This window comes from Paracoccus isoporae (assembly GCF_900101865.1).
In the GTDB taxonomy this organism is placed as follows: Bacteria; Pseudomonadota; Alphaproteobacteria; order Rhodobacterales; family Rhodobacteraceae; genus Paracoccus; species Paracoccus isoporae.
The window spans coordinates 1-56174 of the sequence record NZ_FNAH01000013.1; the positions used below are offsets into that span (position 1 = coordinate 1).

The window sequence follows — 56174 nt, forward strand, 5'->3', positions numbered from 1 at the left end:
GACCGAAACCCTAGTGAGCCGATATGCAAGAAAATCCAGTCGAATACCGACCAAACCGCCCGCATATCTCTTCAAGTATGCATAACAATGTCAAACAGCAGACTTCAAAACCGAAAAACCATCCGAGGCGCCAATCGCTTAGCGCTTCATCCAGCCGCCGGTTCCGAAGTGTCCCGAACCGCGTTGCCGCCGTTCGGTGAGGGGGTATTTAGGTCCGGGCGCCGGGGCTTGCAAGCGGAAATTTCTGCGCTGCGCCAAAAAACTTGCAACACATTGTTTTTACGTCGTTTTTATACCACATGCATGGCAGGCGGCGCAGGGCGTGCCGGGCGCTGATCCGAATCTCGCACGGAATCGCGACAGGGATATGACGGAAACCGGGCGATCCCGGCGCTGTGGCTGCGCGCCCCGCCGCTGATCCCGCCTCCGGCGCGGCGGGTTCCGTCGCCCTGCCGCACAACCGCACACGCTTGTCCCGGTCCCCGCAGGCCGGGCAGACCCGCGCAGCAGGGGCGCGACCGAAAAAGGGGCGGGAAGATCCCGCCCCTGACTGGACACATAGCATCGCGTGGGGCGCGACTCCCGACCGCCTCCCGACCGCCTCCCGCGCCCGCCCGGCCCGGCTCAGCTCGACGAGATCTTCATCAGGATGATCCCGCCGATAATCATCACCGCCGCCCCGATCCGCGCCGGCGAGGCGGTCTCCCCCAGCAGGGTCAGCCCCAGCACGAAGGCCCCGACCGAGCCGATCCCGGTCCAGATCACATAGGCGGTGCCCAGCGGCAGCACTGCCATGGCGCGGGCCAGGAGCCAGAAGCTGGCGATCATGGCGAGGATGGTGACGATGCTGTAGCCGGTGCGGCTGAACCCGTCGGATTGTTTCATGGTGAAGGCCCAGACGACTTCCAGCAGGCCGGCGATGACAAGTTGTGCCCAGATCATGGCAACCTCTCTCAACCGGGCCGTCCCGCATGTGTGCCGATCTGGCCGGGGCCGTCCCCGTTGCAACGATATCTAGCGCGCCTGCGCAGCAGGGCAAGTGCCCGATGGCGTGGCACGAAGTGATCGCGGCCGATGGCGGCAAAACGGCAACCATCCCCGCCCCCTGCCCCGTCACATGCCCCGTCACATGCCTCGCGGCGCGGGATGACGACTCCCCCGCGCCGCGCGGATATGCGATGGCGGGGCAGCGGATCGGTTTGCCGGGGGGGCGGGAATGCAGGATCACAATGACACCGGGCGCATCCTGATCGGGATCGGGTGGATGATCGCCTCGCTGAGCTGTTTCATCTCCATGGCCGTCGCCTCGCGCGAGCTTTCGGCCAATCTCTCGACCTTCCAGATCCTGTTCTTCCGTTCGGTGGTGGGTGTCGTGGTGGTGGCGCTGTTCGGCCTCCACCTGCTGGCAGAGCTGCGCCGCCGGGCGAGCCTGAAGCTCAACCTCCTGCGCAATGCGGTGCATTTCACCGGGCAGTATTGCTGGACGCTGGCCATCGCGCTGATGCCGCTGGCCGAGGTGATCGCGCTGGAATTCACCATGCCGGTCTGGGTGGCGATCTTCGCCGCCGTGCTGTTGGGCGAGCGCATCACGCGGCCGCGCGCCTGGGCGATCCTGGCCAGCTTTGTGGGCGTGCTGGTGATCCTGCGCCCCGGCATCGCGGTGTTCGACCCGGCCGCGCTGATCGTGCTGATGGCGGCGGTCAGCTACGGGCTGTCGAATGTGCTGGTCAAGCTGCTGACGCGGACATGCTCGCCTGCCGTGATCGTGGTCTGGATGGTGGTGATGCAACTGCCGATGGGGCTGATGCTGGCGGTCTTCGACTGGCGGCCGGTGGTGGCGGGCAACCTGCCCTGGATCGTGCTGGCCGGGCTCAGCGGGCTGGGCGCGCATTACGCGATGGCACGGGCCTTCCTGCATCTGGACGCCTCGGTGGCGATCCCGATCGACTTCCTGCGGGTGCCGCTGACCGCGCTGGTGGGCTATCTGCTTTACGGCGAGACGGTCAGCGCCGTGCTGTTCGCGGGCGCGGCGATCATCCTGATGGCGAACTACACCGCCTTCCGGGCCGAGCGGACCCGCGCGCGTCTGGCGCGCAGCCTGGGCGGGCCGGGCTGACCGCAAGGCGGCGCCAACCCGCACCCCTCCGGGACGGACAACGAAAAACGCGGCCCCGAGGGACCGCGTCTGACAGTGCATACCAGTTGCGGCGGATCAGCGCTTCGAGAACTGGAAGCTGCGGCGGGCTTTCGCCTTGCCGTATTTCTTCCGTTCGACCACGCGGCTGTCGCGGGTCAGGAACCCGGCCGCCTTCAGTGCCGCGCGCAGGCTCGGCTCGTGGAGCTGCAGCGCCTTGGAGATGCCGTGCTTGACCGCACCGGCCTGGCCCGACAGCCCCCCGCCCTTGACGGTCGCAACCACGTCATACTGACCGGCCACACCGGCCACGTCGAAGGGCTGGCGCAGGATCATCTGCAGCACGGGACGCGCGAAATATTCGTTCATCTCCTTGCCGTTGACCGAGATCTTGCCCGACCCGGCCTTGACCCAGACCCGGGCCACGGCGTCCTTGCGCTTGCCGGTGGCATAGGCGCGGCCCGCGGCGTCGCGCACCGGCTCGCGCGGGGCGGCGGTTTCGGTGATTGTGTCGGTGTCGGCGCCCGCGGGTGCGGCGGTATCCGTCACCACGTCCTTGAGCTGGTCAAGGGATTTGATGTCTTCAGCCATGATCACGCGCTCCGGGTGTTCTTCTTGTTCAACGTCTTGACGTCCAGCACTTCGGGCTGCTGCGCCTCGTGCGGATGCTCGGTGCCGGCATAGACGCGCAGATTGCCCATCTGCTTCTTGCCCAGCTTGTTGCGCGAGATCATGCGCTCGACCGCCTTGATGACGACGCGCTCGGGATGCGCGCCTTCCAGGATCTGGCGCGCCGTGCGGTGCTTGATGCCGCCCGGATGGCCGGTATGCCAATAATAGGTCTTGTCATCGCGCTTGGCGCCGGTCATCTGCACCTTGTCGGCGTTGATGATGATGACGTTGTCGCCCATGTCCATATGGGGGGTGAAGCTCGGCTTGTGCTTGCCGCGCAGGCGCATGGCGACGATCGAGGCGAGACGGCCCAGAACGACGCCCTCGGCGTCGATCAGGATCCACTTCTTCTCGATCTCCGCCGGTTTTGCGGTGTAGGTCTTCATGTCGCTGCCCTTTTGGGGGTTCAAATTCGAGATGGCGGTATATCGGCGATTGCGCCGGTTGCGTCAAGATCGTTTGACTTTATTTTATCGTTTAAAAACAATGTTATATCAAATAGGTAAAATAATACCCCAATATCGGCCCTTGCATTTTGTGACAGATCCATGACAAACACGCCGCTTGTGTGTTGAACAGTCCGGCCGCCCCGACGGCGCGCCGCGGTCACGAAGGCAGCCTCGCCATGCACCCCGATCTCCCCGACAGAACCCGCACCAGCCGCCCCGCGCGCCGCGAGGCGCAGCCGGACCGCCGGCTCCGCGCCCAGACCGCCCCGATCGTCGCGGGCATGGTCGCGGCGCTGGTGGCGGTGATCGTCTATCTCGGCGCGCTGCGCGGAAGCTGGAGCTTCGGCGAGGTGCTGCGCGACCCGGCGGCGGAATTCGGCCACCCGATCTATGCCGGCTTCGTCTCCTATCTCGGCATCGCGGGCTGGCTGATCGCGGCGACGGTGACGGCGCTGGCTGTGGCCGTGCGCCCCGGCACGGCGCGGCGGCTCGGCCCGGTCTGCCTGCTGTCGGTGGTGCTGCTGCTCGATGACGTGCTGCTGCTGCATGACGCCGTGCTGCCCCGCTTCGGCATCCCCGAGATGGTGGTGCTGGCCGCCATCGCTGCGCTGGCGGTGGCGGCGATGCGCCCCTTCCTGCCCGATCTGCGCGCCGGCCGCCTGCCGGGGCTGCTCTGCGCGCTCCTGCTGCTGGTGGCCTCGCTCGGCGTCGACACGCTGCTGCCCTCGGGCGACGGCGCGGCGCTGTTTGTCGAGGACATGCTGAAATTCGCCGGCATCGCGCTCTGGGCGGGGTTCTGGGCGCAGCACGTCACCTGGCTGCTGCGCGCGCGCTGATCCGGCTCAGCGCGGCGGGATGGCATAGGTCATCGAGCTGCGCGCCACCGGCGCCTCCACCCCGTCCGAGCGGATCAGCACATCGCCCACCGCCAGGCTGCGCCCCAGCTTCAGCAGCCGGCATTCCCCCAGCAGATCGACCCCGGCAGCGGGCTTGCGCATGAAATCGATGCTGGCACTGGTCGTCACCGCCAGCGCCACCGGCCCGATCCGCGACAGGATCGCGCAATAGATCGCCAGATCGGCCAGCGCGAACATGCTGGGCCCCGACACCGTGCCGCCGGGCCGCAGATGCGTCCCGCCCACCGCCAGCCGCAGCACCACCCCCTCGGGCCCGACCTCGGTCACGCTGAAATCGGGTGCGACCTGCGGAAATTCCGCCGTCAGAAACGCGTTCAGCGCCGCCGCATCCATCTTCAGTTCCATGATTTGCCCCCCGTTCTGCTTTGTGCCTATGCTGCGCCGAGCGAGCAGAGGAAATCAACGATGTCCGATCTGATCTTACGCGAGGATAACGGCCATGTGGCGCGTCTGATTCTCAACAGCCCCGGAAATTACAACGCGCTCTCGGCCGAGATGATCGCGACGCTCTACACCACGCTGGCCATGATCGGCACGGAGGAGGAGGTGCGCGTCATCATCCTCGCCGCCAATGGCAAGGCGTTCTGCGCCGGCCACGATCTGCGCCAGATGCAGGCGGCGCGCGCCAATCCCGATGGCGGCCGGGCCGGTTACACGGCGCTGTTCGATGCCTGCGCCCAGCTCATGCAGCTCATCTCCACCCTGCCCCAGCCGGTGATTGCCGAGGTGGCGGGCGTGGCCACCGCCGCAGGCTGCCAGCTCGTCGCCTCCTGCGATCTGGCGCTGGCGTCGAAATCCGCGAAATTCGGCGTGAACGGGGTGGATCTGGGCCTGTTCTGCTCCACCCCCGCCGTGGCGCTGTCGCGCGCCGTGCCGCGCAAGGCCGCCTTCGAGATGCTGGCGACCGGCCGCTTCCTCGACGCAGAGGAGGCGGCGGCGCTCGGCCTCATCAACCGCGCCGTGGCCGCCAACCGCCTGAAGGCCGAAACCCGCGCCCTCGCCGCCCGGATCGCGGAGAAGCTGCCCGCCGCCATCGCGATGGGCAAGCGCGGCTTCTATGAACAGCTCGCGCATGAAACCGCCGACGCCTATGAGGCCGCGGGCGACACGATGTGCGCCAACATGATGCTCTCCGACACCGCCGAAGGCATCCAGGCGTTTCTGGAGAAGCGCAAGCCGGGCTGGGCGGCGGAATAGCGCCCGCCCGCCACGCGGCGGACCTGCCCCGTTCCGGCCCGGCGCGGCGGATCTCCGGTCCGGCGCGGTGCCGAACCGAAAAGCGTCGCTTTCTACGTCGGATAAAATTCGCCATATCAGCGGATTATATCACGATCTTCATGCAAGTCTGGTCCAGCCGCCTGCCCCCGCGCCCTACGACGATTCCAGATCATCGGCCAGCTTGCTGGCATCGCCCATCTGGAACAGCTTCCACTCCCGCCAGGCATTCAGCGTGGGCTTGATGGCAAAGACGATCGAGCCGAAAATGAACATCCATGTCGAGACCGTCCCGGTCGATGGCCAGAAAGCCATGGCCGAGCCGATGAGGAACATGATCGCGGCAATGAAATTCGCCAGCGTATAGGCGAACTCGACCTTGGCATAGAACTGCTTTGCCTCCTCGGACCGCGCATTGAGATCGGGACGGAAGGCCTGGTTCCAGAATGTCATCGTAACTCTCCACTCTCTCAAAAGAATTTGGACCGGGATCTTTCCCCCAGCGGGAGTTCCGGCATGCGCCCCCGCACGCGCCCGGCCTGCACAGTCATGCCCTCAGGCTTTCCGGCGCGCAACCAGTGTACATCCTGTGTACGCGCTGTGCACGCTTGGTGCACCGTCTGTGCGACCGATTTCTCAGCAATTGCTGGCCCCGCGCGGGCAGGGTCGCGAAATGTGCAACGCGCCCCGCACGTTGCCCGTTGCCTCGGGTCAGACGGGAGTTTCGGACGCCGTCGCTACCGACGCCGGATCATCGCGACCGCCCGCTGCCACCCGCCGGGGACCAGCACGAAACACAGCAGGAAGCCCACGCCGAACCCGGCAATATCTGCGATCCAGCCATAGCCCGCGCCCCCGAACAGCAGCCCGAAGACAAGTTGGAACAGCAGCAGCGCCCCGATCAGCGTGAAGGCCCGCAGCCGGTTGGCGTTCTCCACCCCCAGCCGCACCCAGAGCAGGAAGGTGAACCCGCCAACCAGCCCGTACACCGCCGGATACCCGCCGATCAGCGGCCCCAGATCCAGCCCGGTCAACAGCCCGAAACCCGTGTAAATGCTGGCTCCGCCGACCGATGCACCAAAGAACAGCGCGATCAGCGCCCAGGGCCGGAACTGCTCGGCCACCATCTTGCCGAGCGCCAGCGTGAAGACGATCACGAACAGCGCATGGGTCACCGATCCATGCACGAAAGGATAGGTCAGGATCCGCGCCGCCGAGCGCAGATCGAAGATCCCCAACTGCCACATCCTGACCGGAAGCTGCGGGAAATAGGCCGCCATCTCCATCGCGTTCAGCCGGAGCCCGATCCCCTGCGCCCCGCCAATGAACCCGATCGCGCCCAGCCCGAACACCACCTCGGCGGCGATCATCGGCAAAGCCAGCGCCCAGACCGCCGCCGGCAGGGCATTGATGGGCGATTCGTCGTAACCGGGCCGCATGGCACCTCCTTTGCCGGGACAGTTGCGCCCCGTCCCGCGCAGGGTTAAGCCAGCCCCACGGATTTTCCAAGCAGGCATGACATGACCGACGCGACGACCCCCCGCATCTTCTCCGGCATCCAGCCCTCGGGCCATCTCACGCTCGGCAATTACCTGGGCGCGCTGCGCCGCTTCGTCGAGCGGCAGGAGGAGGGGATTGCGACGGTGTACTGCCTCGTCGATCTGCATGCCATCACCGTCTGGCAGGACCCCGAGGCCCTGCGCAGCCAGACCCGCGAAGCCGCCGCCGCCTTCATGGCCGCAGGCATCGACCCGGCGCGCTCCATCCTGTTCAACCAGAGCCAGGTCCCCGCCCATGCCGAGCTGGGATGGCTTTTGAACTGCGTGGCCCGGATGGGCTGGATGAACCGCATGACCCAGTTCAAGGAAAAGGGCGGCAAGAACGCCGAGAAGGTCAGCCTCGGCCTCTATGCCTATCCCGCGCTGATGGCCGCCGATATTCTGGCCTATCACACCACCCATGTGCCGGTGGGCGAGGATCAGAAACAGCATGTGGAGCTGACCCGCGACATCGCCGCCAAGTTCAACCATGATTACGGCGTGGAGTTCTTCCCGCTGCCGGAACCGGTCATCGAGGGCCCCGCCACGCGGGTCATGTCGCTGCGCGACGGCACCAAGAAAATGTCGAAATCCGACCCCTCGGATATGAGCCGGATCAACCTCACCGACGACGCCGACACCATCGCGCAGAAATTCCGCAAGGCGCGCACCGACGCAGAACCCCTGCCCGGCAGCATGGCGGCGCTCACCGACCGGCCCGAAGCGCGCAACCTGGTCAATATCTACGCGGCGCTGTCCGGCGAGACGCAGGACGCGGTTCTGTCGCGCTTCGAGGGCAAGGGGTTCGGCGATTTCAAACCCGCGCTCGCAGACGTGGCCGTGGCCACGCTGGCGCCGATCTCCGCCCGGATGAGCGAGTTTCTGGCCGACCCCGCGGAGATCGACCGGATCCTCGGTCAGGGCGCTGCGCGCGCGGAACAGATCTCCGCCCCGATCGTCGCCCGCACCCGCGAGATCATGGGCATGATCCTGTCACGCTGAACCGCGAGACCACGCATCCGCGACTGAACGGCCGTCCGGCACCCATGCCGGGCGGCCGTTTCCCTGATCCGCGGACCCTGACTCGAACCTCGCTTATCAGCGGATGATAACGGGCAGAAACGCCCTCAAACGGGACGGTGCGCGCAGCTCTGCCGGAGCAATTTGATCGAATGTGGAGAAGTGGCGGACCCGGAGCGATTCGAACGCCCGACCCCCAGATTCGTAGTCTGGTGCTCTATCCAGCTGAGCTACGGGTCCGCTTACCGGGCAAGGCCGTTGGCCGACCCGGTAGGGCGGCTATCTAGGCCCGGTGGCATGGGGATGCAAGGGCAAAATCGTCATTCCGGGAGGATATTTTCGATCAGCGCCCCGCGCGGCAGGACGAGGCGGAATTCGGTCCCGCTCTCGTCGCTGCGCAGCAATTCCAGCCGCCCGCCATGGCCGCGGATCAGGTCGGCGGCGATGGCCAGACCCAACCCGGTGCCGCCCTTGCGCGTGCCGCCGGTGAAGGGCTGGAACAGGTAATCCCGCGCCTTTTTCGGCAGCCCCGGCCCGGTATCGCCCACAAGGATGATCCAGTCCTGCTCGGTCTCGCTGGCCGCGATCTCGATGGTGCCGGGACGGCCCGACGCCTCGATCGCCTGTCTGGCGTTGCGCAGCAGGTTCGACAGCACCCGGTGCAATTGCTCCTGATCGCCGCGGATCACCAGGTTCGGGCTGATATCGGTGACGAAATCCACCAGCCTGCCATTGCCGCTGCTCTCCGACAGAAGCAGCTCTGCCTCGGTGATCTCGTCCACCAGCCCGCGCAGGGCAAAGCGCGACAGCGTCGGCGCGGGCTCCTCGGCCTTGCCGAAGGCTAGGGTCGTCTCGCACAGATTCACCGCGCGCGAGATCGAGTTGACCAGCTTCGGCGCGGCACGCCGCACCGCCGGGTCGTCGCTGTCCTCCAGCCGGTCGGCGAAAATCTGGGTGGTGGTCAGGATATTGCGCAGATCATGGGCGATCTTGGCGACGGCCTGTCCCAGCCCGGCCAGCCTCTCCTTCTGCTTCAGCGAGTGGGTCAGCGTCGTCTGCATCGAGGCAAGCGCCGCCTCCGCCTCGCGCAGCTCGGCGATCCGCGCGTCGGGCCGGATGATCGAGCGCGTGTCCTCCGGCGCGGCCGCATAGCTTGCCATATGCGAGACCACCCGCCGGATCGGCTTCAGGATCAGCCGCTGCGCGGCCAGGAACAAAAGCGCCGCGGTCAGCCCCACCAGCACCGCCGAACCGATCAGCACCTGCAAGCCGTAATCCAGCAGCGCCCGGCGCAGCGGGCCGGTCGGCAGGGTGATCTCGATCAACTGGCCGGCCTGGTTGACCGGCGCGCCGATCACCCGGATCACCTCGTCATCGCGGTCGGTGAGCTGACGCAGCGCGTCGACGCCGCCCATGACCAGCGAGGTCTCGCGCAGATCAAAGGTCTCGGCGATCGGACCCGGCAGGGGCGAGGACAGGACAAGCTGTCGCACGTCATTGCGCCGCAGCACCACGTTGTAGACCCCGGCATTGGCCAGCAATTCCGATTCCAGCTCGGCCGCGATGGTCTCGTCCTCATCCGTGGCCAGCAGCGACAGCGAGGCGATCTGGGCCTTTTCCAGCCGCGTCTGCAGGTAGTCGATGCGAAAGCTCGACAGGGACGGGACCAGCACGAAGACTTCAGCCAGCGCCACGAACAGCAGCGTCAGCGCAACGAAGCGGCCAGTCAATGTGTCGATCGACATAGATACCAGAACCAGATACGGCGGTCCCGCAGGACCGTTCGGCGCCACAGTTAACCCTGCGCCGCCACGAGTTCAAACATTTGTGCGCGAGACGTCACGGGGCTGGCGTTTTTCGGGGACGGGCCGCGATTGCGGCGTTGACTCAGCCCCGCGCTTGCCCTATTGCGCGGGCTTCGAATTAGCCGACGCGGTCGCGTGGGGCGGGTTTTTCTGACCCGGTCGCCCAGACCTTCCGCGCACGAGAGAGTGGAGTGAAGAAATGTCGAAGCGCACCTTCCAGCCGTCGAACCTGGTCCGCACCCGCCGCCACGGGTTCCGCGCCCGCATGGCCACCAAGGCCGGCCGCGCCGTGCTGAACCGCCGCCGCGCCAAGGGCCGCAAGCGCCTGTCGGCCTGATCCGCACGGACCAGCCCGGCGTGCCCGCGCACGCCCTACAGGATCATCAGATGCCGCCGCATCCGCCCGCACATGCCGAACACGCGCAGGTCGGGACCGATGCGGCGGCTTTCGTCGTGGCGCCACCCGCCATATCGGTGCTGCGCCAGAGGGCCGATTTCCTGCGCGCATCGAAGGCGCGGCGGGCGGGAACGCCCGGGTTTCTGCTGCAGGCCCGCAAGCGCGGCGCGCAGGAACCCGCCGAGACCCCGCTCCGCGTCGGCTTCACCTGCTCGAAAAAGATCGGCAACGCGGTGATGCGCAACCGGGCCAAGCGGCGTTTGCGCGCGGTGGCGCGCGAAGTGCTGCCGGATCTCGGCCGGGCGGGGTGGGATTACGTTCTGGTCGGCCGGCCCGACGCCACCGTGTCGCGCGACTATCAGAGCCTCGTTGCGGATCTTCGCGCGGCGCTGTCGCGTATCCACGCCGGTGGGTCGAAAGCGTGACCCCGCTGGCGCATATCGTGGCGCTGCCGGTGCGCGCCTATCGCCTGGTCTTCAGCCCCTGGGTCGGGCATGGCTGCCGCTTTCAGCCCACCTGCTCGGCCTATGCGATGGAGGCTCTGGAACGTCACGGCGCGCTGCGCGGAAGCCTGCTGGCCGGGCGCCGCATCCTGCGCTGCCATCCCTGGGGCGGCGATGGCTACGACCCGGTGCCCGATCCCCGCGACGCAAGCGGCTGAGCGCCGCCGCGCCCCCGACCTCGAGACAGCAATGCGCCCCCGACACGGAGAGCCAAGCATGACCCAGCAGACCGAATTGGACCGCCCCGAGAGTTCCGACGACGCGGCGGGCGAGATCCATCCGCTGTTTCGCGGCGCGCCCGACACCACGGCATTCCGCAAGCTGCGCAAGCGTCTGGTGCGCGACACCCGTGCCGCGATCGAGGATTTCGGCATGGTGACACCCGGTGACCGCTGGCTTGTCTGCCTGTCGGGCGGCAAGGACAGCTATACGCTGCTGGCGATCCTGCATGAGCTGAAATGGCGCGGTCTGCTGCCGGTCGAACTGCTGGCCTGCAATCTGGATCAGGGCCAGCCCGGATTTCCCGCAACCGTGCTGCCGGAATTTCTCAGCGACCGGCAGGTCGAACACCGGATCGAGTATCAGGACACCTATTCCATCGTCACCGACAAGATCGCGCCGGGCGGGACGATGTGCAGCCTGTGTTCGCGGCTGCGGCGCGGCAATCTCTACCGCATCGCGCGGGAAGAGGGCTGCTCGGCGGTGGTTCTGGGCCATCACCGCGACGACATGCTCGAGACGTTCTTCATGAACCTGTTCCATGGCGGGCGGCTGGCGACCATGCCGCCCAAGCTTCTGAACGAGGAAGGCGATCTGCTGGTGCTGCGCCCGCTCGCCTATGTGGCCGAGGCGGATTGCGAGAAATTCGCCCGCGACATGGCCTATCCGATCATCCCCTGCGATCTCTGCGGCTCGCAGGAGGGGTTGCAGCGCGCGCAGGTCAAGAAACTGCTGGACGAGTGGGAGACGCGCGCGCCCGGACGGCGGCAGGTGATGTTCCGCGCGCTGATGAACACGCGCCCGTCCCATCTCCTCGACCCGAATTTGTTTGATTTCGCCTCGCTCCGGCCTAAGCTCGAGGAGAAAAACTGAACCAGCCGCACCGGATCTGAGTGAACTTTAACCGAACATCAAGATCTCCCCGGTCATGCTGCGCCCCCAGACGGTATGCGAATCGGGGCGCGAGATGGGGGTTTTCGGATTGTTGCGCTTGATCTTCGGCTGGCTGCGCCAGGCCCGCACGGGATCGGCCACATCACGCGCCGCCCCTGCCGCGGCAGCGCCGAGGGCGGTGCCGGTTGCCCGCGCAGAGGGTGCAAGACGGCCTGCAGCGCCGTGGAATGACAGGGCATTCCCGCGGTTCCGCCCCCAGATTTGCTGCGACACCGGGGAAGTCTCCTCGGTGCTGATCCTGCCGCCCGCTCACCTGGCTGGCGATCCCTATGAAAGCCTGCGGCTGGGGCTGATGCAGATGCGGCTGTGGTCGGCCGATGCCATTTCCGTGCCACCGCTGAGTGTCGATCTGCTCCGCACAACCGCCGAATGTGCCGAACTGGCCGCTCCGCTGCTGGGTGAAATCGCGCGGCAGGGGTTCTCGCCCGCACAGGTCATGTTCAGCGCCGCCGACCCGGACGGGCATGGGCGCGCACTGGCCGGCCTGTCCCGGCTCGCCGCAGCGGGATGCGGGATCGAGCTGTGCTGCATGGACGAGGCGGTGCCGCGGCTGCTCGCCCGGTCGCCCACAGGCTCGGTCCGGCTGCGCCTGCCGCCGCCGCTGCTGCGCGGCTGCGGCATCGACCCGGATTGCGGGCGGATGATCCTCGCCCAGCTTGCCGTGGCAGAGCGTCACGGCGCGCGCAGCTTTGCCGGGCAGGTGGATACGCGCAGGGAATACGGCTTCCTCGCCCAGATCGGCTGCGACGTGGTGCAGGGCGATGCCGTGGCCCCAGAACTGGACGCGAACGCGATGGGCCATTACCTGCGCCAGAGCGCCGCCATCCCGCCCACGCGCGGCGCGATCCCGCGCCCCGCCGCCTGAACGCCACCCGGCGTTCCGCCCGCATGGGCGGGAATCGCCTTGACCTTTGCCTGCCCCTTCTGTTGAACCCTCCCCTGACAACAGAGGGCGCGACACCGCATGGAAGACAACAACCGCAATCTCATCCTCGCCATGGTGCTGTCCATGCTGGTGGTGCTGGTCTGGTTCACCTTCTTTGCCCCCGAACCGCCCCCGCCCCCGGCGGACACCGACGCAGCAACGCAGGCCGAACCGGGCGCGCCCGCAGCCCCTTCGGCGTCCGGCGCGACGGCCACCGCCCCCGGTGCCGCGGCAGACGGGCCGCAGGACGCATCGGGCAGCGCCGCGCGCGTCAGCATCGACAGCCCGTCGCTGGAAGGCTCCATCTCGCTCGCCGGCGGCCGCATCGACGATCTGCTGCTGACCGGCTACCGCGAGACGCTGGACGAGGACTCGCCCTTCGTGCGGCTGCTCACCCCGACCGATGCCGCCCATCTGCGCGCGGAGAGCACCGGCAGCCCGGTGGCGCCAGGTGGCGATCCTGAAGCGATCATTCAGAAACCCTATTACGCCGTCTATGGCTGGAGCCCGGCGGCCGGGACCGATCCCGCCTCGGTGCCGAATGCCAGCACGGTCTGGGAGCTCGAATCCGGCGAGACGCTGGGGCCCGACAGCCCGGTCACGCTGCGCTGGGAAAACGGGCAGGGCCAGATCTTCCGCCGCAGCTTCGCGCTCGACGACAAATATCTGTTCACCGTGACCCAGTCGGTCGAGAACACCACCGACACGCCCTTCGCCGCCGCCCCCTACGGCATCATCGCGCGCCATGGCGAGCCGGACACGCAGAACTTCTTCGTGCTGCATGAAGGCGCCGTGGCGATGACCGATGGCGAGCTGATGGAGGCCGATTACGGCGATCTGACCGATCTGGACCCGGTCGCCCGCGAGGGTCGGGCCGACATCATCGACGTGGCGGAGAACGGCTGGGTCGGCTTCACCGACAAATACTGGATGACGACGCTGGCCCCCGCGCCGGGCCAGCCCTTCACGGCGGTGGTGAAATACGCCGAGGGCGCCGATATCTATCAGGCCGAGACCCGCTTCCCGGTCGTCACCGTCCCCGCCGGCGGCAGCGCGTCGAGCGAATCCTATCTGTTCGCCGGCGCGAAGGAATGGGAGACGATCCGCGGCTACGAGGAAAGCCCCGGCATCCAGCGTTTCGTCGACTCGATCGACTGGGGCTGGTTCTATTTCCTGACCAAGCCGATCTTCCGCGTGCTGCATTGGCTGAACGGGCTGATCGGCAATATGGGCTGGGCGATCATCGCGCTGACCTTCATCCTCAAGGCCATCGTCTTCCCGCTGGCGCGGAAATCCTATGTCTCCATGGCGCGGATGCGCGAATTGCAGCCGCAGATGGAGGCGATCAAGGAACGCGTCGGCGATGACCGCCAGAAGATGCAGCAGGAGATGATGGCGCTCTACAAGAGCGAGAAGGTCAACCCGGCCGCGGGCTGTCTGCCGATCCTGATCCAGATCCCGATCTTCTTCAGCCTCTACAAGGTGATCTTCGTCACGCTGGAGCTGCGCCAGGCGCCCTGGATCGGCTGGATCCGCGATCTGTCGGCACCCGATCCGTCCTCGATCATCAACCTGTTCGGGCTGCTGCCCTATGCGGCACCTGACCGGGACAGCATCATCGGCATCGTCTCGCTGTCGATCATGGCGATCATCCTGGGCCTGTCGATGTGGTTGCAGCAGAAGCTGAACCCGGCGCCGACCGATCCGACCCAGAAGATGATCTTTGCCTGGATGCCCTGGGTGTTCATGTTCATGCTGGGCGGCTTCGCGTCCGGGCTGGTGCTCTACTGGATCACCAACAACGTCATCACCATCTTCCAGCAATACACCATCATGTCGATGCACGGGCAGCCGCCGAACCTGTTCGGCAATATCCGCTCCAGCATCCCGTCCCGAAAGAAGAAGTGATGGCACGGCTCGCGCAGATCTGGCGATACCCCGTCAAGGCGATCGGGCGCGAGCGGCTGAAACAGGTCCGGCTGGAGGCGGGGGCCACCCTGCCCCGCGACCGGAATTGGGCGGTGCTGCATTCCAATTCGGTCGAGCGGCTGGGTGACGGCGCGACGCTGTCGGACTGGCTGCCGAAATCGGCGTTTCTGCGCGGCGCGGCCGGGCCGGCATTGCAGGCGGTCAGCGGCGGTCTGGTCGATGACGGCAAGCTGGCCTTCAGCCACCCGGATTGCGAGGACATCGTGATCGACCCTGCCGACGAGGCGGATCAGGAGCGGCTGATCGCCTGGCTGGCACCGCTTTGGCCCGAGCGGCGCGGTGCGCCGGAGCGGCTGGTGACCGGACCTGTGGCATTGACGGATTCGCCGGAACCCTTCGTCTCGATCAATTCGCTGGACAGTCTCAGCGTGCTGGAATCGAAAGTGGGCGAGCGGCTCGGCGTCGAACGCTGGCGCGGCAATCTGTGGATCGAGGGCGCGGAGGCCTTTGCCGAGCAGGATTGGATCGGCCGCGAGATCCATATCGGCGCGGCGCGGCTGGTGATCCGCGAGCCGATCGGCCGCTGTGCCGCCACCGCCGTCGACACAGAGACCGGCGAGCCGGACCGCGACATGGTCCGCGCCCTCAGCGACGCGTTCGGGCACAGCAATTTCGGGGTCTATGCCGAGGTTCTGGACGGCGCCGAGATCGGCGAGCTGGACGAGGTGACAGTGATGGACGCCCCCGCGGATGAAGGCGGCGACGACGCCGCGGCGGCGGGCACGGGTGACGACGCATGAAGGTCGCCTTTCCGCTGGCCGGTGAGCCGGAACCGCAGGCGGCCGAGGCAGCGCGGCTGCTGTTCGCGGGGCCCGTCGATTTCATCAAGGGCGTGGTCGCGATGGACGGGCTGCCGCCCGCCGACCGGCCGGAGATCTGCTTTGCCGGTCGCTCCAATGTCGGCAAGTCGAGCCTCATCAACGCGCTCACCGGCCGCAAGGGGCTGGCGCGGGCGTCGAACACCCCCGGCCGCACGCAGGAGATCAATTATTTCGGGCTGGGCGAGCGCGCCTATCTGGTCGATCTGCCGGGATACGGCTTCGCCAAGGCGCCGCTGCCGGTGGTGAAGCGCTGGCAGGAGCTGCTGAAGGCCTATCTCGCCGGTCGGCCCACATTGCGCCGGGCCTTCTGCCTGATCGACTCGCGCCACGGCATCAAGCCGGTGGATCACGAGATCATGACGCTTCTGGACCGCTCTGCCGTGCCGTTCCAGGTGGTGATGACCAAGGCCGACAAGCTGGGCCCGAACGCGATCCGCCCGGTGCTCGATCAGGTCGAGGAAGAATTGCAGAAACACCCGGCCGCCTATCCTGAACTGGTCGTGACCTCCTCCGACAAGGGCCAGGGCATCGCCACGCTGCGCGCGATCATCGCCGGGCTGGACTGAGCCGGGCCGGCGGCGCAGGCGACTATGGACGCCACGTGCCGCCGCGCTTAACCTGCCGCCAGCCACAGGGAATCCATGATGAGACAGCAGGACATGACCCGAGATTTCGCCGCCGCCGCCACGACCCTGTCCGAAGCCCTGCCCTATATGCAGCGCTATTCCGACGCGGTGGTGGTGGTGAAATTCGGCGGCAACGCCATGGGCGACGAGGCCGAGATGGCGAAATTCGCGTCCGACATCGTGCTGATGAAACAGGTCGGCATCCATCCGGTCGTGGTGCATGGCGGCGGGCCGATGATCAATGACCTGCTGGGACGTCTGGGCATCGAGAGCCGCTTCGTGCGCGGCAAGCGCGTGACCACCAAGCAGACCGTCGAAGTGGTCGAGATGGTGCTGTCCGGGCTGGTGAACAAGCGCATCGTGCAGGCGATCAACGATGCCGGCGGGCGGGCGGTCGGGATTTCCGGCAAGGATGACGACATGATGGTCTGCGAGGCCGACGACCCGGAGCTGGAATTCGTCGGCCGCCCGATCGAGATGAATGTCCAGATCATCCGCGATCTCTACCAGGCCGGGCTGATCCCGGTGATCGCCCCTGTGGCCACCGGCATGGCGGATAACGAGACTTTCAACGTCAATGGCGACACGGCGGCAGGCGCGATTGCCGGTGCGCTGCAGGCGGACCGGCTGCTGCTGTTGACCGATGTGTCCGGGGTCAAGGACGCTTCCGGCGAGGTTATCACCCAGATGACGCCCGAGCATGTCACCGCCATGATCCAGGATGGCACGATTGCCGGCGGCATGATCCCCAAGACCGAAACCGCGCTGAAAGCGATCGAGGAAGGGGTCCGCGCCGTGGTGATCCTGGACGGCCGCGTGCCCAATGCCTGCCTGCTGGAGCTGTTCACCGAACATGGCGCGGGCAGCCTGATCCGATCGACCGAGCCGCGCGTCAAGCCGCGCGGTTTGCGCCAGGGCGACAGCGGGTTGTGACCCGGCCGGGGCGGGCCCGCGCGGCCCGCCCGCATCGCCTTGAATGCACCTTCATTTTTCCTCTGCGCAGGGCCAGTCTGGCGCTTGCCCTGCCCGCGCGACCTGTGGCAGGCTTCGTTAACTTTCGCGCGGTTGAGAGGCCCATCGCACATGACCCCTTCCGGATATCGACGCCTGATCCTGACCCGACACGCCAAATCCGCCTGGGACGATCCGACGCTTGAGGATTTCGACCGACCGCTGAATCCGCGCGGCCGGCGGTCGGCGCTGCTGCTGGGTGATTTCCTGGCCTCGCGCGGATACGAGCCCGAGGAGGTGATCTGCTCCCCGTCCGTGCGGACGCGCGAGACCTGGCAGCGGATCTCGGATGCGACGCTGGAAGTGCGCCCGGAGCTGCGCTTCGAGGACCGGCTGTTTCACGCGCGCCCCGAGGTGATGCTGGAGGTGCTGAAAACCGCGACCCAGCAGACGGTGATGATGATCGGCCATAATCCCGGCATCGCCGATTTCGCCGCCAGCCTGCCCGCGCGGGCTCCGGTCGATCCCGATTTCCGCCGCTTTCCGACCGCTGCGACGCTGGTGGTGGATTTCCAGATCGATGACTGGTCCGAGGTCGAGCCCGGCCAGGGCAGCGTGATGGATTTCGTGCGGATCGACGGGCGCTGACCCCGACCCGCGACCGCCCCGGCACCTGTCACGCGGCAATTGCCCTGCCGCGCCCGATAGAAGCTTCCCCGGCTGACCGGGCCGCACCGCCGCCGTCACGATGGCGCTATTCGTCCGAATACAGCCCCTCGTAGATCGGGCCCAGCGTATCCAGCTCGAACAGCGAGCTGACCGAAGTGCCGTTCCAGATGTTGATGATGGCCTGGGCGAACATCGGCGCGGTCGGCACAATGCGGATATTGGAGCAGGCCTTCACCGGATCGGGCTGGTTGATGGAATCGGTGATGACCAGCGACTTCATCACCGATTTCTGCACCCGCTCCACCGCCGGACCGGACAGCACGCCATGAGTGATATAGGCATGCACCTCGCTCGCGCCGTGATCGGTCAGAAGCTGCGCTGCTTTGCACAGCGTTCCGGCCGTGTCGCAGATGTCGTCCACGATGATGCAGGTCTTGCCCGCGACGTCGCCGATCACGGTCATGTCGGCGACCTCGCCTGCCTTTTCGCGGCGCTTGTCCACGATGGCCATCGGCACATGGATGCGCTGCGCGATTTCCCGCGCGCGGGCAACCCCGCCCACATCGGGCGAGACCACCATCAGATCGTCGATCCGGCCGCGGAAATTATGCTTGATGTCGAGCGCGAAGATCGGCGCGGCGTAGAGATTGTCCACGGGAATGTCGAAGAAGCCCTGGATCTGCGTCGCGTGCAGATCCAGCGTCAGCACCCGGTCCACCCCGGCCTTGGACAGCATGTTGGCGACCAGCTTGGCCGAGATCGGCGTGCGCGCCTTGGCCCGGCGATCCTGCCTCGCATAGCCGAAATAGGGAATGACGGCGGTGATCCGGTTGGCCGATGACCGCTTGAGCGCATCGGTCATGATCAGCAGCTCCATCAAATTGTCATTGGCCGGGTTCGAGGTGGACTGGATGATATACATATCCTCGCCCCGGACATTGTCGAACACCTCGACGAAAATCTCCTGATCGTTGAACCGCTCGACCCGTGCATCGACAAGCGCGACATTCATCCCGCGATGCATCGACATGCGCCGCGCGATGGATTGCGCCAGCGGCTTGTTGGCGTTCCCGGAAATGAGTTTCGGCTCGGTCATCGCGGGCATGAATTCGGTCCTTCGCATGCTGGATTAGGGCGATTGCAGCGGGCTTATCACCGCGCTAGCCTTCCCGCAAACCTCAACCTTTCGGCAAGGAGGGCAAATGGCACATATCGACTATTATCTCGGCACGATCAGCCCGTGGTGTTACCTCGCTGGCGACCGGCTGGAGCGCATTGCGCAGGAGCATGGTGCGACGATCACCTACAAGCCGCTCGACCTGATGCAGCTGTTTCCGCGCACCGGCGGTCAGACGCCGGGCGAGCGCCATCAGAGCCGCAAGGATTACCGCATGCAGGAGCTGGCGCGGTGGCGCGACCGGCTCGGGGTGGAGATGACGCTGCAGCCCGCGCATTTCCCGGTGAACATGGCGCCGTCCTCCTACGCGATCATCGCCGCGCAGCAGGACGGATCCGGCGACACGGGCGGGCTGGTGCAGGGATTCCTGCGCGCCGTCTGGGCCGAAGACCGCGACATTTCCGACGACGCGGTGATCCGCGAGATCCTGACCGCTGCGGGGTTCGATCCGGCCATCGCGGACAAGGGGCTGTTCGCAGGCGCCGAACAATACGGGCGCAACCTGGAGGACGCCGTCGCGGCGGGGGTGTTCGGGGCGCCGTTCTACGTGGTGCGGGACAGCGGGCAGACATTCTGGGGCCAGGACAGGCTGGATTTCCTGGCCGAGCACCTGGCCGCCGGATGACGCTTTACGCGCGCCAATATCCGGGCGACCCGGACCGCCCGGCGATCGGGCTGCACTGCATGATGGGCAGCAGCGCGCTGTTCGGCCCGCTGGCGGAGCATCTGGATGGCGCGGTGGATCTCTATGCGTTCGATTTTCCGGGCCATGGCCGCAGCCCCGCCTGGCTGCCCGAGGACGGGGTCGATCTGCATACATTCGTCACCCGTCACGCGGCGCGCATGATCGAACGGCCGGTCGATCTGATCGGCCACAGCTTCGGCGCGACGGTGGCGCTGCGCATTGCCGTCGGCGTGCCGGAGGCGGTCCGGTCGCTGACCCTGGTCGAGCCGGTGCTGTTCGCCGCCGCCCCGACGCCATCGCGCGAGGCAGTGCAGGAGCGGCTGGCGCCGTTCGAGGCGGCGGGGGACTGGGACGGAATGCTGCGCCGCTTTCTGGGTGACTGGGGCGCGCCGGGCGAGATCCCGACCGACGGGCCGCGGGCCGAGCGGCTGCGGATGCAGATGGCGATGGTGCTGGACACCAATGCCGCGCTGATGGCTGACCGCGCCCAGATCCTGCGCGAGGGCGGGCTGGAATCGGTCGACGCGCCGGTGATGCTGATCTCGGGTGCGGAATCGCCGCCGATCGTGCACGAGATCGCCGATGCGCTGTCCGCGCGGCTGCCCGATGTGGGACGCGCGACGGTGCCGGGGGCCGGGCATATGCTGCCGCTGACCCATCCAAGCCAATTCGCCGATCTGACCCGGATGAATCTGGAACGCGCCTAGCCGCGCAGCGCCGCGATCAGCGCCTCGACCTCGTCAGGTGTCGTGTTCCAGCTGCACACGAAGCGCACGGTCAGCGCGTCCTCGGCATCCTCCCCCAGCGAGGCCCATTTGTTATAAACCGCCCCCGCCGCGCGGGCGCGGTCATCGGCATCCACGGGCAGCACCGCAAAAACCTGGCTCGATTCGACCGGCTGCGCCAGGCGCGCGCCCTCAACCTGGCCCAGCCCATCGGCCAGCATCGCGGCCATCTGGTTCGCATTGCGCGCCAGTTCCAGCCACAGCCCGTCATCCAGCAGCGCGTAGAACTGTGCCGAAAGATAGCGATGCTTGGACAGAAGATGGCCGCCGCGCTTGCGCAGATAGGCCATGCGGTCGGCCAGGTCGGGGTCGAAGGCCACGATCGCCTCGGCCCCGATGGCGCCGTTCTTGGTGCCGCCGAAGGACAGCACATCGACCCCGGCGCGGTGGGTGATGGCGGAGGGATCGGCGCCGCTGCCGATCACCGCATTGGCGAACCGCGCCCCGTCCATGTGCAGGGCCAGCTTGTGCTGTTTGGCGATGGCTGCAATCTCGGCGACGGTCTCGGGCTGCCAGACCCGGCCCCATTCGGTGGTGTTGGTGATCGAGATGGCGCCGGGCTGGCCGCCGCCAATCCCCTCGCCCGCCCAGAAACTGGCCGCGTGATCCAGGGCATCCGCGTCGATCAGCCCGCCCTCGCCGCCAATCAGCGTCAGCTTCGCCCCGCCGGTGAACAGCTCCGGTGCGCCGCATTCCGAGGTCTCGATATGCGCATCCTCATGGCAGAAGATGCGCTGCCAGGGCGCAGAGATCCCGCCGAGCGAGATGGCGTTGGCTGCTGTGCCGGTGGCGACGAACAGGATCTCCGCCTCAGGCGCGTCCAGAACCTCGCGGATGCGGTCGCGCGCGGCCAGGCTCAGCCCGTCATTGCCGTAGGACGCGACATTGCCGGCATTCGCCGCCGCAAGCGCCTCCATCACCGCGGGATGCGCCCCGGCGCAGTTGTCGGATGCGAAATTCATGACAGATCCTCGATGATATGGTCTTCCCAGTCCTCTTCCGGCACCGCGGCCTCGGACACGGTCCAGCCCCGCACCGAGACCCCGGCCCGATGCACCGAATCGCGGTCGCCGCTGATGAGGTAATGCCAGTCAAAGAGCGGCTTTTTCTCGTGCCGTAGCCGATAGGCGCAGGTCGCAGGCAGCCAATAGCTGATCGCGGCGATTTTCGCCGGTGTCAGCGACACGCATTCCGGCACATATTGATGCCGGGTCTCGTAATGCGCGCAGCGGCAGGTCTGACCGTCCAGCAGGCGGCAGGCGACGCGGGTGAAGGCAAGTTCGTCGGTGTCCTCGAATTCCAGCTTGTTCAGGCAGCATTTTCCGCAGCCATCGCACAGCGCCTCCCATTCCTTCGGGTCCAGCTCGGACAGGGGCAGTTCCCAGAAGCGCGCGCGCATCACAGCGCCGCCAGGATGGTTCGGGCGGCGGCCGCGTCGCGGTCCATCTGGGCGATGAGCGCGTCGAGCCCGTCAAACTTCATCTCGGGGCGCAGGTAGTCGACAAGCGCGACCGACAGATGCTCGCCATACAGATCGCCTTCAAAATCAAATAGATAGGTTTCCAGGTTGGGCTGGTTCTGCCCGAACATGGGGCGCACGCCGAGGCTCGCCACACCCGGCCAGCGACCGCGATGCGGCCCGCCGAGCACATCGACCATCACCGCATAGACGCCGAGCCGGGGCAGATGCAGCCCCTCCAGCGACATGTTCGCCGTCGGATAGCCAAGCGTCCGGCCGCGCTTCTCTCCGTGCAGCACCTCGCCCTCGATCCGGTGCCAGTGACCCAGCATCCGTTCTGCATCGTCGGGCCGGCCGTCGCTCAGCGCCTGGCGGATGGCGGTGGAGGAGAACTCCTCGCCGTCCTCGCCGATCAGCGGCGCAACGGTGACGCCGAAACCAAGCGTCCGGCCCAGATCCGCAAGCGTCGCCGCATCGCCCGCGCGGCCCTTGCCGAAGCGGAAATCCTGCCCGACCGTGACATGCGCCACGCCGAGCCCGTCCGCCAGCACCTCTCGCGCGAAAGCCTCGGGCGTCAGCCCCGCCAGCTCGTCGGCGAAGGGCAGTTCATAGAGATGATCGACACCGATGCGGCGCAGCCGGTTGGCGCGGGATTCGGCGTTCATCAGCCGGAATGGCGGCGCATCGGGGGCGAAATATTCGCGCGGATGCGGCTCGAAGGTGATGACGCCAAGCGGCGCATCCGCCGCCGCCCGCGCTGCATCGATGACCGCGCGATGTCCCCGGTGCACGCCGTCGAAATTGCCCATCGCCACGGTGCTGCCGCGCGCCGCCTCCGGCAATCCGGTCCAGTGGTGATGGATGTGCAACTCGCCCCCTTCCGGGTCGGGCCCGGCACGGTAAATCCCACGGCGATGCCGCGTTTCCTGCATATCGCGCAGCAGACAGGCGGTTGCAAGCGTCAGCCCCGGCGCCAGGCGGCGGGGATCGCGGAGAGCAGCGCAAGCGCCTCGGCCCGGCGGTCGCGGTCGGGCAGCGGGTCTGGCTCGGCTTCAATTGCGGCCAACCGTGCGATCCAGGCATCCGGCAGCGCGAGTTGCCGCGCGCCGGCCAGTACCAGGTCCAGATACCAGTCGAACACCGGCAGGCCGGGCTGGCGGAATCGCGGGCCGGCCTGATATGTGAAGGCCAGATGCACCCTTGGGCCCTGCGTCACCTCAAGTTCGATCCGGTCGTAACCCAGCCCCACCCCCTCGAAGAGATCGAGCGCCTCGATATCCCGTGCGTCAAGCTGATAGAGCCCGCCACGCACCGTGCCCCCCGCCCAGCCCATCAAGGTGGCCTTGCCGGACCCGTCCAGCCCGATCTTGTCGAAGGCAATGTCATGGCCGGCGCAACTGGCCGCCCCGATCAGCCGGGCGGAGGGGCAGCGGGCGCGCAGCCGGGGCTCGAGCATGTTCGAGCCATAGGCGAAATACAGCGCCAACTCAGCGCAGCCGCCCCATGGCGTAGCTGGGTTGCAACATCTGCGGCGACAGCCAGTCGGTCAGCAGCCGGTGATCCGGGTTCTCGACATCCGCGCCCATATGTTCCGCGGCCAGACCGCCGGTAATGAAGATGGAATCCAGCCCCTCGCCCTGCGCGCCGGCAATATCGGTCTTGATCCCGTCCCCGATAACCAGCACGCGCGCATCCGGCTTCAGCGACAGCCGCCGGCGGGCGAGGTCGTAAATGGGCGGATGCGGCTTGCCGAAATAAAGCGATTCGCCGCCGAGCTGCTGATAGAACTCGGCTATCGCCCCGGCGCAATAGATCCGCCGCTCGCCCAGATCGACGACGATATCGGGGTTGGCGCAGAGCAGCTTCAGCCCCATCTCGCGGGCGATCATCAGCGAGGCGCGGTAATCCTCGGGCGCCTCCTCGTCCTCGTTGAACGGGCCGGTGCAGACGATGCCTTCGGCATCTTCCAGCTCCACCCGCGCGATCGGGTCGGCATCGGCCCATTCCGGCGGGGGATCGAAAAACGCGTCATCCTTGGCCGGTCCGAGATGCCAGACCCGCCGCCCGACCGCACCGGCGAACAGCGCGTCCTGTGCCGCATCGCCGGAGGTGACGATGGTGTCATAGGCGTCTGCCGGGATGCCCAGCCGGTCGAAGCTGGATTCGACCTGCGGGGCCGGGCGCGGTGCATTGGTCATCAGGCACACCTGCCCGCCCCCCCGGCGGAACCGCTGCAGCGCCGCCACGGCAGCCGGGTAGGCCTCGATGCCGTTATGCACGCAGCCCCAGAGGTCGCAGAACAGAACGTCGTAATTCGCGCCGATCTCGTCGAGCGCACCGATGATGCGGGTCATCTTGTCATCCTGCTTGGAATTTGGCTGCGGCCGGAGGCGGCGCCCCCGGGCCGAGGCAACCGGGATCAGAACTTCAGAACCGGAATGATCTGCTTCTTGCGCGACATCACGCCGGGCAGCACCACCGTGTCACCGCTGACCGTGGTCTCGAAGGAAGCTTCGGCGATCCGCTTGACGTGGTCATTAGGCACCAGCAGCGTGGCCTCTTCCTTCAGGATATCGACGATGAACAGCAGCACCTCGTCCACCTTGTCGGCGCTCGCCACGCCGGGCATGGCGGCGATCAGCGCGTCCTTGCGGTCCAGCAGGACTTGCGGCGCGGTGGTTTCCAGCACCGAGACCCGCAGCTTGGTGTCGTCCAGATCGAATTCCTTGCTGTCCATGCGCAGCAGGTCTTCGTCGGAATAGGCAGAGACGTCGGATTTCGCCTCGAACATCTCATTGGCGTAGTCGCCGATAGTGATCCCCAGCTCACCGGCCAGCTTCTCTGCCACGGCGCGGTCGTGATCGGTGGTGGTCGGGCTGCGGAATTCCAGCGTGTCGGACAGGATGCAGGTCAGCATGACGCCCTTCACCCAATCGGGGGCCTGGCCCATATCCTCGCCGATCAGATCGTGCATGATCGTCGCGGTGCAGGCCAGCGGGCGGATGGTGATGTTGATCGGTGCACGGGTCTTCAGACCGCCGAACAGCATGTGGTGGTCGATGATCTCGATGATCTCGGCCTCGTTGATCGTCTCGGGCAGTTCCGCCGGGTTATTGGTGTCGCAGATCACCACCCGGTCGCCCGCGCCCAGATCGGTGACGATCTTGGGCATCTCCTGCTCCCACCGCGTCAGCATCCAGGCGGCCTCGGTGTTGGTGGTGCCCTGGATGATCGCCCGCGCCGGGGTCTTGCGGATCTCGTTGAGGTACCAAGCCCAGATGATGGGCGAGCCGGTGGCGTCGGTGTCGGGCGATTTATGGGCAAGCACGGTGATCATCGCGGGCTCCTGTGCGGAAAGGGTTCGAGAATTTGCCGATCTCCTAACCTGAGCGCCCCGCAAAGTCCATCATCGCCCGGCGCTTTCGCCGGTGGCGGGATGCGTGCGCCGACGGTCAGAGCGGAAGCCGTTCAATGGCCCAGCCCTCCCGCTCCAGCAGGCGCAGAACGCCGTTTTCGCCGGGCAGATGCAGCGCACCGAACGCGGCGACGACCGCGCGTCCATCAGCGGCGGCATCTTGCGCAGCATCGGTCAGCGGCGCGATCCAGTTGCGGTTGCGGCGGTCCATCAGCACGTCCTGCGCCTCTGCCGTCATCGCGTCCACTTCCGCCCGCGTCAGCCCGGAGTTGCGATAGGCGTCGAGGCGCACGAACTCCCAGACCGACCAGACATCCTGATCGGCATAGGCGTCGGCCATCGTCACGGCGTAGTCATCGGCATGGGCGGCCGAGGGCAGCGAGTAGCGGATCAGGTCGATCTCCTCCTGCGGTGTCAGCCCGCCGAAGATGGTCAGCACGGTATCCCACGGCTCCAGGGCGCGCAGCGCGACATTCTCTCGTTGCGCCACATCCATCAACTGCCGGTCGAGCCCGCCCTCCGCATCCGGTTCCGCCATCTGGCGCATCATGCAGGGCGCCAGTGACAAGATCGTCGCGGCATACCAGGGCCGCATCCGTGACGCCATCACCGCAGGCACGCCGCGCGCCTCGAGCGCCTCGGACAGCGCCTGCCAATCCTCCTGTGACAGCCGCTCGGGCAGGGTCGGCCCGTCGAGCGAGACCAGCAGACCCGGATCCGCCTCCATCCGCGCCTTCATCCGGGCCTCTTCCTCCGGACCCATCTCGACCAGCAAAGTCTCTGCCTCCGCGATCACGGGCGTCAATGCCGCGACAATGGCGTCATGGCCGGGATCATCAAAATGGAAGGTGCCGATCATGGTGATCTGCGCCGCGCCCTTCCTCGCCCGCCAGTAGAGGCCGCGATGATAGGGCATGGCTGCGCTGCGCTGCGCAATTTCGGCCCGCTGCGCCTCGGGCAGCGCCGCGATCAGATTCTGTCCGACGCATTGCGCCGCCGCCGGCAGGGCCGCGGCGGACAGGGCCAGGACAAAAGCGATCATCGCGGATTTCATGGCGCACCCCCTGTTTTTGTCGTCACGGTTTCACAGCCCCGCCGCGATGGCCAGAGCGAGGTAAGATTTTACATGAGCTTACCGTTGACAGGGGCGTGAGCGCCGCCTAGATCAGCGGCATTGGCACTCACACCAACAGAGTGCCAACAACAGACACTGCAACCTGAAACACCGGAGTGTTAGCATGGCATTCAAACCGTTGCACGACCGAGTCCTGGTCAAGCGCGTCGAATCCGACGAAAAAACCAAGGGCGGTCTGATCATCCCCGACAGCGCCAAGGAAAAACCCGCCGAGGGTGAAGTCGTCGCCGTCGGCGAAGGCGCGCGCAAGGATTCGGGCGAGCTGATCGCGCCCTCCGTCAAGGCTGGCGACCGCGTCCTGTTCGGCAAATGGTCGGGCACCGAGGTCACGCTGGATGGCGACGAGCTGCTGATCATGAAGGAAAGCGACATCATGGGCATCATCGGCTGATCGCCGGGATATCTCTGACAGACGCTTCAATTCAAAAGATTTTCCAGGAGAACAAACATGGCTGGTAAGGACGTCAAGTTCAACACCGACGCGCGCGACCGTATGCTGAAAGGCGTGAACATCCTCGCTGACGCAGTGAAAGTCACGCTGGGCCCGAAAGGCCGCAACGTCGTCATCGACAAATCCTTCGGCGCGCCGCGCATCACCAAGGACGGTGTGACGGTTGCCAAGGAAATCGAGCTGTCCGACAAGTTCGAGAACATGGGCGCGCAGATGGTCCGCGAAGTCGCGTCGCGCACCAATGACGAGGCCGGCGACGGCACCACCACCGCGACGGTTCTGGCCCAGGCCATCGTCAAGGAAGGCATGAAGGCGGTTGCCGCCGGCATGAACCCGATGGATCTGAAGCGCGGCATCGATCTGGCGACCTCGAAAGTGGTCGAATCGATCAAATCCGCCTCGCGCCCGGTCAACGATTCCTCCGAAGTCGCCCAGGTCGGCACGATCTCGGCCAATGGCGAGGAGTCGATCGGCAAGCAGATCGCCGACGCCATGCAGAAAGTCGGCAATGACGGCGTGATCACCGTCGAAGAAAACAAGGGCATGGAGACCGAGGTCGAAGTCGTCGAAGGCATGCAGTTCGACCGGGGCTATCTGTCGCCCTACTTCGTGACCAACCCCGACAAGATGGTCGCCGAGCTGGAAGACGCCTATATCCTGCTGCACGAGAAGAAGCTCTCCTCGCTGCAGCCGATGGTGCCGCTGCTGGAATCGGTGATCCAGTCGGGCAAGCCGCTGCTGATCGTGGCCGAAGACGTGGAAGGCGAGGCTCTGGCCACGCTGGTCGTCAACAAGCTGCGCGGCGGTCTGAAGATCGCGGCCGTCAAAGCGCCGGGCTTCGGCGATCGCCGCAAGGCCATGCTGCAGGACATCGCCATCCTGACCGGCGGTCAGGTCATCAGCGAAGATCTGGGCATGAAGCTGGAGAATGTCACCATCGACATGCTCGGCACTGCGAAGAAGGTCTCGATCAACAAGGACAACACCACCATCGTTGATGGCGCCGGTGACAAGCCCGAGATCGAAGCCCGCGTTGCCCAGATCCGTCAGCAGATCGAGGAAACCACCTCGGATTACGACAAGGAAAAACTGCAGGAACGCGTGGCCAAGCTGGCCGGCGGTGTTGCCGTGATCCGCGTCGGCGGCATGACCGAGATCGAAGTGAAAGAGCGCAAGGACCGCGTCGATGACGCGCTGAACGCAACCCGTGCGGCGGTTCAGGAAGGCGTTGTCGTGGGCGGCGGTGTTGCTCTGGTCCAGGGTGCCAAGGCGCTCGAAGGTCTGACCGGTGCCAACTCCGATCAGGATGCCGGCATCTCGCTGGTGCGCCGCGCGCTCGAAGCGCCGATGCGTCAGATCGCCGAGAACGCCGGTGTTGACGGCGCTGTCGTGGCGGGCAAGATCCGCGAATCCGATGACAAGGCCTTCGGCTTCAACGCGCAGACCGAAGAATATGGCGACATGTTCAAGTTCGGCGTCATCGACCCGGCCAAGGTCGTCCGCACCGCTCTGGAAGACGCGGCCTCGGTGGCCGGGCTGCTGATCACCACCGAAGCCATGGTGGCCGAGAAGCCCGAGCCGAAAGGCGCCGGCGGCGGCGCGCCCGATATGGGCGGCATGGGTGGCATGGGCGGTATGGGGATGATGTAATTCCCTGCCCCGGTCACTTTGACTGGAACGGAAAAGGGCGCCTTCGGGCGCCCTTTTTCATTTGCTAGAACCGCGTCGCAGAAGTCCTGCTCGCGCACCGGCGGCCGGGGCCGCCAGTGCTTCGCCGTCAGGTAAAGATGAAATAGGTCGACACCACGATCAGCACGATCACCGCGCCCATTGGCTTGACCAGTGGCCAGGGCGTCATGTCCACCGCGTTGCTGTCGCGCGCGACATAGGCCGGCTGCATCGGGCGCGTCTTGCCGATCCACAGCATGATGACCACGTTCAGCACGAACAGGATCGCCATGACATGCAGGTAGTGCGGATAGTTCTCGGCCCCGAACACGAAGGGTTTTAGGACGAACTGGCTCAGGATATACAGCCCCACCCCCGACGCCAGGCCGATTTTCGCGGCAATCGGCGGCACATGCTTGGTGAAGATGCCGACCAGAATGATGGTCAGGATCGGGATCGAATAGCAGCCGTTGACCTCTTGCAGGTAGCCGAACAGCCCCTGCGGCGCGTTGGCGATGAAGGGCGCGATGGTCATCGAGGCCGCGGCCAGCACCACGCCGAATTTCTTGCCTGCGCCCACGACCTGCCCATCCGTCGCATCCGGCTTGACATATTGCTTGTAGATATCCACCCCGAACAGCGTCACCGAGCTGTTCAGCGCCGAGTTGAACGAGCTGAGAATCGCGCCGAACAGCACTGCCGCGAAGAAGCCGCGCAGCGGGAAGGGCAGCACCTCGGTCACCAGCCGCGGGTAAGCGGCGTCGGCCACGTCAAGGCCACCCTGAAACAGATGCCAGGCGATGATGCCGGGCAGAACGACGATGATCGGGCCGAGGATCTTCAGGAAGGCGGCGATGATGAGGCCCTTCTGCCCCTCGCGCAGATCCTTCGCACCGAGCGCCCGCTGGATGATCGCCTGGTTCGTGCCCCAGTAGAACAACTGTACCAGCATCATGCCGGTGAAGATCGTGGCGAAGGGCACAGAGGCATCCTGACCGCCGATGGCCTCGAATTTCTCCGGGTTCTCGACCCAGAGCACGCGCAGCCCCTCGAAGATGCTGCCGCCGCCGATCGCCATCAGGCCAAAGACCGGCACCAGCAACCCGCCCAGGAACAGCCCGACCGCGTTGATCGTGTCGGACACGGCGACTGCCTTCAACCCGCCGAAAATCGCGTAGATCGAGCCGACAATGCCGATGGCCCAGACCGTGATCCACAAGGCGGCGGTGTCGCTGACGCCCAGCACCTCGGGCACGTTGAACATGGTCGAGAGCGCCAATGCCCCGGAATAGAGCACGATCGGCAGCAGCACGATGACGTAGCCCGAAAGGAACAGCAGCGAGGTCGCGGTCTTGGTCTGCTCGTCATAGCGTTCGCGCAGGAAGCCCGGAATGGTGGACACGCCCGAACGCAGATAGCGCGGCAGCAACAGGATCGCCGCAACCACGATGGAAATCGCCGCCAGCGTCTCCCAGGCCATGACCAGCACGCCCTCGGTATAGGCCTGTCCGGTCAGCCCGACGATCTGTTCGGTCGAGAGGTTTGTGAGCAGCAGCGAGCCCGCGATGACCGGCGCGGTCAGCGAGCGCCCGCCGAGGAAATACCCGTCGGAGTGATGCTCGTCCGTGCCGCGTGTCCATTTATAGGACAGCCAGGCGACAAGCGCCGTGAAGCCGAGAAATATGATGAAATTGAACGCGCCCATGGGACCCCCTCCCGCAACGAATGGCGTTAACTCGAAACCTGTTGGCACAACTCTAGGTCGGGCCGGAGACGGCGTCCATATCGGCTGTTACCGCGAACATCGCGGCCTATGGCAAAGTGGCGCGTTTCCGCCACATCCCGCTTGCGGCTGCAGCGACGCGGCATCCGCGCGCGAGATCTGAAGGCGAGAAAGGTGGGGCGGCCCGGCGGCGGCGCTCAGCTTTTCACGACCGGCTCGACGCCCATCGCCTTGCAAAGCGATTCGAAGCGCGATTCCGCGACCTCACCGAACAGGGCGCGGCCGGTCTTGGTCAGGGTCAGCTCCAGCGTCTGCTTTTTCTGCGACAGGCTCAGCGAGCCCGCCTCGCCCGGATCCTTGACCGAGAACATCGCCCCGAACCGCATGGCCTTGCCCAACACCTCGGCGGCCAGCAACTCGTCATCCGAGAGCATCGCGAACAGCGGCGCCATGGGCGAGCCGGAGCGCGAGTTCTTGTAGCGATGCAGCAGGGCCACGCCGAGAAACACCCGCTCGGGATGCGACAGCGCGGCCATATTGGCGCGGGTCACATTGTCGAAACAGGCATCGGCGCGGTAATCGGGATGGGTGCGCCAGGCGGTGTCATGCAGCAGGCAGGCCGCCCGGATCAGCCGGATCCGCTTCGGCGGCGCATCCTCGAAAAGCGGCAGCAGGAACTGATACAGCTTCTTGCCGAAACCCGGCATCCGCGCCATCTGCCGTTCCGTGAACTTGGCCGATTCCAGCAGCGGATCTCGGGCGCGCAGGCTGGACGACATATGTTCGTAAAGCAGCCCCTCGCGGATGCCATAGGACGACACGGCCAGTTCCTTGGGCTGGAACGTCTCGACCAGTTGGCGCAGCACCAGGCTGGCGAGCGGCACCAGTTCCATGCGTGAATTCGAGACGCCGACGCGAGACCGCAGGGCCTGAAGATCGCTCTTGTTGATCCAGTCGACGGTCTGTTCCACCGCCTGCGGGCTCATCACATATTCATGCAGCACGGTCATGGGATAGGCCGTCCGCTCCATGTCCAGCCGGGCGATCGCGCGCCAGGATCCGCCGACCAGATAGATCCGGTCGTGATCCGTGCCGACCTTCTGGGCCAGCTCCTCCATGGTCTTTCGGATATGCTTGCGCAGCCCGTCCTCGCCGCCCTTCACCTGCTGCAGCCGGAACGGGCCGAGCTGCGAGGTGGCGCGGCGTCCGACATTGGCCTTGCCGTCCAGCACTGCGAGTTCCATGGAGTTGCCGCCAATATCGCAGACCAGACCCTGCGCATCCGGCCATCCCAGCAGCACGCCCTGCGCGGACAGCCTCGCCTCCTCCTCGCCGTCGATGACGTTCAGCTTCAGCCCGGTGTCCTTCTCGACCCGCTTGCGGAAATCCGACCCGTCCTTGGCGTCGCGCACCGCGGCGGTCGCCACCACGGTCATCGGGCGCACCTTCATCCCGTCAGCGATGGCGGCGAAGCGATCAAGCGCGACATGGGCGCGCTCGATGCCTTCGGGGTTCAGCCGCCCGGTGGAGGACATGTCCTTGCCCAGACCCGCCATGACCTTCTCGTTGTAGAAATAGGCCGGAGAGCGCGCCGCGCCGTCGAAGATCACCATGCGGATGGAGTTCGAGCCGACATCCACCACGCCCACGCGGGACAGGGCGCGGGCCGAGGCATCCTCGAACAGCCCCTCGAACGGATCGTCGTATTTCGCCTTTCCGTTCATCAGACCACTCCTGATTTCGGTCGCGTGGTGCTCGTTCAAGTCGCTTCTTCCTTAATCGGGGCTCTGGGTCAAGGCGGCCACATCGCCGGCACCGGCGCGTCCGCGACCCGACAGCGAGGGGTTCTCCATGAAAAACTGGTGACAATCAAAAAGATCATCCCGACCGGCCGGCAGGTGGCGCAGATAGCGGCCATCGGGTTGCAGGATCCAGCTTTGCGCCTCGTCGGCCATGTTGGCGGCCATGATCTGGCTGACGATCTGTGCCTTCACCGTGTCGTTCTTGCACTCCACCAGCGTTTCCACCCGGCGGTTGAGGTTGCGGCCCATCCAGTCGGCGGAGCTGATGAACACCCGCGCCTTGCGCGACGGCAGCCCGTGCCCGGCCCCGAAACAGACGATGCGCGAATGTTCTAGGAACCGGCCGACGATGGATTTGACGCGAATATTGTCCGACAACCCCTTGATGCCCGGACGCAATCCGCAAATGCCGCGAATGACCAGATCCACCTTCACCCCGGCCTGTGAGGCGGCATAAAGCGCGTCGATCACATCGGGTTCCACCAGCGAGTTCATCTTGGCCCAGATCGCCGCCGGGCGTCCTAGACGCGCCAGTTCCGCTTCATGGGCGATCATCTCGATCAGGCGCTCCTTCATCCGGATGGGAGAGATCGACAGGTTTTCCAGCCCTTCCGGCTGCACATAGCCGGAGAGGTAGTTGAACACCTTGGTCGCGTCGCGCCCGAGCGCCGCGTCGCAGGTGAACAGCGACAGGTCGGTATAGATCCGCGCCGTGATCGGATGGTAATTCCCGGTGCCGTAATGGGTATAGGTGACAAGCACGTCGCCCTCTCGCCGGACGACGGTCGAGATCTTGGCGTGGGTCTTGTAGTTGATGAACCCATAGACGACATGCGCGCCGGACCGCTCCAGCCGCCGCGACTGGCGGATATTGGCGGCCTCGTCGAAACGCGCCTTCAGCTCGATCAGCGCGGTGACGGATTTGCCCGCCTCGGTCGCCTCGCACAAAGCCTCCACGATCGGGCTGTCGCGGCTGGTGCGATAGAGCGTCTGCTTGATCGCCAGCACATCGGGGTCGCGGGCGGCCTGGGTCAGGAAGCGCACCACCATGTCGAATGTCTCATAGGGGTGATGCAGCAGCATGTCCTTCTGGCGGATCGCGGCAAACATGTCGCCGCCATGATCCTGCACGCGTTCAGGCACGCGCGGGGTGAAGGACGGCCATTGCAGATCACGGCGTTCTTCCAGCACCAGTTCCTTCAGATCGGCCACGCCGATCAGCCCGGCCACCTCGATCACCTCGTCGGGATGGACCTGCAATTCCTCCATGATGATGCGGCGCAGGGAGTCGGGCGCGCCCTCGGTCAGCTTCAGCCGCACGACCGTCCCGCGCCGGCGGCGTTTCAGGGCGGTCTCAAATTCGCGGACCAGATCCTCGGCCTCTTCCTCGACCTCCAGATCGCTGTCACGCAGCACCCGGAAGGCGCAATCTCCGATGGCACGGTAGCCGGGGAACAGGCTGTGCAGGTTCATCAGCAGCAGATCCTCCAGCCGCAGGAAGCGCGTGCCGCCCGGCAGCCGGATGAAGCGGGCAAGCTGCGCGGGGATCGGCAGCAGCGCCTTCATGCGCCGCCCGTCGGATTCCCGCGCCAGTTCGAGCGCCAGTGAAAAGCCCGAATTGGGGATGAAGGGAAAGGGATGCGCCGGATCGATCGCCAGCGGCGACAGGACCGGCAGCACATGCGACAGGAAATACGCGCCAAGATACTCGGCATCGGCCTGCGAGATCCGGTCGCGCGACAGGATCACGATGCCTTCGGCCTCCAACTCCTGCCGCAGCCCGTTCCACACCGCTTGCTGGGCCCGCATCAGCCGCCGCGCATCTGCGTTGATGAGGTGAAGCTGCTCGCCCGGCGTGCGCCCGTCATGGGAGGTGCTGGTGTTCCCCTCGCGCTGCAATTCGCGCAGCCCGGCGACGCGGACGGTATAGAACTCGTCCAGATTGGCCGCCGAGATGGCCAGGAAGCGCAGCCGTTCCAGCAGCGGCACGCGGGCGTTGCGCGATTCGTCCAGCACCCGCCAGTTGAAGCTGAGCCAGCTCAGCTCGCGGTTGAAATAGCGATCCGGGCCGGTGGGCACCCCGCCCTCCGCCTCGAAGGACGGCGGCGCCGGGTGCTTCAGGAAATCGGCTTTGGTCATGTCGGGTTGGTCCGGGGCTAAAACGTCACTCACAACATCCGTTGCAGGACATCGATTTTTCCACTTATCGTTAATTTGTTCAATGGGTTAACAGTATTCAAATTCAACTTTTCTTGTGCAGACCACATCCCGACCGATGCCCGCGCCCGGCTTTCGGGTCGCACGGAATCATGCGCGCGCCAAATTCTGAGTGTTTGCGCAGAAATCCGGTCAGTTTTCGGAAAGACGATGCAGGATGTCGGCCGCCATCTGCCGGGTCGGGGCCTTTCCCGCCGCCAACGCCGCCATGTCCAACGCGCCGACGAGCCTCCGGGCCAGGCCGAGATCGCGGTCCATGCGCGGCACCAGCCAGGAGATCAGCCCCGACGATGCGCTGATCTGCCGGTCGGCGAACAGCTTGACCAGCACCGCCGCCAGCAGCGCCTCGTCCGGCGCCTCGATCCGGGTCAGCGGCAGGGCGGCCATCCGGCTTTGCAGATCGGGCAGCGACAGCGCCCAGTCCCGCGCCGGTCCCCGCGCCGTCAGCAGCAAGCGGCAGCCCCGCGCGGCGCAGAGATTCCACAGATGGAACAGCGCCGCTTCGGCCGCCGGCACGCCCGCGACACGATGCGCATCCTCGACGATCACGGCACCGCCCGCCCGCGCCAGCGGATCGGCCTCATCAGCGGTCAGCGCGGCGGCATCGACATGCGCCGCGCCATGATCCGCCGCCCAGATCGCGGCCAGATGGGTCTTGCCCGACCCTTCCGGCCCGATCAGCAGCATCCGTCCTTGCGGCCACAGATCGGGCGCATCCAGCGTCGCCACCGCGGTCCGGTTGGCGTCGGTGACCAGGAAATCATCCCGGCCGAGCGCCGTCTCATGCGGCAGATCCAGCGTCAGTTGCCGGGCCACGGCTCAGCGCATCTTTCCGTGATCGGCCTGCGGCCCGGTCTCGTCCCCGTCGCGGCGGCGCAGCGCGTCGCGGGTGCCGTCCGGCACGAGTTCGACCAGAACCGGCAAAGGCTGCTCCGCCTCGCGCTGACGACCGGTATAGAGGGGGCTTTCCACGTATTGCTCGGTCATGAAGCGCACCAGCACGCCAAGCGCGGCGGCCAGCGGAACGGCCACCATCATCCCGACAAAGCCGAAGAGCGAGCCGAACACGGACAGCGCCAGAAGCAGCCAGACCGGATGCAGCCCGACATGATTGCCGACGATCTTGGGCTGAAGATAGTTCCCCTCGACCACCTGCCCGATGACGAAGATGGCGATCACCGCGCCGATCCACACCGGCTCGCCCCAGAAATGGAACAGCGCCACGCCGATCGCCGTGGCCCCGCCAATCAGCACCCCGACATAGGGGATGAAGGACAGCATCGCCGCACCGATGCCGATCGCCATGCCGTAAGGCAGCCCGACCAGCATAAGCCCGAGGGAATAGAAAACGCCGAGGATCAGGATCACCGTGCCCTGCCCGCGCAGGAACCCCGACAGGGTCTGGTCGATCTCGCGGGCCAGCCTTCGGATGGTGGGCGCGTGCTGGCGGGGCAGCAGCTCATCGACATGCGCCACCAGCCGGTCCCAGTCGAGCAGCAGGTAGAAGGCCACCACCGGCACGATCACCAGCAATGCGATCACGCTGACCATCCCGGCCACCGAGCCGAGAACCGAACCGATGATCTCTCCGCCCCGCTCGCCAATCGCGGCGGCCAGGTTGTTCAGCCCGGCACGGATCGTGCCGCCCTCCGGCAGCAGGCCGGGGAAACGCTGGATCATGAAATCCTGGAACTGCTCGATCATGCCGGGCGCGGCATTCACCAACTGGGTGGCCTGCCGGACGATCATCGGGGCGAGGAACAGCACGAATCCGACGAAGGCCATGACCGCCACCAGTGTAATCAGCACGACCGAGGCGGTGCGGCTCAGCCCGGCGCGTTCCAGCCGGTCGGCCAGCGGATCCAGCAGATAGGCCACGCCCGCGCCGATGATGAAGGGCAGGATCGCCTGCCCCAGAAGCCACAGCGTCAACAGCAGCGCCGCCATCGCCGCGCCCCACCAGATCACCTGCGACCGAGTTGACATCTGCTTCATGTGCCCCTTGCCCCTGCATGCCGGCCCTCTATATCGGGAACATGGCCAAGCACGTCAATCTGATGAAACTCTGCGTCGGTGCCGAAGGCCCGGACGAGCTTGAGGCGTGGCAGCAGCGCCGCTATGGCGACGCGCCCGCGCAGCATGTCACCCGGATGTGGCCGAAGCGCGAGGACGCGTTGCTGGCCGGCGGCTCCATCTACTGGGTGTTCAAGGGCACGATGCTGGCGCGGCAGCGCCTGATCGGGCTGGAGGAGCGCATCGGTGCGGACGGGATCCGGCGCTGCGCGCTGATGCTGGAACGCGACCTGGTGCGTGTCGCCGCCGTGCCCCGCCGCCCGTTTCAGGGCTGGCGCTATCTCGAACCCGGCGACGCACCGCCCGACCTCCCCAAGGACCGCGCCCATGACGACGCGCTCCCGGCAAGGCTGGCCGCCGAACTTGCCGAAATGGGACTGCGCTGAGACTTGACGCCGCCCGGCCCGTGAGATACCGCAAACGCCACGCGGGTGTAGCTCAATGGCAGAGCAGAAGCTTCCCAAGCTTACGACGAGGGTTCGATTCCCTTCACCCGCTCCAATCCAGAACATATCCGGACAGACGCGGGCCTCACGGTTGAAAGACGCTTGCGGAGTTGTCGCAAAGGCAGGGATGCCGGAAGTCTGGCCACCCGCGCGCCGGCCCGGTTGCGCAAACATGATCGGGGCGGTGTCCGGACCAGACGGCGGGTTTCCGCTGCGTCAAATCAGCCGAACACATTGACGGAACGTCATATTCGACGGGATGACAGGTTGAAGAGGGCGCTTTCCGCCAGCCATCAACCCTGTTGACAGGCCGCGCCGCAGCCGATGTTATCAGCCCAGATTTCGCAGGGGGGCGCATGATCCGCATAATCGACGGGCTGAGCGAGGCGGTGGGCAGGGTGGTGTCCCTGCTGTCGGGGGTGTTTGCCGCCATCATCATCTACGATGTGTTCATGCGCTACGTCATGCGCGCGCCGACGCCCTGGGCCTTCGATCTGACCAAGATGATCTTCGGCTTCTACTTCATCATGCTGGGCGGCTATGCGCTGCGCCATCAGGCCCATGTCAAGGTGGATCTGCTGACCTCGGTGATGGCGCCGAGAACCCGCCGCTGGACCGAGATCCTGGGCTATCTCATCTTTTTCCTGCCGTTCAGCTTCGTGTTCATGCTGTATAGCTGGCAGTTCGGTCTGCGCTCGCTGGCGCAGGGCGAGGTGACCTACGGGGCGGTGCAACTGCCGGTCTATCCGCTGAAACTGGCCATGGGCGTGGCCGCCTGCCTGCTGTTCCTGCAGGGCATCGCCGAAATGCTGAAGCTGATCGTCGGTCACGAGGATCGCCGCCACGCAGACGAGGTCGCCTGATGCTGAACGAGATCGTGAATGGCGGGATCTCGGTCCTGAACAATCTGCTGGGCTGGATGGCCATCCCCGGCATCGGCGGAGAGGCGATCGCGCTCATCATGGCGGGGCTGCTGGTGCTCGGCCTGTTCATGGGCCATCCGCTGGCCTTTGTGCTGGGCGGCACGGCGGTGCTGGGGGCGTTCATTGCCGGCAAGCCGATGGTGCTGGGGATCACCATCAACCGCATCTTCGGCGATGTGCTGGACAATTTCACCCTGATCGCCATCCCGCTTTTCGTGCTGATGGCGCGGTTCCTGTCGGATAGCGGCGTCACCGACAAGATGTTCGAGGCGCTGCGGCATCTGATGGCGCGGGTCACGGGCGGGCTGGGGCTGGCAGTCGTGTTCATCTCGATCCTGCTGGCCGCGACCACAGGCATCATCGGCGCCTCGATCACCGTGATGGGCGTGATGGCGCTGAAACCGATGCTGCAATACGGCTATGACAAGCGGCTGACCACCGGGCTGATCGGGGCGTCGGGCTGTCTCGGCATCCTCATCCCGCCCTCGATCATGCTGATCCTGATGGCGTCCTATGCGCCCGGCCTGTCGGTGGGCGAGCTGTTTGCGGGGGCGATGCTGCCCGGCGTGTTGCTGGGGCTGATGTATGGGCTCTACGTCTTCGCGGTGGCGCTGATCCGCCCGGACCTCGCCCCGAAAGTGGCAGAGGAGGAGCAGATCAGCCGGGGCGCGCTGTGGCGGATGCTGGCGGTCGAGGCCGTGCCGCCGCTGGTGCTGATCCTGGGGATTCTCGGTTCCATGCTGTTCGGGATCGCAACGGCGACCGAGGCGTCCGCGATCGGCGCGGCCCTGGCCCTGCTGATCGTCATCTTCCGGGGCCGGTTCACCTTGGCCAATTTCTACAGCGCGTTCCTGGAAACCGGCCGCACCTCTGCGATGATCCTGTTCATCGTGGTCGGCGCGACCGCCTTCACCGGCGTGTTCAACATCACCGGCGGTCTGAGCGCGACGCAATCGCTGATCCGCGGGCTGGCAGAGGATCCCAACACGCTGCTGGTGGTGATGCTGGCCACGGTGTTCGTGCTGGGGATGTTCCTGGACTGGACCGGGATCGTGCTGCTGTGCTTTCCGATCTTCCTGCCGATCGTGTCGGAGATGGGGATCGAGCCGCTGTGGTTCGTGGTGCTGATGGCAGTTGTGCTGCAGACCAGCTTCCTGTCGCCGCCCTTCGGCTATGCGCTGTTCTACATGCGCGCCATCGCGCCGCCCGACATCACCACCGGCGATATCATCCGTGGCGTGCTGCCATTCATCGTCATGGTGCTGATCATGTGCGGGTTGATCGTCTATTTCCCCGGTCTGATCACCTGGCTGCCGGATCAGCTCTACAAGGGTTAACCCATAACAAGGAGGAGTAAGCTATGAAAACGACCTATCTCGCGGGGGTTGCCGCGGCGGCGCTGATGGCCGCCCCGGCCATGGCCGAGAACTGGACCATGACCTCGACCTGGCCGTCATCGCTGGAGCTGATCGAGATCGACCGCAAATTCGTCGAGCTCGCCAATGCCATGATCCCGGACGAGGATCTGACCATCGAGTTCTTCGAGGGCGGCGCGCTCGTCCCGGCGGGCGAGGTGTTCGGCGCGGTCGAATCGGGCACCATCCAGGCCGGCGCGGACTGGCCGGGCTACTGGGCCGGGCGCGACGCGGCGTTTTCGCCGCTGGCCACGACGGCCAGCCTGTTCAACGCGGTGGATTACGTCAACTGGATCAAGGGCTGGGGCGGGGCCGAGCTGTATAGCGAGATCTACGGCCAGTTCGGCATGGTCTACCTGCCCTACGGCGTGACCAACAACGAATCCGGCTTCCGCACCGTGGACAAGCCGATCCGCACCACCGACGATCTTCAGGGCATGCGGCTGCGGCTGTCGGGCCTGGAACAGGGGCGGCTGCTGGAAAAACTCGGCGGCAGCCAGGTCAGCATGGCCGGCGGCGAGATCTACCAGTCGCTGGAACGCGGCGTGATCGACGGGGCGGAGTTCTCGACACCAAACGTGGATCTGTCGGGCGGTTTCGATCAGGTGACGCAATACTGGTCCACGCCGGGCTGGCATCAGTCCTCCTCGGTCTTCGGGGTGATGATCAACCAGGCGGCCTGGGATGCGCTGAGCCCCGAGACGCAGGAGATGCTGCGCATCGCGGCGGATGCCACCATGCTGTGGTCGCTGGCCAACACTGAAAAACGCGCGACCGAAGCCTATCAGGCCTTCCAGGATGCCGGGATCGAGATCACCCGGCTGGATGACGCGACGCTGGAAAACATCCAGAACATGGCCAATGAAACCATTGTCGAGGTGGCCTGCGAAAATCCGAACTCGGCCAAGGTCTATGCCTCGATGCTGACCTATCTCCAGGATTACGGCAAATGGCGCGATGCGTCAGCACCGTTCAACCTGGGCCGCACCCCGGCCGGGCCGGATCTGGCCGCGATCGAGGAATGCGCGCAGTAAGATATGTCGCCATATCGGGGCCCGCGGCCGCGCGCCAGCGGGCCCCGACACGGCGCTGACACACAGGACGACGCCCGCAACTGCATGTTGCGGGCGTTCTGCATGTCGTGAAGCGGTGACCGCCTCGCTGCCACCGGACTGATGCGGTCGCGAAAGGGGCTAGTTTGACGCGATGTCGGATCAGGTCAGGCGCTCGGCCTCGTCGCGGAGCAGGTCGATGAACTGACGCTGAACGGCGGTAGGCTCCCAGCCCGAGCGGGTGGTGATCCCGATGGGTCGGCAGGATTCCGGGACATCGAGGGGCAGGATGTCCATGGAGCCGGCTTCGGCCTCGGCAAGGGCCTGAAGCCGCGACAGCGCGCCCAGGTGATCGGATTTCCGCAAGGTCTCGCGCATCAGGATCAGCGAAGAAGTGACGATGGCGCCGGTGATGCGCTCCTCCGGCAGCAGGTCTTCGACCGCCGCGCGGATCGGCGTGCCCGGCGGCGAGACGACCCAGGGATATTGCGCCAGATCGGCAAGCGTCGGCTCGGGCAGCGACAGGGCCGGATGTCCGGGCCGCGCGACGAGCGCCACCTGGTCGTCCAGCAACCGTTCCTGTTCGACATCACCCACCGGCGCGGGATCGCGCAGCGCGCCGATCAGGAAGTCGATCTCGCCCCGGCGCAGCGCGCTGAGCAATTCGTCGTAGCGGCCATCGACCACCTCGATGGGCAGGCCGGGACGCAGCTCGCGGAAGCGCAGCATGGCCGCCGGCAACAGGCTGGAGCGCGACAGGGGCAGCGCGCCGATGACGATCCGCCCCGCCTCGCGCCCGGCAAGCGCGGCCAGCTCTGCCTCGGCCTGGTCCATCTCGGCAAAGGCCAGCCGCGCGGCCTGCGCCAGTTGCCGCGCCAGCCTTGTGGCGATCAGCCCGTGCGCCGTGCGTTCAAAAAGCTGCACCCCCGCCGATTGCTCCAGCATCGAGGCGGAGCGGTGCACGGTCGGCTGGGCCAGGCCAAGCTGCCGCGCGGCCAGGGTGAAATTCTCGTATTCCGTCACCGCGATCAGCGCGGCAAGCTGCGGGCGCGTGGCCTGGAATCGCACCGCGCGGGCCATGTCGGCCATGGCGGCATCCAGATAGGCCAGGGCCCGTGCCGCGCGCCGCGACATGGCTTCGCCCGCCGGGGTCGGAAAGATCCCCTGGGAACTGCGGCGGAACAGGGGTTGGCCGGCATCGCGTTCCAGCTTGTTCATCGCCTGGGTGACGGCCGGCTGGGAGACGTGACACAGCTCGGCGGTGCGCGTGACAGAATGCGTCATCGCCAGGGTGTGAAACATTCTCAGATGCCTGATACTCGGCTGCATCGATTCCTCCAAGTCGCGCCACACTAGCGCCAACTGCGTTCCCGCGCTATGCGTATTTAGGCTATCCTATGGAAAAATAGAAATTAATTCGGCTTAGGTAAGTTAATGAACTGTAATTTGTAATGCCTGTTTACTTCGTGCGGTGAACTTTCAGGGTTTCCCCTCCGCAACCGGGGGCAGGATGGCGCAGCCGGCGGAATATGCAATCACATGGGTTTCACGGATCGAACGCAGACGAAATTGACGCATCGCGCCCTGCCCGCGCGGCATTTCCGTGGCGTTACCGTGTGCCACTCGCAAGAGCGGCCTGCGTCCCGGCGATCGCGCGAATAGTCTTATCAAGTTTACAATTTATTGAAATTTTATCGGCGGAATATCGCGTCGACCGATGCGGCTTAGCTGAATTTCATGCAATTCCAAGCCAATATCATCTCCTGAACGCTGTTCTGAAAGCTTATGCCGGGGGGTGAAGCGCCGCGCCTGCCGGTGTTCTGCGCCGCGTCGGGGTGTGACAGTTACGATCCCGCGTGATCCGCATCGGGATGGCGGGGCGTCATTGCCGTCGTCCCCGGGCCACCTGATTCTCCCCCTCGCGAACGCCGACCGCTCGATGACGTGCATCACCCGCTGCACGGCCCCCCGCCACCAGGCGGATCTTGTGGCACAGCCGCAGCCACCCACCAGATGCGCCAAGGGCCGCATGGCGGACTGGGATGACGGGCTGCCGGGGGGCGGCTCGAATTGACTCCGAACCGGCAGGAACGCTAGAACAAATCAGGAACATCTGACCCCGCCAAAATGCATGACCCCACGCATCCCCTCTGCCAACTCCCCCGCCGCTGCGCCCGACCCGGCGCGCAGCGCAGAGCTGTTTGCAGCCGGAGACGGGGCGTTTGCGGGATTCGTCATGGCGCATCTGGACGGGCCGGTGCTGTGGCTTCAGGACCGGCAGAGCGCGCGCGACACGGGGCGGCCATGGCTGGCCCCGTCGCGCCAGCCCGTGCTGCTGATGCGCCCATCCCATCCGCGCGACGTTCTGGAAGCGGCGGAAGAAGGGCTGGCCTGCCACGCGCTCTCGGCGGTGGTGGCAGAGATCCACGGCAACCCGACCGTGCTGAGTTTCACCGCCACACGCCGCCTCGCGCTGCGTGCCGAATCCCATGGCGTCCGGCTCTGGCTGATCCGCCATGCCGCCCATGCCGAACCGAGCGCGCTGCGCGACCGCTGGCGGGTCACGGCCCTGCCCTCGGCCCGCAACCCGGACGACGCCGCGGCCCCCGGCGTGGCGCTGTGGCGGGTGGAATTGCTGCGCTCACGCGACAAGCGACCGGGTGCATGGGTGGTCAGCCATGAGGCCGGGCGCAAAGACACGGCGCATCGCCTGCATTTCGCTGCCGCATTTCCCGATGGAGCGGCGGCTGCGGCAGATGGCACGAAACACCCCCGCCTCGTCCATGGACAGGGCGGACGCGCCGCAGGCTGAGCCGCCTTTCGCCTTGTGGATCGAGGGCGGGCACGGCCCGGTCATCCATGCGGTCAGCGACGCGGCCGCGGCGGCGGGGGTGCAGGTGGGCGCGCGGCTGGCCGATATGCGCGCCATCTGCCCTGCCCTGCGCACCGCCCCCGCCGACCCGGCCGGAGATGCACGGACCTTGGCGCGGCTGGCGCTGTGGGCGCGGCGGTTCTGCCCGTGGACGGCGGTTGATGCCTCTGGGCCGGGACCGGCCGGGCTGGTCATGGACATCACCGGCACGGCGCATCTCTGGGGGGGCGAGGGGGCGATGCTGCGCGCCATGCAGGCGCAGCTTGCCGCGGTCGGATATGGCAGCCGTCCGGCCATCGCCGCGACATGGGGCGCGGCCTGGGCGCTGTCGCGCTTCGGGGCGGCGCGCGCGATGGCACGCGATGACACTGCACTGCACCCGTTGCCCGTCGCGGCACTGCGCCTGCCGGGCGATGCGGTGCTGCTGCTGCGCCGCCTGGGGCTGAAAACCGTGGGCGATCTGGCGGCGATGCCGCGCGTGGCCCTGGCCCGCCGTTTCGCGCGGACCGAGGCGGCGGCCAACCCGCTCATCCGGCTGGATCAGGCGACAGGCCGGCTGGCCGAGCCGATCAGCCCCTCGACCCCGCCGGCCCGGTTCCGGCGCGAGGCCCGGCTGGCCGAGCCGGTGCTGGACCCGACCCACCATCTGCCCGGTCTCTGCGCTGCGCTGTGCGAAGACCTCGCGGCGGCGGCGCAGGGGGCCAGGCGGCTGCGGCTGACGGTCTGGCGCAGCGATGGCGAAATGCGCTGGATCTCGGCAGGCGCGGCTTCGCCGACCCGAGACCCCGACCATATGGTATTCCTGTTCCGCGACCGGCTGGAGCGCATCGATCCCGGCTTCGGCATCGACCTGATCGAACTCGCCGCCCCGCAGACCGAAAGCCTCGCCCCCGCGCAGCGACATCTGGCGGGCGAGGCTGATGACGCAAGCGACCTGTCCCGGCTGATCGACCGGCTGGCCGCGCGGTTCGGGCCGGGCCGGCTGATGCAGCCGGAGCCGCGCGACAGCCATATTCCCGAACGCAGCATGGCCGAAGCGCCCGCCACGGCTGCCCCGCCACAGCCGCGCGATGCTGCCCCCGCCCCCCGCGACCGCCCGGCCCGGATGCTGGACCCGGCCGAGGAGGTGCGCGTGCTCTATGCCGTGCCCGAAGGCCCGCCCGCGCAATTCCTGTGGCGCGGCCGCCCGGCCCGCGTGGCCCGCTGGCAGGGGCCGGAACGCATCGCCCCGGAATGGTGGATCGACCGCCCCGGCACGCGGCTGCGCGATTACTACAAGGTCGAGGATTCCGGCGGCCGCAGGCTGTGGCTCTATCGCGAAGGGCTGATCGGCGACGGGCGCGGCGGCGCGCCCCGCTGGTTCGTGCACGGGGTCTTTGCCTGATGCCGCAGAATGACAGCCCCGCCCGGCGCGAGATCAGCGGCGATTTCACACCCAACCCCCGCGCCGATTTCGTCGAGCTGGGCATCACCACCCCGTTCTCATTCCTGCGCGGGGCCAGCCAGGCCGATGAGCTGGTGCTGAGCGCCTGGTTCCTGGGATACGACGCGATCGGGGTGGCGGATCTCAACAGCCTCGCCGGGGTGGTGCGGCTGCATACGGCCGCGATCAAGGCGCAGATGCGGCCGGTGATCGGGGCGCGGATCGTGCTGGCGGACGGCACCGCGTTTCTGGCCTATCCGCGCGACCGGGATGCGTATGGGCGGCTGTCCTCGCTGATTTCCAAGGGGCGGCGGCATGATCTGGCCGGGAACTGGCAGGCAAAGGCGGCCTGTGATCTGAGCCTTGCCGATCTGGCCGCCCATGCCGAGGGGCTGCAGCTGATCTGGATTCCGCCGGAGCAGGCAGACGGCGCGGGGCTTGCCGCCTTGCCGGATCTGGCGGAGCGATTGCCGGGGCTGGGGCATGTCGCGGCGTCTTACCTGTATCGCGGCGATGATGTGGCGCGGATCAACCGGCTGGACCGGGCGGCGAAGGCGGCGGGGCTGTCGATCCTGGCCACCAACGATGTCCATTACCACGCGGCCGAGCGCCGCCCCTTGCAGGATGTCATGACCTGCATCCGCGAGGCCACCAGCATCGACCGCGCCGGGCGGCTGCTCAACCCCAATGCCGAGCGGCATCTGAAATCCCCCGCCGAAATGGCCCGCCTGTTCCACCGCTGGCCGCATGGCTTGTCGGCGGCGCGGCAGGTGGCGGATGGCTGCGATTTCCGGCTGACCGACCTGGCCTATGAATATCCGCGCGAGACGGTGCCGGACGGGCTGACGCCCGAGGCGCATCTGGCGGTGCTGAGTTGGCGGGGCGCGGACGCGCGTTACCCGGACGGGGTGCCGGAGAAGGTGCGCGACAGCATCGCCCGCGAGCTTGAGCTGATCGCGCGCAAGCGGATCGCGCGCTATTTCCTGACCGTGCATGACATCGTGGAATTCGCCCGCGCGCAGGGGATTCTCTGCCAGGGGCGCGGATCGGCGGCCAACAGTGCGGTGTGCTTCGTCCTCAGCATCACCCCGGTGGACCCGGCCACGACCGAATTGCTGTTCGAGCGTTTCATCAGCGAATCCCGCGACGAGCCGCCCGATATCGACGTGGATTTCGAACATGAGCGGCGCGAGGAGGTCATCCAGCATATCTACGACAAATACGGCCGCGACCGCGCCGGGCTGTGCGCAACCGTGATCCATTACCGCCCGCGCAGCGCCATCCGCGAGGTCGGCAAGGCGATGGGGCTGTCCGACGACGTGACCGGCGCGCTTGCCAACACCGTCTGGGGAAGCTGGGGCGACGATCTGGGCCGGGCCCATGAAACCGGGCTGAACCTGACCGACAAGCGGCTGGCGATGACGATCCGGCTGGCCGAGCAGATGATCGGCATGCCGCGCCACCTGTCCCAGCATGTCGGCGGCTTCATCCTGACCGAAGGCCCGCTCGGCGCGACCGTGCCCATCGGCAACGGCGCCATGCCGGAGCGCAGCTTCATCGAGTGGGACAAGGACGATATCGACGCGCTCGGCATTCTCAAGGTCGATGTGCTGGCGCTCGGCATGCTGACCTGCATCCGCAAATGCTTCGACCTGATCCGGGCCCATGAGGGGCGCGATCTGACGCTGGCCAATCTGCCCAAGGAAGACCCGGCGGTCTATGACATGCTGTCGCGCGGCGACAGCGTGGGGGTGTTCCAGGTCGAAAGCCGGGCGCAGATGAACATGCTGCCCCGGATGCGGCCGGCCTGCTACTACGATCTGGTGATCGAGGTGGCCATCGTCCGCCCCGGCCCGATCCAGGGCGATATGGTCCATCCCTATCTGCGCCGCCGCAACGGCAAGGAGCCGGTGGAGTACCCTGCCCCCGCCGGCGGCGACCCGGATGAGCTGCGCCGGATCCTGTCGCGCACGCTTGGCGTGCCGATCTTCCAGGAACAGGCGATGAAGATCGCCATGGTCGCGGCCGAGTTCGACGATCAGGAAGCCAACGAGTTGCGCAAGGCCATGGCGACGTTCCGGTCGCGCGGCACGATCGGGGCCTTGCAGGACAAGATGGTCGGCCGGATGGTGACGCGCGGCTATGACCGGGATTTCGCACAGCGCTGCTTCGACCAGATCAAGGGGTTCGGGGAATATGGCTTCCCTGAAAGCCATGCGGCGGCCTTCGCCCATCTGGTCTATGTCTCGTCCTGGCTGAAGCTGCATTACCCCGCGGCCTTTGCCTGCGCATTGCTGAACAGCCAGCCGATGGGGTTCTACGCCCCCGCCCAGATCGTGCGCGATGCCCGCGAACATGGCGTGACGGTGCTGGCGGCGGATGTGAACTTCTCGGACTGGGACAATCTTCTGGTCCCGGATGGGCGCGCGCGATTTGCGCTGCGGCTCGGCCTGCGCCAGATCGACGGGATGCGCGAGGATGACGCGGCACGGCTGAGCGGGGCGCGCGACACGCCCTATCACTCGCCCGAGGATGTGCAGCGCCGCGCCCGGCTGAACCTCGCCGCCATCCGACGCCTGGCAGAGGCCGACGCCTTCCGCTCCACCGGGCGCGACCGCAGGGCGGCGCTGTGGGATGCCCGCGCTCTGAAGGACGCGCCCGCCCTGCCCCTGTTCACCGCCGGGGATGAGGGCGCAGAGCCTGCCGTCGCCCTGCCCGCCATGCCTGTCTGCGAACAGGTCGTGGCCGATTACCAGACCATGCGCCTGTCGCTGAAGGCCCATCCGATGCGCTTCCTGCGCGCCAGCCTGCGCGCGCAGGGCTATGACACCGCCGCCGGGCTGGCCCGGCGCGGCAACGGGGCGCGGGTGAAGCTGGCCGGTCTGGTGCTGATCCGGCAGCGTCCGGGCTCGGCCAAGGGGGTCTGCTTCATCACCGTCGAGGACGAGACCGGTAGCGCCAATCTGGTGCTCTGGCCGAAGATCTTCGAGGCGTTCCGCAAACCCGCCATGACCGCCCGCGTGCTGGCCGTGGAGGGCCGCCTCCAGCGGGGTGAAGGCGTCACCCATCTGGTCGTGGACAGGCTGACCGACCGCAGCGATGTGCTGTCCCGGCTGGCGGGGCTGGCGGGGCCTGGACCGGGCCCCGGCGCAGGCGGGCTGAAACATCCCCGCGATGTCCGGGTGCTGCCCGGCTCGCGCGATTTCCACTGATCGCGCGCGGCCCGTTTCCATCTCGCCTCAGCCCCGCTAAAGGGAACCATGCTGCGCGATTTCTTTTCGTATTATCGTCCGCATATGCGGCTTTTCTGGGTGGATTTCGGCTGCGCGGTGCTGGCCGGGCTGCTGGAGCTGTCCTTTCCGCTGGCGATCACCGGCTTCATCGACCATCTGCTGCCGCGCGGCGACTGGGGGCTGACACTGGCGGCGGCGGCGGGTCTGCTGGCGCTTTATGCCGTCAATGCCGGGCTGCTGACGGTGGTGATCTATTGGGGCCACCGGCTGGGCATCAATATCGAGACCGAGATGCGCGCCCGTGCCTTCGAGCATCTGACCCGTCTGTCCTGGCGGTGGTATGACCGCGCCCGCACCGGCAAGCTGGTCGCCCGCGTGACCCGCGATCTCGAGGAGATCGGAGAGGTCGCCCATCACGGGCCGGAGGATGCCTTCATCGCGGTGATGACCTTTGCGGGCGCCTTTGCGCTGATGTTCTGGATCAACCCGCAGCTCGCACTGATCGTGGCGCTGATCGTGCCGGCCATGCTGGCGCTCGTCATCTTCTATGGCGGGCGGATGACGCGGACCTGGCAGGCGATCTATGCCCGCGTCGGCGATTTCAACGTCCGGCTGGAGGAGGCGCTTGGCGGGGTGCGTGTCGTGCAGGCCTTCGGCAACGAGGCCCATGAAAGCCATCTTTTCGCCGCGGACAATGCCCGCTACCGGCAGGCCAAGCTGGAGGCTTACCGGGTCATGGCGGCCTCGTCGGCCCTGCAATATATGGGGCTGCGGCTGGTGCAGGTGCTGGTCATGGTGATCGGCGCCGGCTTCGTGCTGAAGGGCAGCCTGAGCACGGGCGGGTTCGTCGGCTTTCTGTTGCTGGTCAATGTCTTCTACCGCCCGCTGGAGAAGATCGCCGCGGTGATCGAGACCTATCCGCGCGGCATCGCGGGGTTCCGCCGCTATCAGGAATTGCTGGCGACCGACCCGGAAATCTCGGACGCGCCCGATGCGCGCGAAGCGCCCGCCCTGCGCGGCGAGATCCGGTTCGAGGGGGTGGATTTCGCCTATGCTGATGCGCGTTCCGTGCTGTCGGGGATCGAGCTTACGCTGAAGGCTGGCGAAACCGTGGCTTTTGTCGGCCCGTCCGGGGCGGGCAAGACCACGCTGCTGGCGCTGCTGCCGCGCTTCTACGAGCCGACCGCAGGACAGATCAGCATTGACGGCATCCCGCTGGACGCGATGACGCTGAATTCGCTGCGCCGCCAGATCGGGCTGGTCAGCCAGGATGTCTATCTGTTCGGCGGCACGCTGCGCGAGAATATCGCCTATGGCCGACTCGGCGCGAGCGATGCCGAGGTTGCCGAGGCCGCGCGGCAGGCCCAGCTTGGCCCGATGATCGCCGCCCTGCCCGACGGGCTCGACACGGTGGTGGGCGAGCGAGGCGTCATGCTGTCGGGCGGGCAGAAGCAGCGCGTGGCGATTGCCCGCGCCTTCCTGAAGAATCCTCCGATCCTGATCCTCGACGAGGCGACATCGGCGCTCGACACCGCCACCGAGCGCGAGATCCAGGCCGCGCTCGACCGGCTGGCCGTGGGCCGCACGACGCTGGTGATCGCGCATCGGCTGGGCACCATCCGCCATGCCGACCGGATCGTGGTGATGGATGAGGGGCGCATCGTCGAAAGCGGCACGGATGACGCGCTGCGCGCCCGAGGCGGGATCTATGCGAGCCTGTCAGGCTGAGCGCGGCGCGCTCCAATAGGCGGCCAGATGGGTCATCGTCTTGGGAAGATGCGCCAGCACGGCCTGTTTCAGCGGTTGCAGCCGCGCCTTCTCGGTCGCGATCCAGACCCGCTCCGCGCCGGGCCAGTCCTGTTGCAGTCGGGCTGAAAGCGCGGCCTCGCCCGACGGCGTGTGGCTGAGGGTCAGGCCGGGATGGCGGGGGAAAGGGTAATCCGCCCCGGCGCCGAACAGATGGCAGTCGATCCGCGATTCCGGAGCCTGCGCCGCGATGATCCGGCCAAGCGCCGGATAGGCCGTCTCGTCGCCACCGATCAGCAGGCGGCCCGCCATAGGGATGCCGCCGCCGCCCGGTCCGGTCAGCCCCAGTTCCGTGCCCACCGCCGCGCGCGCGGCAAAGGCGCAGATCCGCCCGCCATCATGGATGAAGATATCCGTGTCGAGCCAGCCGGCGGCCGCGTCGATCGCGGCCACGGTATAGGCGGGGCGGTGCAGCTCTTGCGGCCACTGGGTCTGGCCGGTTGCGGTCAGGCGCGGCCATTGGGTCGGCGCGTCGGGATGCGGCGGGATCAGGCGGAAATGGATCATGTCGCGATCGAGCCGCTCCAGCCGGTCCCCCTCCAGCCGCAGGCGCAGGAAATTCCGGCCAATGCACCGGACGGAGCGGATGCGGGCAAGGCTGAAATTCGGCGGGTGCTGCCCGGCCTGTTCCGGCCCCGACCATTGCAGCGGAATCTCCGCCGCGCCGAAATTCTCCTCGACATGGTAGGCGACGGCTTCCTTCAGCGTGTGCAGCCAATCCGGGCTTTCCGCACGGGCATAGACGATGCTGGCCTCACCGCTGCGGCGCGCACCGAATTCGCCCGCACCCAGCTTTACCCAGGTCGAGCGACCATGCCCGTCATGCCATTCCAACCCGTATTCGCCCGCATGAGACCGCAGGAAGGCGTCGAGCTGCGCAAAGCCGATCCCGACCGGGGCTTCGGCCTGAAACGGGGGCAAGGGATCATGGCGCATGTCTGGACCTGCTCGGGCGGGTTGGGTTGCGGGCGGGCGCGGATGCCCGGTTATCGAAGGGTGATCACCATCGGCTGGGTGAACGAGGCCGACTGACCGTTCGGCGGCGCCGGCATGCGCGGCAGCCGCGCGGCCTGACGCGCAAGCGCCGAATCCGCGCGCGCATTTCCGGTCGAACTGGCCAGCCGGGCCGAGGCCGCGCCATTCGCGGATATCGTCACCGAGACCTGGATCTGGACCCGGCCGCCGCGCGCACCGCCAATGCGGGTGCGCGACATGTGCCGGGTGATGCGCGAGCCCACCTGGGACGACCAGTTCGCCATCTGCTGCCGGCTGGCGCCGGTCTGCCCGCCCGATTGCTGGCGGCTGTTGCCGCCACCGCCCCCTGCGGCCTGCTGCTGGCGCTGCGGCTGAGGCTGCGCGCGCGCCGGTTGCGGCTGGCGCTGCTGTTCGGCCTGACGCTGCTGTTGTGGTTGCGCCTGACGCGGCGTCTCCCGGCGCGTCACCTGTGGCTGCGGTTCGGGCTCGGGCGCGCGCCGCACCGGGCGCTGCACCGGCCGTTCCGACGCGGAAAGCACCAGGGCGGAGTCGGGCAGAAGCTCCGCGAAATCCGTCACCGGCGGCAATTCCGTCATCGGCGGCGCCTCGAAATCCGGCACCGGCGCGGGCGGGGGCACCAGATCGGCGAAGTCCTCCACAGGCGGCAATTCGGTCATGTCAGGCGGGATGAAATCCGGCGCGGCCTGCTGCGGCGCGCTTTCGGCGACCTCCTCAGGCGCGGGGTCCGATTGCGGGGGGCTGGCGGTCTGGGGTGCCGCTTCCGCTCCCGGCGCGGCGGCAGGGGCCAGCGGTTCGGGTGACGGGGCCAGATCGACGAAGACAGGTGGCGGCGGTTGCAGCGCCTCGCTGCGCTGCGCGGTCTGGATCAGCCAGATCCCCGCCGCGAGATGGGCGGCCAGCACGGCCGCCCCGGTCAGGCCCCATCGGGCAACCGCGCCGACCGGGCCGCGCCCGGTCATTGTCCGGCACCCGCCGACGTCGAAGCGCCGGGCGCGGCGGCGGAACCGGCCTGGCCTGCCTCCGGCGCCGCCGCCCCGGCCGTCGCGGCGGCGGCTGCGTTGCCATCCAGCCCGACAAGGGCAATTTTCGTATAGGCAGTGTCGCGCAGCCGGTTCATCACCGCCATCACATCGCCATAGCTGACCGATTTGTCGGCGCGCAGATAGATCCGCGTCTCGCGATCCCCTCCGGTCAGGGCGTCGAGCGCCTGCGCAAGCCCGCCCTCCGGCACCGCATCCTGACCGAGCGTCAGCGACAGGTCCGGCGCCACGGTCAGCCAGACCGGCTGGTCGGGGCGCTGCGCGGCCGACCCCCGCGATGCCGGCAGATCGACATTGATGTCCACCGTCGCCAGCGGAGCCGCGACCATGAAAATAATCAGCAGCACCAGCATGACGTCGATGAAGGGCGTCACGTTGATCTCGTGATTTTCCTCCAGCGAATCGCCGTCGTGGAACCGTCCGGCCATCTCACATCCCCCGGCCGTTGCGGAAATCCAGATCGCGGCTGACCAGACGTTCCACCCCGGCCGCGGCCTCGGACAGGCGCAGGCGATACCCCGTGATCTGCCGGGCGAAGAAGTTGTAGATCACCACCGCCGGGATCGCCGCCACGAGGCCGAGCGCGGTGGCCAGCAGGGCCTCGGCGATGCCCGGTGCGACCACGGCGAGATTGGTGGTCTGCGACTCCGAGATCCCGATGAAGCTGTTCATGATCCCCCAGACCGTGCCGAACAGCCCCACGAAGGGCGCGGTGGAGCCGATCGTGGCCAGCACTCCGGTGCCGATTCCGGCCCGGCGTCCGGAAAATGCCACGATGCTGGACAGGAACGACGCAACGCGCTCCTTCAGCCCGTCGACCCCGGCGCTGTCGAGGACCGGGCCCGAGCGTTCAAGCTCCGCCGCCGCGGCGCGCAGCATCCGGCTGGCGGGGTCACGGCGGCTCTGGCTGGACGAGACCGCCTCGCGCAGATCAGGCGCCCGCGCGATCAGCTCTGCGCTGCGGCGGGCGTTGCGGTTGGCGGCGGCGATCTCGAACAGTTTCACGATCAGGATCGTCCAGGTCACGACCGAGGCGAAGGCCAGCCCGATCATCACCGCCTTCACGACGATATCGGCATTGAGGAACATGCCCCAGGGGGACAGATCATGCGGCAGCGCATCGCGGCCGATCCCGAAGCTGTCCATCAGCCCCGATTCCGCCGCTGGTGCGGGGGTGATCGGATCGATGGCGATCTGCGGCGCGGCTGCAGGCTCGGACGCAGTTGCCGGATCGGCCGGCGCGGCGGCAGGCTCGGGCGCGGAGAGCGCGTCGGTCTGGGTGGCCACCGTGGTGTCCTGTGGCGCGGTCTGGGCCGTCTGCGCCGCCGCCATGCCGGTGCCGCAGAGCGCCAGGACCAGCGTGGCAGAGGCGAGGAGAGGGCGAAGAGAGGGCTGCTGCATGGTGAACTCGCTGACCGAAAGTGACCGGCGGCAGCGCCGGTTCAGTTGCGCGTATTTCAAATCCGACTATTCCTGTCAACATCGTCGGCTCGCCGCGCAGTCCGACGCGGCGGGAGCCGCGCGACCAACCGCCAGCCCCTCCGCCCCGGCTCCGGCGGCCCCGCCGCACGACATCCTGTCCCGGTCGGTTCAGGCGGATAACCGAACTGATGGGGCGCGGCCAGCTATTCCTGCGTAGAATTCCGCCCAAACCGGCCGGGTCTGTCGCGGTTTCTTGCCGTCCTCCCGGCGATGACATAACAGGCAGGTGACTCCACCCAATCCGGATCAGATCGAGTGAAACGACGTTCTTTCATTGGCAGCATGTCTGCCGCCATGGCCATGACTCAGGCCGCGCGCGTGCAGGCGCAGGCGGCGCCGCAGGACGAGGACGCAGCCAGCGCGCCCGAGCCGGCCGATCCGTTCGGCTTCGAGAGCGTGGCCGCCATCGCGGCAGGCTGGGCCTCGCGCGAATGGGAATCGCCGGCGCGCGAATTGTCCGGCCCCTTCGCGGATATCGACTACGACGCCTATCGCGCGATCCGGTTTCGCCGCGATGCCGATCCCTGGCGCGACATTCCGGGCTTCGGCCTCGACCTGCTGTCGCCGGGGATGATCTTCTACGAGCCGGTGCGGGTGAACCTCGTCACGGATGGCGTCCCGCAGCCCATGCCCTTCGATCCGTCGGTCTTCGATTTCGATCCGAACTTCTTTCCCGAGGATGCGGCGTCGGCCACGCCGGACGAGATGGGCTGGTCGGGCTTCCGCATCCGCAGTGCGCTGAACCGCCCCGACATCCTGGACGAGCTGGCGGTTTTCCAGGGCGCCTCCTATTTCCGCGTGCTGGGGCGCGGAAACACTTACGGGCTGTCCGCGCGCGGTCTGGCCATCCGCACCGGCAGTGCAGAGGGCGAGGAGTTCCCGGTCTTCCGCGAGTTCTGGATCCACCGCCCCAACCCGGAAAACGGCCGGGTCACGATCCAGGCACTTCTGGACAGCCGCTCGGTCTCTGGGGCGTATGAATTCGTCATCATGCCCGGCGCGGTATCGGTGCTGAACACGCGCGTGGCGCTGTTTCCGCGGGTGGAGCTGGAAGGCGTGGGCATCGCGCCGCTGACCTCGATGTACTGGTTCGGCCCGGCCGATGGCGCCACTTTCGACGATTACCGCCCGGCCGTGCATGACAGCAATGGTCTGCAGATGGTGACCGGCAGCGGGCAAAGGCTGTGGCGCGCGCTCAGCAACCCGACGAAGCTGCAGATCTCGGCATTCGTGGATCAGGATCCGCGCGGTTTCGGCCTGATCCAGAGGCCACGCGACTTCGCGGATTACCAGGATGCCGAGGCGAAATATGAAAGCCGCCCGTCTGCCTGGATCCGCCCCACCGGCGATTGGGGTAAGGGCACGGTGTCGCTGATCGAGATCCCGGTGGAGAGCGAGTTCCACGATAACATCGTCAGCTTCTGGCAGCCTTCCGAGCCGCTGGCGGCTGGCACCCGCGCCGATTACGGCTATCGGCTGAGCTTCGGCGAAGAGGTGGTCGATCCGGGCACCCAGGCCAAGGTGATCGCCACGCGCTCCGGTCGGTCGGTCAACCGCAAGGGGGTGCACAGCTTCGTCATCGATTTCGACCTGGCCCCGTTCATCGGCCGCGACGATCCTTCCGCGCGGGTCAATGCCGCCAAGGGCCAGATCGAGCATCCCTATCTCCTGCGGCTGGAACAGGAGGGGCTGCTGCGCCTGTCCTTCGAATATCTGGCCGACGGGGCCGAGGTCGCCGATCTGAGCGCGGTTCTGGAGGGCAGCGAGGGGCTGAACCTCTCGGAGACCTGGCTGTATCGCTGGTCCGAGGGCTGAGGCGGTGGACAGGCTGTCGCATCGCGGCCGGACGGACCCGCGCGATCTCCGGACCGCCCTGCCCCCGGACTCGCCGCGTCACATGCCGGTGCAGGATTTCCGTGCCGCGCCGCCGCCCGGCCCGCAGGAAGTCACTACGGCCCCGGAAGTGCGGGCCGCGCGCCTCATCGCTTTTGGCGGAGCCGCGCTCATCGCGGTGCTCGGCGCGTGGCAGATGTGGTCGGCCTTCGGCGCCAATATCCAGCCGATGCAATATGTGCTGCTGGCGCTGTTCGCCGTGACCTTCGCCTGGATCGGGTTCAGCTTCTGCTCGATGCTGGCCGGTCTGACCGGGCGGCAGCACGAAACCCCGGCCGAGGACGGGGATGCACGGATCGCCATCGTCATGCCGGTCTATCACGAGGATCCGACCGAATCGCTGGGATTGCTGGCGGCGCTCGCCCAGGAGGTTGCAGCCGAGGGCATGGCAGATCGGGCCGAGATCTTCGTTCTGTCCGACAGCCGCGACCCCGATCTGCTGGCGGCGGAGGCGATGGCGGCCGAGCGGCTGCGCGCGCTCTCCCCGATCCCGGTCTGGTATCGCCGCCGCACCGACAATACCGGGCGCAAGGCCGGCAATATCGCCGATTTCATCCGGCGGTGGGGCGGGCGCTATGAGCAGATGCTGGTACTGGATGCCGACAGCGTCGTCTCGGGCGACGTGGTGCGGCAGATGTCGGCGCGGATGTCGGCGGACCCGGCGCTCGGGCTGATCCAGACCATACCGATGCTGGTCCACGGCCAGACCATCTTTGCCCGGATCATCCAGTTCGCCGGACGGATCTATGGCCCCGCCATCGCCCGCGGCGTGGCGGCCTGGTCGGGCGATAACGGCAATTTCTGGGGCCATAACGCCCTGATCCGCATCAGCGCCTTCGCCGAATGCTGCGGGCTGCCGGAACTGCCCGGCAAGGCGCCCTGGGGCGGCACCATCCTGTCGCATGATTTCGTCGAGGCCGCGCTGCTGCGCCGGGCCGGCTGGAAGGTGCGGCTGGACTGGGATCTGCGCGCCTCCTACGAAGGCAGCCCGCCCACCCTGCTGGACATGGCGGTGCGCGAGCGGCGTTGGGCGCAGGGCAATCTGCAGCATCTGCGCCTGATCGGCGCGCGCGGCTTCACCGCCATCACGCGGGTGCATTTCCTGATCGGCGTGCTGGGCTTCCTGATGAGCCCGATCTGGCTGGCGCTGATTCTGTCCGGCCTGATCCTGACCGCCAATGTCATTCTGTCGAGCCCGG

54 protein-coding genes and 2 tRNA genes (1 of these 56 running past the window's edge) are annotated in these 56174 nt (G+C 66.8%); 29 read left to right on the forward strand and 27 right to left on the reverse strand.

The annotated features are described in order from the left end of the window. Positions 1-624: 624 nt before the first annotated feature. Positions 625-942, reverse strand: a complete 318-nt coding sequence (locus tag BLT73_RS15430; protein ID WP_090525284.1) for a DMT family transporter — start codon at positions 940-942, stop codon at positions 625-627. Between the two features lie 274 nt (positions 943-1216). Between BLT73_RS15430 and BLT73_RS15435 the strand changes: the two genes are divergently transcribed. Further along, on the forward strand, positions 1217-2116 hold the full coding sequence (locus tag BLT73_RS15435; protein WP_218132558.1) for a DMT family transporter: 900 nt from the start codon (positions 1217-1219) through the stop codon (positions 2114-2116). 96 nt (positions 2117-2212) lie between these two features. On the opposite strand, the gene rpsI is transcribed toward BLT73_RS15435, so the two are convergent. Continuing rightward, on the reverse strand, positions 2213-2725 hold the full coding sequence (gene rpsI, locus BLT73_RS15440) for a 30S ribosomal protein S9 (RefSeq protein WP_090525285.1): 513 nt from the start codon (positions 2723-2725) through the stop codon (positions 2213-2215). Between the two features lie 2 nt (positions 2726-2727). After that, on the reverse strand, positions 2728-3192 hold the full coding sequence (gene rplM, locus BLT73_RS15445) for a 50S ribosomal protein L13 (RefSeq protein ID WP_090525287.1): 465 nt from the start codon (positions 3190-3192) through the stop codon (positions 2728-2730). Between the two features lie 239 nt (positions 3193-3431). On the opposite strand from rplM, the gene BLT73_RS15450 reads away from it, so the two are divergent. Further along, complete coding sequence (locus BLT73_RS15450; RefSeq protein ID WP_143025699.1) at positions 3432-4091, forward strand: hypothetical protein; 660 nt, start codon at positions 3432-3434, stop codon at positions 4089-4091. A gap of 6 nt (positions 4092-4097) precedes the next feature. Here BLT73_RS15450 and BLT73_RS15455 read toward each other — a convergent pair whose 3' ends face one another. Then, positions 4098-4517 (reverse strand): PaaI family thioesterase, encoded by a 420-nt coding sequence (locus BLT73_RS15455; RefSeq protein ID WP_090525290.1) that lies wholly within the window; start codon positions 4515-4517, stop codon positions 4098-4100. Between the two features lie 15 nt (positions 4518-4532). Between BLT73_RS15455 and BLT73_RS15460 the strand changes: the two genes are divergently transcribed. Further along, complete coding sequence (locus tag BLT73_RS15460; protein ID WP_281246300.1) at positions 4533-5369, forward strand: enoyl-CoA hydratase; 837 nt, start codon at positions 4533-4535, stop codon at positions 5367-5369. 174 nt (positions 5370-5543) lie between these two features. On the opposite strand, the gene BLT73_RS15465 is transcribed toward BLT73_RS15460, so the two are convergent. Both BLT73_RS15465 and BLT73_RS15470 read right to left on the reverse strand, forming a co-directional pair. Beyond that, positions 5544-5840 (reverse strand): YrhK family protein, encoded by a 297-nt coding sequence (locus tag BLT73_RS15465; RefSeq protein WP_090525294.1) that lies wholly within the window; start codon positions 5838-5840, stop codon positions 5544-5546. A gap of 284 nt (positions 5841-6124) precedes the next feature. Then, complete coding sequence (locus BLT73_RS15470; protein WP_090525296.1) at positions 6125-6826, reverse strand: rhomboid family intramembrane serine protease; 702 nt, start codon at positions 6824-6826, stop codon at positions 6125-6127. Between the two features lie 81 nt (positions 6827-6907). Here BLT73_RS15470 and trpS point away from each other — a divergent pair, with 81 nt between their 5' ends. Next, a complete protein-coding gene (gene trpS, locus BLT73_RS15475) occupies positions 6908-7927 on the forward strand; it encodes a tryptophan--tRNA ligase (protein ID WP_090525298.1) in 1020 nt (339 codons plus the stop codon). A gap of 181 nt (positions 7928-8108) precedes the next feature. Here the strand turns inward: trpS and BLT73_RS15480 are convergent. After that, positions 8109-8185 (reverse strand) — tRNA-Arg (locus BLT73_RS15480). 80 nt (positions 8186-8265) lie between these two features. Next, positions 8266-9690: a sensor histidine kinase gene (locus BLT73_RS15485; protein ID WP_090525300.1), complete on the reverse strand. Its 1425-nt coding sequence runs from the start codon at positions 9688-9690 to the stop codon at positions 8266-8268. A gap of 259 nt (positions 9691-9949) precedes the next feature. Between BLT73_RS15485 and rpmH the strand changes: the two genes are divergently transcribed. The 4 genes from rpmH to ttcA are packed head-to-tail and all read left to right on the forward strand — an operon-like array spanning position 9950 to position 11742. Then, positions 9950-10087, forward strand: a complete 138-nt coding sequence (gene rpmH, locus BLT73_RS15490; protein ID WP_090525302.1) for a 50S ribosomal protein L34 — start codon at positions 9950-9952, stop codon at positions 10085-10087. Between the two features lie 50 nt (positions 10088-10137). Then, positions 10138-10572 (forward strand): ribonuclease P protein component, encoded by a 435-nt coding sequence (rnpA, locus tag BLT73_RS15495; protein WP_090525304.1) that lies wholly within the window; start codon positions 10138-10140, stop codon positions 10570-10572. Beyond that, the gene (yidD, locus tag BLT73_RS15500) at positions 10569-10808 is read left to right on the forward strand and encodes a membrane protein insertion efficiency factor YidD (protein WP_090525306.1); all 240 of its coding nucleotides are present in this window, start codon (positions 10569-10571) and stop codon (positions 10806-10808) included. Before rnpA ends, yidD begins: the two co-directional genes overlap by 4 nt. A 58-nt stretch (positions 10809-10866) precedes the next feature. After that, positions 10867-11742 carry a tRNA 2-thiocytidine(32) synthetase TtcA gene (gene ttcA, locus BLT73_RS15505; RefSeq protein WP_090525308.1) on the forward strand — a complete coding sequence of 292 codons (876 nt, stop codon included), beginning with the start codon at positions 10867-10869 and terminating at the stop codon, positions 11740-11742. A 27-nt stretch (positions 11743-11769) separates the two neighbouring features. Here the strand turns inward: ttcA and BLT73_RS17805 are convergent, their stop codons facing one another. Next, positions 11770-11904 (reverse strand): hypothetical protein, encoded by a 135-nt coding sequence (locus BLT73_RS17805; protein ID WP_281246299.1) that lies wholly within the window; start codon positions 11902-11904, stop codon positions 11770-11772. Between the two features lie 148 nt (positions 11905-12052). Here BLT73_RS17805 and BLT73_RS15510 point away from each other — a divergent pair, with 148 nt between their 5' ends. From BLT73_RS15510 to BLT73_RS15535, 6 genes are all read left to right on the forward strand, one after another. Beyond that, positions 12053-12688, forward strand: a complete 636-nt coding sequence (locus tag BLT73_RS15510) for an EAL domain-containing protein (protein WP_176805162.1) — start codon at positions 12053-12055, stop codon at positions 12686-12688. 99 nt (positions 12689-12787) lie between these two features. After that, the gene (yidC, locus tag BLT73_RS15515; protein ID WP_090525313.1) at positions 12788-14656 is read left to right on the forward strand and encodes a membrane protein insertase YidC; all 1869 of its coding nucleotides are present in this window, start codon (positions 12788-12790) and stop codon (positions 14654-14656) included. Continuing rightward, a complete protein-coding gene (locus BLT73_RS15520) occupies positions 14656-15477 on the forward strand; it encodes an MOSC domain-containing protein (RefSeq protein WP_245727367.1) in 822 nt (273 codons plus the stop codon). Before yidC ends, BLT73_RS15520 begins: the two co-directional genes overlap by 1 nt. Further along, positions 15474-16124 (forward strand): ribosome biogenesis GTP-binding protein YihA/YsxC, encoded by a 651-nt coding sequence (gene yihA / locus BLT73_RS15525; protein ID WP_090525317.1) that lies wholly within the window; start codon positions 15474-15476, stop codon positions 16122-16124. Before BLT73_RS15520 ends, yihA begins: the two co-directional genes overlap by 4 nt. A gap of 93 nt (positions 16125-16217) precedes the next feature. Next, a complete protein-coding gene (gene argB / locus BLT73_RS15530) occupies positions 16218-17117 on the forward strand; it encodes an acetylglutamate kinase (protein WP_090525319.1) in 900 nt (299 codons plus the stop codon). A 150-nt stretch (positions 17118-17267) separates the two neighbouring features. Beyond that, the gene (locus BLT73_RS15535) at positions 17268-17783 is read left to right on the forward strand and encodes a SixA phosphatase family protein (RefSeq protein WP_090525321.1); all 516 of its coding nucleotides are present in this window, start codon (positions 17268-17270) and stop codon (positions 17781-17783) included. Between the two features lie 106 nt (positions 17784-17889). On the opposite strand, the gene BLT73_RS15540 is transcribed toward BLT73_RS15535, so the two are convergent. After that, on the reverse strand, positions 17890-18909 hold the full coding sequence (locus BLT73_RS15540; RefSeq protein WP_090525389.1) for a ribose-phosphate pyrophosphokinase: 1020 nt from the start codon (positions 18907-18909) through the stop codon (positions 17890-17892). Between the two features lie 97 nt (positions 18910-19006). On the opposite strand from BLT73_RS15540, the gene BLT73_RS15545 reads away from it, so the two are divergent. Together BLT73_RS15545 and BLT73_RS15550 are read left to right on the forward strand one after the other, a co-directional pair. Further along, positions 19007-19606: a 2-hydroxychromene-2-carboxylate isomerase gene (locus BLT73_RS15545; RefSeq protein ID WP_090525323.1), complete on the forward strand. Its 600-nt coding sequence runs from the start codon at positions 19007-19009 to the stop codon at positions 19604-19606. After that, entirely contained in the window at positions 19603-20373 is a 771-nt protein-coding gene (locus BLT73_RS15550; RefSeq protein WP_090525325.1) for an alpha/beta fold hydrolase, read from the forward strand. The genes BLT73_RS15545 and BLT73_RS15550 overlap by 4 nt, the downstream gene beginning before the upstream one ends. Here the strand turns inward: BLT73_RS15550 and BLT73_RS15555 are convergent. The 7 genes from BLT73_RS15555 to BLT73_RS15585 all read right to left on the reverse strand — a co-directional run bounded on the left by BLT73_RS15555 (position 20370) and on the right by BLT73_RS15585 (position 26367). Next, complete coding sequence (locus BLT73_RS15555; protein ID WP_090525327.1) at positions 20370-21413, reverse strand: threonine aldolase family protein; 1044 nt, start codon at positions 21411-21413, stop codon at positions 20370-20372. The two genes, BLT73_RS15550 and BLT73_RS15555, sit on opposite strands and share 4 nt — an antisense overlap. Beyond that, positions 21410-21850 (reverse strand): YcgN family cysteine cluster protein, encoded by a 441-nt coding sequence (locus BLT73_RS15560; RefSeq protein ID WP_090525329.1) that lies wholly within the window; start codon positions 21848-21850, stop codon positions 21410-21412. The genes BLT73_RS15555 and BLT73_RS15560 overlap by 4 nt, the downstream gene beginning before the upstream one ends. Further along, on the reverse strand, positions 21850-22779 hold the full coding sequence (locus tag BLT73_RS15565) for a bifunctional riboflavin kinase/FAD synthetase (RefSeq protein ID WP_176805164.1): 930 nt from the start codon (positions 22777-22779) through the stop codon (positions 21850-21852). Before BLT73_RS15565 ends, BLT73_RS15560 begins: the two co-directional genes overlap by 1 nt. A 92-nt stretch (positions 22780-22871) precedes the next feature. Further along, a complete protein-coding gene (locus BLT73_RS15570) occupies positions 22872-23396 on the reverse strand; it encodes a gamma-glutamylcyclotransferase family protein (RefSeq protein WP_090525333.1) in 525 nt (174 codons plus the stop codon). A 1-nt stretch (position 23397) separates the two neighbouring features. Further along, the gene (locus tag BLT73_RS15575) at positions 23398-24264 is read right to left on the reverse strand and encodes a TIGR01459 family HAD-type hydrolase (protein ID WP_090525335.1); all 867 of its coding nucleotides are present in this window, start codon (positions 24262-24264) and stop codon (positions 23398-23400) included. 65 nt (positions 24265-24329) lie between these two features. Next, positions 24330-25247, reverse strand: coding sequence for a manganese-dependent inorganic pyrophosphatase (locus BLT73_RS15580; protein WP_090525337.1), 918 nt, complete (start codon positions 25245-25247; stop codon positions 24330-24332). Positions 25248-25362: 115 nt separating this feature from the next. After that, a complete protein-coding gene (locus tag BLT73_RS15585; protein ID WP_245727368.1) occupies positions 25363-26367 on the reverse strand; it encodes a TraB/GumN family protein in 1005 nt (334 codons plus the stop codon). A gap of 196 nt (positions 26368-26563) precedes the next feature. Between BLT73_RS15585 and groES the strand changes: the two genes are divergently transcribed. Further along, positions 26564-26851, forward strand: a complete 288-nt coding sequence (gene groES / locus BLT73_RS15590; protein WP_090525340.1) for a co-chaperone GroES — start codon at positions 26564-26566, stop codon at positions 26849-26851. 57 nt (positions 26852-26908) lie between these two features. Continuing rightward, positions 26909-28561 (forward strand): chaperonin GroEL, encoded by a 1653-nt coding sequence (gene groL, locus BLT73_RS15595; protein ID WP_090525342.1) that lies wholly within the window; start codon positions 26909-26911, stop codon positions 28559-28561. Between the two features lie 127 nt (positions 28562-28688). Here the strand turns inward: groL and BLT73_RS15600 are convergent, their stop codons facing one another. The 5 genes from BLT73_RS15600 to BLT73_RS15620 all read right to left on the reverse strand — a co-directional run bounded on the left by BLT73_RS15600 (position 28689) and on the right by BLT73_RS15620 (position 36307). Then, complete coding sequence (locus BLT73_RS15600) at positions 28689-30284, reverse strand: solute:sodium symporter family transporter (protein ID WP_090525344.1); 1596 nt, start codon at positions 30282-30284, stop codon at positions 28689-28691. A 215-nt stretch (positions 30285-30499) separates the two neighbouring features. Continuing rightward, entirely contained in the window at positions 30500-32026 is a 1527-nt protein-coding gene (locus BLT73_RS15605; RefSeq protein WP_090525346.1) for a Ppx/GppA family phosphatase, read from the reverse strand. A 51-nt stretch (positions 32027-32077) separates the two neighbouring features. Further along, positions 32078-34243 (reverse strand): RNA degradosome polyphosphate kinase, encoded by a 2166-nt coding sequence (locus tag BLT73_RS15610; protein ID WP_090525348.1) that lies wholly within the window; start codon positions 34241-34243, stop codon positions 32078-32080. Between the two features lie 210 nt (positions 34244-34453). Beyond that, positions 34454-35137, reverse strand: coding sequence for a P-loop NTPase family protein (locus BLT73_RS15615; RefSeq protein ID WP_090525350.1), 684 nt, complete (start codon positions 35135-35137; stop codon positions 34454-34456). A 3-nt stretch (positions 35138-35140) separates the two neighbouring features. Beyond that, positions 35141-36307 carry an AI-2E family transporter gene (locus tag BLT73_RS15620; protein ID WP_090525392.1) on the reverse strand — a complete coding sequence of 389 codons (1167 nt, stop codon included), beginning with the start codon at positions 36305-36307 and terminating at the stop codon, positions 35141-35143. Between the two features lie 50 nt (positions 36308-36357). Here BLT73_RS15620 and BLT73_RS15625 point away from each other — a divergent pair, with 50 nt between their 5' ends. The 5 genes from BLT73_RS15625 (at position 36358) to dctP (ending at position 40212) form a co-directional block, all read left to right on the forward strand. Next, positions 36358-36780, forward strand: coding sequence for a DUF1489 family protein (locus BLT73_RS15625; RefSeq protein ID WP_090525394.1), 423 nt, complete (start codon positions 36358-36360; stop codon positions 36778-36780). A 41-nt stretch (positions 36781-36821) separates the two neighbouring features. Continuing rightward, a tRNA-Gly gene (locus BLT73_RS15630) sits at positions 36822-36895 on the forward strand. A 301-nt stretch (positions 36896-37196) separates the two neighbouring features. Next, positions 37197-37703, forward strand: a complete 507-nt coding sequence (locus tag BLT73_RS15635) for a TRAP transporter small permease subunit (RefSeq protein ID WP_090525352.1) — start codon at positions 37197-37199, stop codon at positions 37701-37703. 98 nt (positions 37704-37801) lie between these two features. Further along, positions 37802-39100 carry a TRAP transporter large permease gene (locus BLT73_RS15640; protein WP_090525395.1) on the forward strand — a complete coding sequence of 433 codons (1299 nt, stop codon included), beginning with the start codon at positions 37802-37804 and terminating at the stop codon, positions 39098-39100. Between the two features lie 23 nt (positions 39101-39123). Continuing rightward, positions 39124-40212, forward strand: a complete 1089-nt coding sequence (gene dctP / locus BLT73_RS15645; RefSeq protein ID WP_090525354.1) for a TRAP transporter substrate-binding protein DctP — start codon at positions 39124-39126, stop codon at positions 40210-40212. Positions 40213-40392: 180 nt separating this feature from the next. On the opposite strand, the gene BLT73_RS15650 is transcribed toward dctP, so the two are convergent. Then, entirely contained in the window at positions 40393-41559 is a 1167-nt protein-coding gene (locus BLT73_RS15650) for a LysR family transcriptional regulator (protein WP_090525397.1), read from the reverse strand. 802 nt (positions 41560-42361) lie between these two features. Here BLT73_RS15650 and BLT73_RS15655 point away from each other — a divergent pair. Genes BLT73_RS15655 through BLT73_RS15670 form a run of 4 tightly spaced genes read left to right on the forward strand, consistent with a single transcriptional unit; the run spans position 42362 to position 49486 of the window. Next, complete coding sequence (locus BLT73_RS15655; protein WP_143025700.1) at positions 42362-43042, forward strand: hypothetical protein; 681 nt, start codon at positions 42362-42364, stop codon at positions 43040-43042. Next, a complete protein-coding gene (locus BLT73_RS15660) occupies positions 42987-44486 on the forward strand; it encodes a Y-family DNA polymerase (RefSeq protein ID WP_245727370.1) in 1500 nt (499 codons plus the stop codon). Before BLT73_RS15655 ends, BLT73_RS15660 begins: the two co-directional genes overlap by 56 nt. Next, positions 44486-47737, forward strand: a complete 3252-nt coding sequence (locus tag BLT73_RS15665; protein ID WP_090525360.1) for an error-prone DNA polymerase — start codon at positions 44486-44488, stop codon at positions 47735-47737. Before BLT73_RS15660 ends, BLT73_RS15665 begins: the two co-directional genes overlap by 1 nt. Before the next feature lie 48 nt (positions 47738-47785). Continuing rightward, the gene (locus BLT73_RS15670; RefSeq protein ID WP_090525362.1) at positions 47786-49486 is read left to right on the forward strand and encodes an ABC transporter ATP-binding protein; all 1701 of its coding nucleotides are present in this window, start codon (positions 47786-47788) and stop codon (positions 49484-49486) included. Here BLT73_RS15670 and BLT73_RS15675 read toward each other — a convergent pair. Genes BLT73_RS15675 through exbB form a run of 4 tightly spaced genes read right to left on the reverse strand, consistent with a single transcriptional unit; the run spans position 49478 to position 53061 of the window. After that, on the reverse strand, positions 49478-50500 hold the full coding sequence (locus BLT73_RS15675; protein ID WP_090525364.1) for a siderophore-interacting protein: 1023 nt from the start codon (positions 50498-50500) through the stop codon (positions 49478-49480). The genes BLT73_RS15670 and BLT73_RS15675 overlap by 9 nt on opposite strands. A gap of 50 nt (positions 50501-50550) precedes the next feature. After that, complete coding sequence (locus BLT73_RS15680) at positions 50551-51519, reverse strand: TonB C-terminal domain-containing protein (protein WP_090525365.1); 969 nt, start codon at positions 51517-51519, stop codon at positions 50551-50553. Then, a complete protein-coding gene (exbD, locus tag BLT73_RS15685; RefSeq protein ID WP_090525367.1) occupies positions 51516-52028 on the reverse strand; it encodes a TonB system transport protein ExbD in 513 nt (170 codons plus the stop codon). Before exbD ends, BLT73_RS15680 begins: the two co-directional genes overlap by 4 nt. A 1-nt stretch (position 52029) precedes the next feature. Continuing rightward, on the reverse strand, positions 52030-53061 hold the full coding sequence (gene exbB, locus BLT73_RS15690; RefSeq protein ID WP_245727371.1) for a tonB-system energizer ExbB: 1032 nt from the start codon (positions 53059-53061) through the stop codon (positions 52030-52032). 315 nt (positions 53062-53376) lie between these two features. Between exbB and BLT73_RS15695 the strand changes: the two genes are divergently transcribed. Both BLT73_RS15695 and mdoH read left to right on the forward strand, forming a co-directional pair. After that, positions 53377-54897 (forward strand): OpgD/OpgG family glucan biosynthesis protein, encoded by a 1521-nt coding sequence (locus BLT73_RS15695; protein ID WP_245727372.1) that lies wholly within the window; start codon positions 53377-53379, stop codon positions 54895-54897. Positions 54898-54901: 4 nt separating this feature from the next. Then, positions 54902-56174 carry the 5' portion of a glucans biosynthesis glucosyltransferase MdoH gene (mdoH, locus tag BLT73_RS15700; protein WP_245727373.1) on the forward strand. The gene runs 824 nt beyond the window's last position, so the window shows 1273 of its 2097 coding nt (coding positions 1-1273); its start codon is at positions 54902-54904; the stop codon falls past the right edge of the window.

Excerpts from the sequence above, each read along its gene's own strand:
- BLT73_RS15670 (WP_090525362.1), top strand. The coding sequence starts at position 47,786 with ATGCTGCGCGATTTCTTTTCGTATTATCGTCCGCATATGCGGCTTTTC.
- groES (WP_090525340.1), top strand. The coding sequence starts at position 26,564 with ATGGCATTCAAACCGTTGCACGACCGAGTCCTGGTCAAGCGCGTCGAA.
- BLT73_RS15520 (WP_245727367.1), top strand. The coding sequence starts at position 14,656 with ATGGCACGGCTCGCGCAGATCTGGCGATACCCCGTCAAGGCGATCGGG.
- BLT73_RS15665 (WP_090525360.1), top strand. The coding sequence starts at position 44,486 with ATGCCGCAGAATGACAGCCCCGCCCGGCGCGAGATCAGCGGCGATTTC.
- BLT73_RS15575 (WP_090525335.1), bottom strand. The coding sequence starts at position 24,264 with ATGACCCGCATCATCGGTGCGCTCGACGAGATCGGCGCGAATTACGAC.
- yidC (WP_090525313.1), top strand. The coding sequence starts at position 12,788 with ATGGAAGACAACAACCGCAATCTCATCCTCGCCATGGTGCTGTCCATG.
- BLT73_RS15660 (WP_245727370.1), top strand. The coding sequence starts at position 42,987 with ATGGCACGAAACACCCCCGCCTCGTCCATGGACAGGGCGGACGCGCCG.
- BLT73_RS15605 (WP_090525346.1), bottom strand. The coding sequence starts at position 32,026 with ATGAACGGAAAGGCGAAATACGACGATCCGTTCGAGGGGCTGTTCGAG.
- BLT73_RS15680 (WP_090525365.1), bottom strand. The coding sequence starts at position 51,519 with ATGACCGGGCGCGGCCCGGTCGGCGCGGTTGCCCGATGGGGCCTGACC.
- BLT73_RS15535 (WP_090525321.1), top strand. The coding sequence starts at position 17,268 with ATGACCCCTTCCGGATATCGACGCCTGATCCTGACCCGACACGCCAAA.
- yihA (WP_090525317.1), top strand. The coding sequence starts at position 15,474 with ATGAAGGTCGCCTTTCCGCTGGCCGGTGAGCCGGAACCGCAGGCGGCC.
- BLT73_RS15545 (WP_090525323.1), top strand. The coding sequence starts at position 19,007 with ATGGCACATATCGACTATTATCTCGGCACGATCAGCCCGTGGTGTTAC.
- BLT73_RS15470 (WP_090525296.1), bottom strand. The coding sequence starts at position 6,826 with ATGCGGCCCGGTTACGACGAATCGCCCATCAATGCCCTGCCGGCGGCG.
- BLT73_RS15585 (WP_245727368.1), bottom strand. The coding sequence starts at position 26,367 with ATGATCGCTTTTGTCCTGGCCCTGTCCGCCGCGGCCCTGCCGGCGGCG.
- dctP (WP_090525354.1), top strand. The coding sequence starts at position 39,124 with ATGAAAACGACCTATCTCGCGGGGGTTGCCGCGGCGGCGCTGATGGCC.
- ttcA (WP_090525308.1), top strand. The coding sequence starts at position 10,867 with ATGACCCAGCAGACCGAATTGGACCGCCCCGAGAGTTCCGACGACGCG.
- rplM (WP_090525287.1), bottom strand. The coding sequence starts at position 3,192 with ATGAAGACCTACACCGCAAAACCGGCGGAGATCGAGAAGAAGTGGATC.
- BLT73_RS15430 (WP_090525284.1), bottom strand. The coding sequence starts at position 942 with ATGATCTGGGCACAACTTGTCATCGCCGGCCTGCTGGAAGTCGTCTGG.
- BLT73_RS15555 (WP_090525327.1), bottom strand. The coding sequence starts at position 21,413 with ATGAATTTCGCATCCGACAACTGCGCCGGGGCGCATCCCGCGGTGATG.
- BLT73_RS15620 (WP_090525392.1), bottom strand. The coding sequence starts at position 36,307 with ATGTCAACTCGGTCGCAGGTGATCTGGTGGGGCGCGGCGATGGCGGCG.
- BLT73_RS15610 (WP_090525348.1), bottom strand. The coding sequence starts at position 34,243 with ATGACCAAAGCCGATTTCCTGAAGCACCCGGCGCCGCCGTCCTTCGAG.
- rpmH (WP_090525302.1), top strand. The coding sequence starts at position 9,950 with ATGTCGAAGCGCACCTTCCAGCCGTCGAACCTGGTCCGCACCCGCCGC.
- BLT73_RS15455 (WP_090525290.1), bottom strand. The coding sequence starts at position 4,517 with ATGGAACTGAAGATGGATGCGGCGGCGCTGAACGCGTTTCTGACGGCG.
- groL (WP_090525342.1), top strand. The coding sequence starts at position 26,909 with ATGGCTGGTAAGGACGTCAAGTTCAACACCGACGCGCGCGACCGTATG.
- BLT73_RS15655 (WP_143025700.1), top strand. The coding sequence starts at position 42,362 with ATGACCCCACGCATCCCCTCTGCCAACTCCCCCGCCGCTGCGCCCGAC.
- exbD (WP_090525367.1), bottom strand. The coding sequence starts at position 52,028 with ATGGCCGGACGGTTCCACGACGGCGATTCGCTGGAGGAAAATCACGAG.
- BLT73_RS15650 (WP_090525397.1), bottom strand. The coding sequence starts at position 41,559 with ATGCAGCCGAGTATCAGGCATCTGAGAATGTTTCACACCCTGGCGATG.
- BLT73_RS15550 (WP_090525325.1), top strand. The coding sequence starts at position 19,603 with ATGACGCTTTACGCGCGCCAATATCCGGGCGACCCGGACCGCCCGGCG.
- BLT73_RS15485 (WP_090525300.1), bottom strand. The coding sequence starts at position 9,690 with ATGTCGATCGACACATTGACTGGCCGCTTCGTTGCGCTGACGCTGCTG.
- BLT73_RS15435 (WP_218132558.1), top strand. The coding sequence starts at position 1,217 with ATGCAGGATCACAATGACACCGGGCGCATCCTGATCGGGATCGGGTGG.
- BLT73_RS15600 (WP_090525344.1), bottom strand. The coding sequence starts at position 30,284 with ATGGGCGCGTTCAATTTCATCATATTTCTCGGCTTCACGGCGCTTGTC.
- BLT73_RS15695 (WP_245727372.1), top strand. The coding sequence starts at position 53,377 with ATGGCCATGACTCAGGCCGCGCGCGTGCAGGCGCAGGCGGCGCCGCAG.
- BLT73_RS15625 (WP_090525394.1), top strand. The coding sequence starts at position 36,358 with ATGGCCAAGCACGTCAATCTGATGAAACTCTGCGTCGGTGCCGAAGGC.
- BLT73_RS15450 (WP_143025699.1), top strand. The coding sequence starts at position 3,432 with ATGCACCCCGATCTCCCCGACAGAACCCGCACCAGCCGCCCCGCGCGC.
- BLT73_RS15675 (WP_090525364.1), bottom strand. The coding sequence starts at position 50,500 with ATGCGCCATGATCCCTTGCCCCCGTTTCAGGCCGAAGCCCCGGTCGGG.
- trpS (WP_090525298.1), top strand. The coding sequence starts at position 6,908 with ATGACCGACGCGACGACCCCCCGCATCTTCTCCGGCATCCAGCCCTCG.
- BLT73_RS15540 (WP_090525389.1), bottom strand. The coding sequence starts at position 18,909 with ATGCCCGCGATGACCGAGCCGAAACTCATTTCCGGGAACGCCAACAAG.
- BLT73_RS15465 (WP_090525294.1), bottom strand. The coding sequence starts at position 5,840 with ATGACATTCTGGAACCAGGCCTTCCGTCCCGATCTCAATGCGCGGTCC.
- BLT73_RS15640 (WP_090525395.1), top strand. The coding sequence starts at position 37,802 with ATGGCGGGGCTGCTGGTGCTCGGCCTGTTCATGGGCCATCCGCTGGCC.
- rnpA (WP_090525304.1), top strand. The coding sequence starts at position 10,138 with ATGCCGCCGCATCCGCCCGCACATGCCGAACACGCGCAGGTCGGGACC.
- argB (WP_090525319.1), top strand. The coding sequence starts at position 16,218 with ATGACCCGAGATTTCGCCGCCGCCGCCACGACCCTGTCCGAAGCCCTG.
- BLT73_RS15580 (WP_090525337.1), bottom strand. The coding sequence starts at position 25,247 with ATGATCACCGTGCTTGCCCATAAATCGCCCGACACCGACGCCACCGGC.
- rpsI (WP_090525285.1), bottom strand. The coding sequence starts at position 2,725 with ATGGCTGAAGACATCAAATCCCTTGACCAGCTCAAGGACGTGGTGACG.
- BLT73_RS15560 (WP_090525329.1), bottom strand. The coding sequence starts at position 21,850 with ATGCGCGCGCGCTTCTGGGAACTGCCCCTGTCCGAGCTGGACCCGAAG.
- BLT73_RS15635 (WP_090525352.1), top strand. The coding sequence starts at position 37,197 with ATGATCCGCATAATCGACGGGCTGAGCGAGGCGGTGGGCAGGGTGGTG.